39 protein-coding genes, 1 other RNA gene and 1 pseudogene are annotated in these 41,708 nt (G+C 60.9%); 20 read left to right on the forward strand and 21 right to left on the reverse strand.

Features of this window, described 5'->3' with window-relative positions; all coding sequences use genetic code 11:
• Positions 1-619: 619 nt before the first annotated feature.
• On the reverse strand, positions 620-1,030 hold the full coding sequence (locus GOB93_RS16705) for a MerR family transcriptional regulator (protein ID WP_173584631.1): 411 nt from the start codon (positions 1,028-1,030) through the stop codon (positions 620-622).
• 69 nt (positions 1,031-1,099) lie between these two features.
• Here GOB93_RS16705 and GOB93_RS16710 point away from each other — a divergent pair, with 69 nt between their 5' ends.
• Positions 1,100-1,747 carry a cation transporter gene (locus tag GOB93_RS16710; protein ID WP_173584632.1) on the forward strand — a complete coding sequence of 216 codons (648 nt, stop codon included), beginning with the start codon at positions 1,100-1,102 and terminating at the stop codon, positions 1,745-1,747.
• 308 nt (positions 1,748-2,055) lie between these two features.
• The gene (locus GOB93_RS16715) at positions 2,056-4,437 is read left to right on the forward strand and encodes a TonB-dependent siderophore receptor (protein ID WP_173584633.1); all 2,382 of its coding nucleotides are present in this window, start codon (positions 2,056-2,058) and stop codon (positions 4,435-4,437) included.
• Between the two features lie 70 nt (positions 4,438-4,507).
• On the opposite strand, the gene GOB93_RS16720 is transcribed toward GOB93_RS16715, so the two are convergent.
• The 7 genes from GOB93_RS16720 to GOB93_RS16750 all read right to left on the reverse strand — a co-directional run bounded on the left by GOB93_RS16720 (position 4,508) and on the right by GOB93_RS16750 (position 11,166).
• Positions 4,508-5,005: a DUF1543 domain-containing protein gene (locus tag GOB93_RS16720; protein ID WP_173584634.1), complete on the reverse strand. Its 498-nt coding sequence runs from the start codon at positions 5,003-5,005 to the stop codon at positions 4,508-4,510.
• 209 nt (positions 5,006-5,214) lie between these two features.
• Entirely contained in the window at positions 5,215-5,850 is a 636-nt protein-coding gene (locus tag GOB93_RS16725; RefSeq protein WP_173584635.1) for a hypothetical protein, read from the reverse strand.
• Between the two features lie 648 nt (positions 5,851-6,498).
• Positions 6,499-7,656: an aldo/keto reductase gene (locus GOB93_RS16730; protein ID WP_173584636.1), complete on the reverse strand. Its 1,158-nt coding sequence runs from the start codon at positions 7,654-7,656 to the stop codon at positions 6,499-6,501.
• 368 nt (positions 7,657-8,024) lie between these two features.
• Positions 8,025-8,519 carry an SsrA-binding protein SmpB gene (gene smpB / locus GOB93_RS16735; RefSeq protein WP_173584637.1) on the reverse strand — a complete coding sequence of 165 codons (495 nt, stop codon included), beginning with the start codon at positions 8,517-8,519 and terminating at the stop codon, positions 8,025-8,027.
• A gap of 3 nt (positions 8,520-8,522) precedes the next feature.
• Positions 8,523-9,416, reverse strand: a complete 894-nt coding sequence (dapA, locus tag GOB93_RS16740) for a 4-hydroxy-tetrahydrodipicolinate synthase (RefSeq protein ID WP_173584638.1) — start codon at positions 9,414-9,416, stop codon at positions 8,523-8,525.
• A gap of 128 nt (positions 9,417-9,544) precedes the next feature.
• A complete protein-coding gene (locus GOB93_RS16745; RefSeq protein ID WP_173584639.1) occupies positions 9,545-10,423 on the reverse strand; it encodes a prephenate dehydratase in 879 nt (292 codons plus the stop codon).
• Positions 10,420-11,166, reverse strand: coding sequence for a 3-deoxy-manno-octulosonate cytidylyltransferase (locus tag GOB93_RS16750; protein WP_173584640.1), 747 nt, complete (start codon positions 11,164-11,166; stop codon positions 10,420-10,422). Before GOB93_RS16750 ends, GOB93_RS16745 begins: the two co-directional genes overlap by 4 nt.
• A gap of 158 nt (positions 11,167-11,324) precedes the next feature.
• On the opposite strand from GOB93_RS16750, the gene GOB93_RS16755 reads away from it, so the two are divergent.
• Positions 11,325-11,843: a c-type cytochrome gene (locus GOB93_RS16755; protein WP_173584641.1), complete on the forward strand. Its 519-nt coding sequence runs from the start codon at positions 11,325-11,327 to the stop codon at positions 11,841-11,843.
• 253 nt (positions 11,844-12,096) lie between these two features.
• Here GOB93_RS16755 and GOB93_RS16760 read toward each other — a convergent pair whose 3' ends face one another.
• Positions 12,097-12,933 carry an alpha/beta fold hydrolase gene (locus GOB93_RS16760; RefSeq protein WP_173584642.1) on the reverse strand — a complete coding sequence of 279 codons (837 nt, stop codon included), beginning with the start codon at positions 12,931-12,933 and terminating at the stop codon, positions 12,097-12,099.
• 97 nt (positions 12,934-13,030) lie between these two features.
• Between GOB93_RS16760 and GOB93_RS16765 the strand changes: the two genes are divergently transcribed.
• A complete protein-coding gene (locus GOB93_RS16765; protein WP_173584643.1) occupies positions 13,031-13,540 on the forward strand; it encodes a MerR family transcriptional regulator in 510 nt (169 codons plus the stop codon).
• Here GOB93_RS16765 and GOB93_RS16770 read toward each other — a convergent pair.
• Complete coding sequence (locus GOB93_RS16770; protein ID WP_173584644.1) at positions 13,537-14,229, reverse strand: type 1 glutamine amidotransferase domain-containing protein; 693 nt, start codon at positions 14,227-14,229, stop codon at positions 13,537-13,539. The genes GOB93_RS16765 and GOB93_RS16770 overlap by 4 nt on opposite strands.
• A 152-nt stretch (positions 14,230-14,381) precedes the next feature.
• Between GOB93_RS16770 and GOB93_RS16775 the strand changes: the two genes are divergently transcribed.
• Positions 14,382-15,302, forward strand: coding sequence for an SDR family oxidoreductase (locus tag GOB93_RS16775; protein ID WP_173584645.1), 921 nt, complete (start codon positions 14,382-14,384; stop codon positions 15,300-15,302).
• 207 nt (positions 15,303-15,509) lie between these two features.
• Here the strand turns inward: GOB93_RS16775 and GOB93_RS16780 are convergent, their stop codons facing one another.
• Positions 15,510-16,139, reverse strand: coding sequence for an alpha/beta fold hydrolase (locus tag GOB93_RS16780; RefSeq protein WP_242010862.1), 630 nt, complete (start codon positions 16,137-16,139; stop codon positions 15,510-15,512).
• A gap of 431 nt (positions 16,140-16,570) precedes the next feature.
• Here GOB93_RS16780 and GOB93_RS16785 point away from each other — a divergent pair, with 431 nt between their 5' ends.
• The 4 genes from GOB93_RS16785 to GOB93_RS16800 all read left to right on the forward strand — a co-directional run bounded on the left by GOB93_RS16785 (position 16,571) and on the right by GOB93_RS16800 (position 22,380).
• Entirely contained in the window at positions 16,571-17,875 is a 1,305-nt protein-coding gene (locus tag GOB93_RS16785) for an MFS transporter (RefSeq protein WP_173584646.1), read from the forward strand.
• Between the two features lie 277 nt (positions 17,876-18,152).
• Positions 18,153-18,953, forward strand: coding sequence for an inositol monophosphatase family protein (locus tag GOB93_RS16790; RefSeq protein ID WP_173584647.1), 801 nt, complete (start codon positions 18,153-18,155; stop codon positions 18,951-18,953).
• Between the two features lie 643 nt (positions 18,954-19,596).
• Complete coding sequence (gene serA / locus GOB93_RS16795; protein ID WP_173584648.1) at positions 19,597-20,850, forward strand: phosphoglycerate dehydrogenase; 1,254 nt, start codon at positions 19,597-19,599, stop codon at positions 20,848-20,850.
• Positions 20,851-20,883: 33 nt separating this feature from the next.
• Positions 20,884-22,380 (forward strand): YifB family Mg chelatase-like AAA ATPase, encoded by a 1,497-nt coding sequence (locus GOB93_RS16800; RefSeq protein ID WP_173584649.1) that lies wholly within the window; start codon positions 20,884-20,886, stop codon positions 22,378-22,380.
• Positions 22,381-22,646: 266 nt separating this feature from the next.
• On the opposite strand, the gene GOB93_RS16805 is transcribed toward GOB93_RS16800, so the two are convergent.
• Together GOB93_RS16805 and GOB93_RS22145 are read right to left on the reverse strand one after the other, a co-directional pair.
• Entirely contained in the window at positions 22,647-22,826 is a 180-nt protein-coding gene (locus GOB93_RS16805) for a CsbD family protein (protein WP_173584650.1), read from the reverse strand.
• A 383-nt stretch (positions 22,827-23,209) separates the two neighbouring features.
• Entirely contained in the window at positions 23,210-24,259 is a 1,050-nt protein-coding gene (locus GOB93_RS22145) for a DNA-3-methyladenine glycosylase family protein (protein WP_338422406.1), read from the reverse strand.
• 223 nt (positions 24,260-24,482) lie between these two features.
• On the opposite strand from GOB93_RS22145, the gene GOB93_RS16815 reads away from it, so the two are divergent.
• From GOB93_RS16815 to GOB93_RS16835, 5 genes are all read left to right on the forward strand, one after another.
• Positions 24,483-25,643 (forward strand): energy transducer TonB, encoded by a 1,161-nt coding sequence (locus GOB93_RS16815; protein WP_173584651.1) that lies wholly within the window; start codon positions 24,483-24,485, stop codon positions 25,641-25,643.
• 533 nt (positions 25,644-26,176) lie between these two features.
• Positions 26,177-27,637 carry an AMP nucleosidase gene (locus GOB93_RS16820; RefSeq protein WP_173584652.1) on the forward strand — a complete coding sequence of 487 codons (1,461 nt, stop codon included), beginning with the start codon at positions 26,177-26,179 and terminating at the stop codon, positions 27,635-27,637.
• A gap of 58 nt (positions 27,638-27,695) precedes the next feature.
• A complete protein-coding gene (locus tag GOB93_RS16825) occupies positions 27,696-28,109 on the forward strand; it encodes an acyl-CoA thioesterase (RefSeq protein ID WP_408742413.1) in 414 nt (137 codons plus the stop codon).
• A gap of 231 nt (positions 28,110-28,340) precedes the next feature.
• Complete coding sequence (locus tag GOB93_RS16830) at positions 28,341-28,973, forward strand: phosphoribosyltransferase family protein (RefSeq protein WP_173584653.1); 633 nt, start codon at positions 28,341-28,343, stop codon at positions 28,971-28,973.
• 256 nt (positions 28,974-29,229) lie between these two features.
• Positions 29,230-30,036 (forward strand): hypothetical protein, encoded by an 807-nt coding sequence (locus GOB93_RS16835; RefSeq protein ID WP_173584654.1) that lies wholly within the window; start codon positions 29,230-29,232, stop codon positions 30,034-30,036.
• A gap of 34 nt (positions 30,037-30,070) precedes the next feature.
• On the opposite strand, the gene GOB93_RS16840 is transcribed toward GOB93_RS16835, so the two are convergent.
• Positions 30,071-30,886, reverse strand: coding sequence for a YmdB family metallophosphoesterase (locus GOB93_RS16840; RefSeq protein WP_173584655.1), 816 nt, complete (start codon positions 30,884-30,886; stop codon positions 30,071-30,073).
• A gap of 214 nt (positions 30,887-31,100) precedes the next feature.
• Here GOB93_RS16840 and GOB93_RS16845 point away from each other — a divergent pair, with 214 nt between their 5' ends.
• From GOB93_RS16845 to GOB93_RS16860, 4 genes are all read left to right on the forward strand, one after another.
• Positions 31,101-31,523, forward strand: a complete 423-nt coding sequence (locus GOB93_RS16845) for a VOC family protein (protein WP_173584666.1) — start codon at positions 31,101-31,103, stop codon at positions 31,521-31,523.
• 551 nt (positions 31,524-32,074) lie between these two features.
• On the forward strand, positions 32,075-32,311 hold the full coding sequence (locus tag GOB93_RS16850; protein ID WP_173584656.1) for a helix-turn-helix transcriptional regulator: 237 nt from the start codon (positions 32,075-32,077) through the stop codon (positions 32,309-32,311).
• Entirely contained in the window at positions 32,308-32,832 is a 525-nt protein-coding gene (locus tag GOB93_RS16855; RefSeq protein ID WP_173584657.1) for a hypothetical protein, read from the forward strand. The genes GOB93_RS16850 and GOB93_RS16855 overlap by 4 nt, the downstream gene beginning before the upstream one ends.
• Before the next feature lie 105 nt (positions 32,833-32,937).
• A complete protein-coding gene (locus GOB93_RS16860) occupies positions 32,938-33,438 on the forward strand; it encodes a GNAT family N-acetyltransferase (RefSeq protein WP_242010864.1) in 501 nt (166 codons plus the stop codon).
• Between the two features lie 202 nt (positions 33,439-33,640).
• Here the strand turns inward: GOB93_RS16860 and GOB93_RS16865 are convergent, their stop codons facing one another.
• From GOB93_RS16865 to GOB93_RS16885, 5 genes are all read right to left on the reverse strand, one after another.
• Entirely contained in the window at positions 33,641-35,401 is a 1,761-nt protein-coding gene (locus tag GOB93_RS16865; protein ID WP_198912711.1) for an FAD-dependent oxidoreductase, read from the reverse strand.
• Positions 35,402-35,919: 518 nt separating this feature from the next.
• A complete protein-coding gene (locus tag GOB93_RS16870) occupies positions 35,920-36,498 on the reverse strand; it encodes a 5-formyltetrahydrofolate cyclo-ligase (RefSeq protein ID WP_408742414.1) in 579 nt (192 codons plus the stop codon).
• A gap of 1 nt (position 36,499) precedes the next feature.
• Positions 36,500-36,657: non-coding RNA, 6S RNA (gene ssrS, locus GOB93_RS16875), on the reverse strand.
• Between the two features lie 9 nt (positions 36,658-36,666).
• Positions 36,667-37,005: a cell division protein ZapA gene (locus GOB93_RS16880; RefSeq protein WP_173584659.1), complete on the reverse strand. Its 339-nt coding sequence runs from the start codon at positions 37,003-37,005 to the stop codon at positions 36,667-36,669.
• A gap of 2 nt (positions 37,006-37,007) precedes the next feature.
• Positions 37,008-37,811 carry a hypothetical protein gene (locus GOB93_RS16885; protein WP_173584660.1) on the reverse strand — a complete coding sequence of 268 codons (804 nt, stop codon included), beginning with the start codon at positions 37,809-37,811 and terminating at the stop codon, positions 37,008-37,010.
• 68 nt (positions 37,812-37,879) lie between these two features.
• On the opposite strand from GOB93_RS16885, the gene GOB93_RS16890 reads away from it, so the two are divergent.
• Together GOB93_RS16890 and GOB93_RS16895 are read left to right on the forward strand one after the other, a co-directional pair.
• On the forward strand, positions 37,880-38,464 hold the full coding sequence (locus GOB93_RS16890) for a hypothetical protein (protein ID WP_173584661.1): 585 nt from the start codon (positions 37,880-37,882) through the stop codon (positions 38,462-38,464).
• 165 nt (positions 38,465-38,629) lie between these two features.
• Positions 38,630-39,283, forward strand: coding sequence for a thiamine phosphate synthase (locus GOB93_RS16895; RefSeq protein WP_173584662.1), 654 nt, complete (start codon positions 38,630-38,632; stop codon positions 39,281-39,283).
• Between the two features lie 282 nt (positions 39,284-39,565).
• Here the strand turns inward: GOB93_RS16895 and GOB93_RS16900 are convergent, their stop codons facing one another.
• Together GOB93_RS16900 and GOB93_RS16905 are read right to left on the reverse strand one after the other, a co-directional pair.
• Positions 39,566-41,071 carry an FAD-binding protein gene (locus GOB93_RS16900; protein ID WP_173584663.1) on the reverse strand — a complete coding sequence of 502 codons (1,506 nt, stop codon included), beginning with the start codon at positions 41,069-41,071 and terminating at the stop codon, positions 39,566-39,568.
• Between the two features lie 298 nt (positions 41,072-41,369).
• A pseudogene (locus GOB93_RS16905) lies at positions 41,370-41,708 on the reverse strand (hypothetical protein); the annotation flags it as partial.

Genomic DNA, 41,708 nt, shown 5'->3' on the forward strand with positions numbered 1-41,708 from the left:
CGCCGCCGCGACGCCCGTCATCGTGGCCGCCGCCCGGGCCGCCACCGCCGCCTGGGCCTCTCTGGGCGTTCGCGACGACGGGCGCCACGGCCATGGTCAGACCCATAAGAAGCGCCATGGCGCGATTCATCCTGATGGACATCGAAATCTCCTTGTTTGCCGGGACATCAGGCATCCTCTGATGTGGCAAAAATTAGCCGGTCTCGTAACAGACGGTGGAGGTTATGGGCGTTCTTGCGGGAGTAAGCCATCCCCCGTGGGATGTGGCGTGGTTCGGGGGTGTGCCGGCGTGTTCCTGCGGGGGTGGGAATCGGGATGTTTGCCCGGTGATGCGGGCGGGTCGGGGGATGTGGTGGCGTCGGGTTGGGGAGTGGTTTTCTGGGGCTGGTGCGATTCTTTCAGGTGTTATGCTTCCGGATAATGTTTCCTGAGGATTCAGAGACTGTTTCAGAGTCCTGCCTGTGAAACCGCCTTCAGATTATAAAGATATTTCGGATGGATGTTTCAGAAAGCTTCAGGAGACGCCGCCTTTTTGAAAAAAGGCGCCCCCCGGAAACTTTTAGTGTTTTTTATCAATGGATTCTGAGAATTTTCCGTTAAGAGCCGGACTGAGGACATATCATTGTGCCGCGCCCGGACCGAGAGCGTCGATGATCCTGCATTCTCCGATTTTGCCATGCTGACATTGCTTCAGAAGCTCACTCAGTTCCTGCCGCAGTGAGCGCAGATCGCGGATCTTGCGGTCAATTTCCATGACATGTTCGCGGGCGACAGCATCGACCTGTTCGCAGGAACGGTCTGTGTGGGCCGCCAGATCCAGCAGCACCCGCACCTGATCCAGAGGAAAGCCCAGTTCTCTTGCGCGGCGGATAAAACGCAGGCGGCTCAGATGCTCCTGTGTGTAGACACGGTAATTCCCGGCGCTGCGAGGCGGAGCGGGAAGAAGGCCGGCGCGTTCATAATAGCGGATGGTTTCGACTTTCGTGTCGGTTATGCGGCCCATATCTCCGATTGAAAGCGTTTGCGGCATTTTGTCTTGACCCTGTAGTGGCTACAGGGCGGATATGGGATGTTTTCTGCCATTTGCTGAGAGCGCCCCATGCCCTGTTGTCACGATTCCTGCTGTCCGGATGTTGCGGCATCGGCCACGGGGAAGGAAATCGCCCGATGGAGACGCGCGCTCTGGGCTGCTCTGGTGATCAATGCCAGCTTCTTTCTGACTGAGATTGTGGCAGGGGTTTTGGCGGGTTCCGCTTCCCTTCAGGCCGATGCGCTCGATTTTTTCGGAGATTCAGCGAACTATGCCATCAGCCTGGCGGTGACCGGCATGGCGCTCATCTGGCGAAGCCGGGCCGCTTTGTTCAAGGGGATGACGATGCTGGTGTTTGCCCTGTGGGTTCTGGGCAATACGTTCTGGCATGCCTGGGCCGGAACGCTGCCTCATGCCGGGGCCATGGGGCTGATTGGCGGCCTGGCTCTGCTTGCCAATGGCGGTGTCGCGCTGATGCTTTATCGTTTTCGCGGTGGTGATGCGAATATGCGGTCCGTCTGGATCTGTTCCAGGAATGACGCCATTGGCAATCTGGCTGTTCTGCTGGCGGCTTTTGGAGTGTTCGGCACAGGAACGGGCTGGCCCGATATTATTGTGGCCTGTGTTATGGGCGGCCTGGGGCTGTGGGGCGGACTGCAGATCGTTCGTCACAGTATAGTGGAGACCGGCGGCCGGAACGCTGAGGTCACGGCCTGAAGCGCTGAGCCATCTGCTCTTGCGCAATCGGCTTCCGTTCAGAGGCAGGACGACCGGGGCAGATATACCGGGACGTGGGCATAGCGCCGGGCCTGTCCCTGCGCGGGGCACTTCTCTGGTCTGACAGGTGAAACAGTCTTATGCGCCATTCATCATGAATTCGGCGCAGGTGTATTATTCTGGCATCACTCTGTGATTATATTCATTCATATACAGGTTTATGCACGGTCGTATATGGACAAGCCTGTCCCGGGCCTGGCAGAAGGGGGGCAGCTTCTGTTCTTTCATATCGCGGACCCGCCAGATCCATGCACGATCGTTTTTCTTCCTTTTTCGTCGCCGGAACGTTTGGCGTCTTTCTTCTGACCACTTCGGCGCTGGCCGCGACGCCCGCTCCTGTGCAGCAGGGCGTGCCGGCCGGGAAGACTGCTGCGAAAAAGGCTCTTCCTGCAAAGCCTGTAACGAAAACGGCGTCCGCCAGAGGGGCGGCCACCACGGCGCCGATTGCCGGTATTCTGGATGGTTCCAACGGCGAAACGGTGACGGTTCACGGACGTCATGCCGCGGATGGCACGGGCGCGAAGTATATGAACAAGGTGGTTTATCTCGGGCCGCTGGGGAACCGGGATACGCTGGATACGCCTTATTCCGTCATGGGTGTGACGCATGACGTTGTGGTCAACCAGCAGATCCGCAACCTCAACGATCTGGCGCAGTATCTGCCTTCCGTGCAGCTGGAGGTGCGTGGCGATCCGAATACGTCCCGGCCGCAGTCACGCGGGTTCGAGGCGGATGTGATTTCCAACTCCCGTCTGGACGGGCTGAATGTGGTGTCCACGACGCCTTATCCGGCGGAATGGATCGACAACCTGCAGGTTCTCAACGGGCTGGCCGGGGCAATGTACGGGCCGGAAAATCCGGCGGGTGTGTTTGAATATACGCTCAAGCGGCCGACGGACCGGCGGACGGAGCGGCTTTCGGTCGGGGTGGATTCCATCGGCACGCCGACGGTCAACGGCGATATTTCCGGTCGCGCGGGCCGGAACGGGTGGTTCGGTTATCGTCTGAACATGCTGCACGCCGATGGCACGGCCTATACGCAGGGCAGTTCGATCCGTCGCGAGATGGTCAGCGGCGATTTCGACTTCCATCTGGACGACAAGACGGTGATCGAGGTTGACGCCAGCCACTATAACTATGACCAGCGTGGCGATGCGCCGGGCTTTGGCATTCTGGCGACCGGGGTTGGCGGGGGGAAGCTTCCTGAAGCGCCGGATCTGAGCAGGCGGCTGGCTCCGGAGTGGAGCGGCTATCATATGGAAACCAATACGTTCCTGGCCAAGATCAAACATCAGATCAACAAGGACTGGAGCTTTACGCTGGGCGGGCTTTATCAGGACGCGGCGCGGCAGGCCTTTGGCGTGGCCGATACGCTGTGCGATGGCAGCAAGACCTGTGGCGGGCTGAAGGGCAGCGACGGCTGGTACAGCTCGAAAGCGACGGCGACGACCACGGCGGATGATTTCCGGGTTGGCAGTAACATGGCTTATTTCAACGGCCGTGTTCACACCGGGCCGATCACGCATGATCTGGTCATCGGCACCAACGGCTACATGATGGGGAATTACAACCCGGTCGCGGCGGTGACGAGCGCGCAGAATCTGGGGGTCCACAATATTTACGGGGCCACGCAGAACAACGGCGAGCAGCCATATTATCGCGGGCGGTATAAATCCAGCAGCATCACCAGCCAGTCCTTTATTGTGGGCGATACGCTGAAGATCAACGAGCACTGGTCGATCATGGGCACGCTGTCCTGGAGCTGGATCAATCAGGAAGGCGCGCTCAACGCCACGAGTCCGATGAGAAAAACCTTTGATACGTCAGCGGCTTTCAGCCCAACGACCAGTCTGATGTATAAGCCGACCGAGAATCAGACGATCTATTTCACCTATGGACGGTCGGTTGAGGCCGGTCCGGTGACGCCGAACAGCGCGAGCTATACCAACACGAATATTGCGCTGCCTATCGCGCATTCCGAGGAATATGAGGTCGGGTACAAGCTGCGTTTCAACAAGATGCAGTTCAACGTTGCCGGTTTCCGGATGACCTCGCCTTACGCGATGTATGTCACTGCGACGGACCCGACGGGCTGTGCGGCCGGGACCAACTGCCAGACGTATCAGTATGGCGGGACGCAGCGGAACTATGGTGTTGAGGCGCAGGTTTCGGGCGAGGTGCTGCCGAATCTGTCCGTTCTGGCCGGCATGACGTGGCTGGATGCGGAGCTGGTTCATGCGGCCTCTCCGGCGCTGAACAACAAGGAAATTGTCGGCGCGGCGCCGTTGCAGGCGAGTATGTTGCTGGATTACCGGCTGCCGGCCTCGCTGGGTGAGTTCGCGTCGGGCTGGGCGTTCAATGCCGGGGTTCATTACATGGGCAACCGTGCGGCGAACGTGACCAACACGCTGCATACCGGGTCCTATACGACGCTGGAACTGGGCACGCGCTACGGCTTCCATGTTGCGCGGTTCCCGTGGGTTGTTCGTTTCGGGGTCAGCAATGTGACGAACGAGCGGTACTGGGCGTCCGTGTATACGGGTGCGCCGAGCGGCACGTCGGGCGCGGCGTCCAGCCTGTATGCGGGGCTGCCGCGGGTGTATCACTTTACGCTGTCGGCGGAGTTCTGAGGGGGGTTGTTCCCCGGTTTTGTCTGACAGAGCCTGTGTGGTTACGGGTTCTGTCAGTTTCTGATTATATCTAGATTTTATTGTATCCCTGCCATGCGGCGCTGACCGGCTTTCCTTTTTGCTGCGGGGTCAGGTGGATATACAGACCGCCGATCTGTTCGAGCGGGATACAGTCATCCACTTCCATGAAATTGTCTCTGTGACGGTGGCTTAAGCCGGGCAGCAGGAGGGTTCTGGCTTTCGCTTTTGCCTCACTGGCGGTTGCGGCGACCAGGAACGTGAAGTCGTGCTCTTCTTTCAGGGCGCCTTTGTCGTATCCGCCCATATTGATGAAGTACAGTTTTTCCTTACTGACCGGTTTTTCTTTCGCGACTGTCACGGCGAAGCCGTCTGCCCAGTCCACGATGCCCCAGGCGTCTATGTGGAGGGAGTCCCGCGTGCCGAACCATCGTTTCACGAGGGCGGGATGGGCGTCTTCCGGCTTTCCGGCCACGGCGAACTGGACATCGTGCACTTCGATGTTTGCGCCGGGCGCTGAGCCGCCGAGGTAGAAGATGAAGAGGTTCATGCGGGGGGAGCAACGGGGGGGTGTGGGGGGATGGGTGTGTCATGGGTTTTTGGGAGATGGCAAGAGCGAGGCGGAAAATAGGATTTCGGACAGTTTATTGATAATAGAAGACAATCATCAGGTCGTCTGATTATCAGCCACCTCAAATGATCTGATGCCGACCGCATGATGGATCGCACGACGAGTCCAAATTTTCTATGTGCCGCAGATCAAAATACTCCTCTCATCCCACGCCACGGCTGCGGAAAATCTTCGTCAAGCCGCATGCATATTTCTTCCGCCGTCAGGTTATCGAACCTAAAAACCTCGTTTCCCATTATTAGCTCGCCACCGAGATTTTTTTTGAAAAATTCTATGAGCCTGTTTTCTTCTTTAACAGTTGTGTTTGATGCGAGACGAATATATTCTTGATAATTATTATCATTACGGCGTTTGCGTGGGTAAAAGAAGAAGGCGCGTACCCAAATCGCGTTCAACGGCCTCCAACGCAAAAGAATATCATATTCGTCTTCCTGCGGCTTTTCCGGACTCGCATGGGATAGCAACCGCCGGTAGATGCTTCCGAAACCGTATTCGTCCGTGCCTCCGGCTCCCAGCTTAAAAACCCTCGGGTCTTTCTGTGATTGAACGACGTAAACGCCGCGCGCGTTCTCTTTCTCCTGCATTTTCTCAATAATGGACCTGCGGTCTCCACTTCTGCCGAGCTTACTGACTATATCTCGCTCCCAGCACTGCATAAATTGGTTGGACATATCTGACCTTACCGAAAGGATTCGTTTGTCGACCAATGCGACTTTCTCTTTATAGTCAGGAGAAATCAATAGTACGCGGCCTTCTCCAAACACTATCGTCCCGTAAATCTATAGATTTATACAGTTTTAGATTTCGGTCCCCTTCTTTGAGCCAGAAGATGAAGCTTGCGGCAATGTGGATTGCGGACATATCGAAGTATAAGCGTACTGATCGTATCCGATGGCAACATCGTTGCCAGTCTTTCAGCTTTGCGAACATGTTTTCGATAAGGTGGCATTTTTTACAGAGCGGCCGGTGTGCCGAGTCAGGGATTCGGAAACGCATGACTTTGCCGATACTGTCATGGGTAAGGCGTTGTCAGGATTCCGCTTCGGCTGAGGTGGAATGACGGGGATCATTGCCATGGGCGACCATGCGGTAAGCGTGACCAATGCACTGTGTTTCGGGTTTCGCACGATGCCGGAGCCGGGCGCGCGTTATGGCTTCCTTGTCGCGCGGTTTCCGTGGTTGTTCGTTTTGGGGTAAGCAATTGGACGAAAGAGCGTTACCGGGCGTCTGTCTGTACAGGTGTGCCGGGCAGTATGTCGGGAGCGGCATCGGGCCTGTATGGGAGTTGCCGTGGGTATGTCACTTTACGCTGTCGGCAGGGTTCTGAGTAGTTTTCGGGGCGCTGCCCCGCGTCCCGCAAAGGGCCGTGGCCCTTTGATCCCGGTTTGCCGGGTGATGAGGTGACGGGGGAATTATGCGACCGGGGGTGTGGGGGCGGATCGGGCGATCAGTTTCTGCTGTTTCAGGTCGTTCCAGAAGGCTTCGGGGATTGAGACTTCCATGGAGCGGGCGTTGGCCTGCATCTGGGCGGCGTTGCGGGCGCCGGGGATGACGGCGGCTACGGTGGGGTTTGCGATGGCGAACTGGAGGGCTGCGGTGCGGAGGTCGACGCCGTGCTGTCTGGCGATGGCGTTCATCTTTTCACGCTTTGCGGGCATGCCGGCGGGGATGGTGCCGGCGTAATCGTAGCGGTTGCGGCCGGCGGCGTAGCCGGCGTTGAGGGGGGCGCCTATGACAGCGGAGATGCCGCGTGAGGCGAGAGCGGGGAGCGTGTGTTCCAGGGCGTCGTCGTGGCGCAGGATGGAATACTGGGTTGCCAGCAGGATGATGTCGGGATCGCCGATTTTGATGGTGCGCAGGGCGGCCTGCGGGGTGTTGATGCCGAGGCCCCAGGCTTTGATGAGGCCTTCTTCACGCATTCTGGTCAGGGCGGGGATGGCGCCTTTGGCGGCCTGATCGAAATACGTTGTCCAGCGCGGACCCATGTCTTTGTTTTCGGGCGAGAGATCGTGGATGTAGACGATGTCGATGCGGGAGAGGCCGAGCCGTTGCAGGCTGTCTTCGATGGAGCGGCGGACGCCGTCGGCGCTGTAGTCGTAGCGGTAGGTGAAGGGGGACGGGTCCTGCCACATCGTGCCGGGTGAGGGTTGTGGCGCAGCGGTGAGCAGGCGGCCGACCTTGGTGGAGAGAACGAATTCGTCGCGGGGCTTTGTGTGCAGGAAGTGTCCGAAGCGTCGTTCGCTGAGGCCGAGGCCGTACCAGGGCGAGGTGTCGAAATAGCGGACGCCGCTGGCCCAGGCGGCTTCGAGCGCGGCTTCGGCGTCTTCGTCCGTGTCGGGAGCGAAGCCGTTGCCGATGGGGACGCCGCCGAGGCCGATGCGGGTCGGAGGGCGGAAGCGCTGGCCGGGCTGGGTGGTGTTCTGCGGGAGAGTGTTCCGGGTGACGGTGCCGAGGGTTGGCGTGACATCTCCGGCGTGCTGTGTGTCCTGGGCCTGTCCGGAGCGGGGCATGAAGGACGCGGCGGCGCCGAGGGCGGAGAGGGCAAGCAGATTGCGTCGGGTCGCTGTCATGGGGGCCTCGCGTAAGGGATGCCGAGGGTTAATGAGTGCCGGGGGTGTGGGGTTTACTGCGGAGGGTTGGGTTTCACGGGATCGTGTTGCCTGGGGCAGGCGTGTTCTCAGGGTGCTGCCCTGAAACCCGGCAGGGACCGTCACGCGACTGCGTGCTGTGCACGACGCCCCCTGCACCCCTTTTGTTAATAAACCGGGATCAAAGGGCCTGCGGTCCTTTGCGGGGTGCGGGGCAGCGCCCCGAAAGGCTCCCCTGCCCTGCCCGTCAGAGCAGATCCGGTTTGAATGGATACATTCGAACTGGCGAAGATGCTCGATAAACAATGAGTTAGAGCAATTCCACTGAGCCAGAGTTCAGTGGAATTGCTCTAGTCTTCGCGACCTTTGTTGCGGATGAGGCGGGCTTTGTCGCGCTGCCAGTCGCGTTCGGCGATGGCGTGGCGTTTGTCGACGTTTTTGCGGCCTTCGCCGAGGCCGAGGGTGAGTTTGGCGAGGCCGCGGGCGTTGAAGTGGATGTCGAGCGGGACGAGGGCTGCGCCCTGCCGGGCGACGGCGCCGAGGAGTTTTTCGACCTGCTTTTTATGGAGCAGGAGTTTTCTCGGGGCGCGGCTGTCGAAGCGGGAGAGGACGCCGCCCTGGTATTCGGGGATGTAGCAGTTGAACAGCCAGAGCTCGCCGTTGCGTTCGCCGGCATAGGCTTCGGTGATCTGGGCGCGGCCGGCGCGGAGGCTTTTGACTTCCGGGCCTTTCAGGACCAGGCCGGCCTCGAAGGTTTCGAGGATGGTGTAGTTGAAACGGCCTTTACGGTTCTGCGCGGCGATGCCGTGCGAGATGAGGCCGGTCTTCTTTTTTGGTGCTGCCATAGGTCAGTCGAGCAGTCCGGTTTCGGTGAGCGCGGCTTTGACGATTTCACGCGAGGCCGTGGTCAGGGGGGCGAGCGGCAGGCGGCAGGTTTCACCGGCAAGACCAAGCAGGGAGGCGGCGTATTTGGCGGGCGCCGGGTTGCTCTCGCAGAACAGGCCGTCGTGCAGGGGCAGGAGGCGGTCCTGGAGGGTGATGGCCTCTTTCGTGCGGCCTTCCTGCCAGGCGGTCTGGACCTGGGCGCAGAGAGAGGGGGCGATGTTGGAGGTGACGCTGATGACGCCGTCGCCGCCGGCGGCCATGAAGGAGACGGCGGTGCCGTCCTCGCCGGAGAGCTGGTTGAAGTATTTGTTGCGGATGGCGCGGCGGACCTGGAGCGGGCGCAGCAGGTTGGCGGTGGCGTCTTTCACGCCGATGATGTTGGCGTTCCTCGCCAGCCGGGCCATGGTTTCGACGGAGATGTCGATGACTGAGCGGCCGGGAATGTTGTAGAGCAGCACAGGGATTTTAATGGCGTCGGCGACGGCGCTGAAGTGCCGGTAGAGGCCTTCCTGCGAGGGCTTGTTGTAATAGGGCGTGACGATGAGGACGGCGGAGGCGCCGGCGGCTTCGGCGTGTTTCGCGAGGTCGATGGCTTCCGACGTGCTGTTGGAGCCGGCGCCGGCGATGACGGGGACGCGGCCGGCGGCGATGCGGATGGTCCGCTCGACGATGGTGTGGTGTTCCTCGTGAGAGAGGGTCGGGCTTTCGCCGGTGGTGCCGACGGGCACGAGGCCGGAGATGCCCTCGGCGATCTGCCATTCGACGAAGCGGTCGAAGGAGGCGAGGTCGAGGGAGCCGTCCCGGTTCATCGGGGTGATGAGGGCGGTGAGCGCGCCTCTGAACATGGCTTCGGTCATGGTCTTTCTTCCTGATGATCCGCCGGACGGACCCTTATAGAACGGACTCTTATATTGGTTGCCGGGTATGCCACGAACAGACGCGGCTGTCAGGTCGGGAGACCGGATGTCTGCTGCGCGGCGTATCCTTACCCGGCGTTCTGCAGTCTGAACGGTGACTGCGGGTAGCTGCCGAGGATGAGGAAACGCTCAGAGAAGAATTCCAGTTCGGCCAGGGCGCGTTTCAGGTTTTCTGTTTCCGGGCCGCCCTCGACGTCGAGGAGGAAGCGGGTGGCGGCGAAGTTGCCGTCGACCATGTAGCTTTCCAGCCGGGTCATGTTCACGCCGTTGGTGGCGAACCCGCCGAGGACTTTATAGAGCGCGCCGGAGACGTTGCGGACACTGAAGACGACGGTGGTCATCAGCGGGCCGGCGTCGGTTTTCAGCGTCCCGCTGTTCAGGGGGGCTCGGGCGGCAATGTAAAAGCGGGTGGTGTTGTGGGCGGCGTCCTCGACATTGCGGCGGAGGATGGTGAGGCCGTTGAGTTCGGCGGCGAGTTCCGAGGCGACGGCGACGTCTTCCGGGCGACCCCAGGAGGCGACGAGTTCGGCGGCGCCGGCGGTGTCGAATTCGACGACGGGGGTGAGGCTGAGCTCGCGGATCAGGTTGCGGATCTGACCCATGGCGACGGGGTGGGTATGGACGCGCTGCGCCTGGGCGAGCGTGGTCCCGGGGACGCCCATGAGGCAGTGTTCGACGCGCTGGAAGTGTTCGCCGACGATGTGCAGGCCGGAATCGGGCAGCAGGGCGTGGATATCGGGCACGCGGCCGGCGAGGCTGTTTTCGCAGGCGAGCATGGCGAGGGCGGCGCGGCCGTCATGCACGGCGGCGATGGCGTCGGCGAAGGTTTCGCACGGGAGAGTTGTCCAGCCGGGGTATGCCTGACGGCAGGCGAGATCGGAATAGGCGCCGGGGCGGCCCTGGAAGGCGATGGTGCGATCGGAGGTGGTTATGTCTGGGGTGGTCATGACCCCTGCCCTTCCAGCATTCGGCGGGCTCTGTCCAGATCCTGCGGAGTGTCGACGCCGAACGGGGCTTCGGCGATGCGGGCGCAGCCGATGGTCATGCCGGCTTCGAGGGCGCGGAGCTGTTCGAGGCGCTCGCGTTTTTCGAGCGGGGCTTCCGGCAGGCTGACGAAGCGGGCGAGCGCGGTGCGGCGCCAGGCGTAGACGCCGACATGGTGCCAGCGCGGGCCATCGCCCCAGGGGATGGGCTGGCGGGAGAAATAGAGTGCGCGGGCGGTCTGTGCAGTTGCTGGTTCGAAGGCGCAGGCGACTTTGACGACTGAGTCCGTGTGGGCCTCGGTGTCGTCGCGGATGGGGGCGACGAGGGTGCCGATATCGGTGGCGGGGTCTTCGAGCGGGCGGAGGGCGGCGCGGAGGGTTTCCGGGTCGAGGCCGGGGAGATCGCCCTGGAGGTTGATGACGATGCGGCTTTCGCCTGCCGGGTCGATCTGCTGCGCGGCGGCGTGGACGCGGTCCGAACCGGAGGGCAGGCCGGGCTCGGTGAGGACGGCTTCCGCGCCGGCTTTTGTCACGATCTCCGCGATTTCCGGGTCTCCGGCGGCGACGATGACGCGGCCGACGCCGGCGTGGCGGGCGCGGTCGACGACGTGGAGGATCATGGGGCGGCCGGCGATGTCGGCGAGGGGTTTTCCGGGCAGGCGCGTGGAGGCCATGCGGGCGGGGATGATGATGAGGGGGGCGGTCATGGTGTGCGGGGTTTACCTGGTTCCCGGCGGGTGTCTGCCGGTGGCTTCACAGAAAGGGCGGCGCACTCTAGAAAAGCGCGTACTTCGTGGCAACTGTGCGGCCGTCGGGTCGTTTTCTGCCGTTTATCGTTTTTGATCCGTTATGTTTCGGGATGGGCATGGATTTTCAGTCGGCCAATCGTGGCGCTTTTGCATTGCTTCTGACGGCTGTGGTTCTTTCGGTGAGCTGGGTCACGGGGGCGATTGTGGTGCCTTATGCGGTGCCGGCGAAACCGGGGGTGGAGATTCCGTCCTCCGGGGAGACTGCTGAGTCCCCTGCCTCGCCTGCGGCGGCTGCGCCGTCAGCGGCTCCGGCTGTGGTGGCTGGCGGGGATGCGGCGCATGGCGGGGCGGTGGCGCAGCAGAGCTGTGCGATGTGTCACACGATGACGGCGGATGCACCGGACACGGTGGGGCCTAATCTGTTCCATGTTTTCGGGCGGAAAATCGGCGGGAAGGAAGGGTATTCCTACTCGGCGGCGCTGTCGGGGCATGGGGGGCAGTGGGATGAGGCGACGCTGAATGCGTGGCTGACCAATCCGGCGGCTTTCGCGGCGGGGACGCGGATGTCTTTTCCGGGGATCGGGGATGATAAGGACCGGGCGGATGTGGTGGCGTGGCTGAAGACGCTGCGGTGATGGTGGGCTGAGGCTGGTGGCCGGACGGGGTGCCGGGTTTGTGTGTCTGTGAAAAGTCGCGGTAAGTAATGCGGGTTTGTCATTCGTAATTTTGGATAGTCTGCTTTCGTCTTCATTACAGACACGACGTCTGTAAGCGGCGTTATCGTAAGACCGACCTTTCGGGGAAAGTTTCACAACAGTCATCAGGCAGGTAAGGCGACAAAGTCTTCACCTGCCTGATGGAAAGATTAACATCGCTGCGGTACACGCTTCATCCGGTGATGAACGCCAGAATATCGGCATTGATGATGTCTGCATGTGTTGTGTGCATGCCATGCGGATAACCGGGATAGATTTTCAGCGTGCTGTTCTGAAGCAGCCTGTCCTGGAGGATCGCAGCGTTTCTGTAGGGCACGACCTGATCGTCGTCACCCTGCAGCACAAGCACCGGCACTGTGATGGCCTTCAGGTCTTCTGTCTGGTCGGTTTCGGAGAATGCCCTGATCCCTTCATATTGCGCCTTTGCACTGCCCATCATGCCCTGACGCCACCAGTTACGGATCGTCCCTTCGGAAATTTCTGCACCGGAGCGATTGAAGCCGTAGAACGGACCCGTGGGCACATCGAGAAAGAACTGCGCGCGACTGGCCGCCAGCCCCGCACGCAGTCCGTTCAGGACCGCGATCGGTGCGCCTTCAGGACTGCGATCCGTCTGAACCATTAAGGGCGGCACGGAGCTGATGAGAACGGCCCTGGCGACGCGCCCCTGCGGCTGACCATATTTCGCGACATAGCGGGCGACCTGCCCTCCACCGGTCGAATGCCCGACATGGATAGCGTTTTTCAGGTCGAGATGTTCGGCAACAGCCGATGCGTCCGCCGCATAATGGTCCATGTCGTGCCCGTCGCTCACCTGCGCCGAACGTCCGTGGCCGCGACGGTCGTGGGCGATGACGCGAAATCCCTTGCTCAGGAGGAACAGCATCTGCGTGTCCCAGTCATCGGCGCTGAGCGGCCATCCATGATGGAAGACGATCGGCTGAGCCTCTTCCGGTCCCCAGTCCTTGTAGAAAATCTCTGTGCCGTCGGATGTCGTTACGAATGGCATGATACGTCTCCCGGTCAATTCAGGGCTGGATATTGCTCAGACGCTAACGTTGAACATAAGTTCAGCGTCAAGGTGAATCTGGAACGGGAAACCGGATATGAGGATCGGGGAACTGGCGCAGAAAAGTGGTCTTACGACGTCCAGAATCCGGTTCTATGAGCGCATCGGGCTGCTGAAGGCGGTCGACCGCCGGCTCAACGGATACCGAACCTATTCATCTCAGGCCGTGACCATTCTGGGTCTTATCACAACGGCGCAGAGAGCCGGGTTTACCCTGGACGAAATCCGCGCCCTGCTGCCCTCTGATCTGACGCATTGGGATCATGCGGCCCTGACAGGTGCCCTGACGCGCAAGGTTGCGGATATTGAGGCACTTCAGGTTCGTCTGGGCCAGAGCAAAGCGCAGTTGCTGCGTCTGATCGAAGATATTCAGGCGCGACCTGAAGATATGGACTGCGCGGCCAATGCCCGTCGTGTCCTGACGAATGTCCTTGCAAAGCACACCGAAGACCTGACTGTCACGTCGGACGATGTCCGTCTTCCGGACAGGACAGACCGCCCGCTGTCGTTAAAGCCCGGTGCTGGCAGAAAAGTTGTCTCCCGTTAAAGTCTGTTCAGGAGAGCTGCGACTTTCCTTGCGGTTGCCCGGGCGGATAGCGGGTTCTGACCCGTTACGAGCCTTCCATCCGCCACGACATAGGGCATGAACGGCAGCAGAGCCTTTTCGTAGATTGCTCTCCGCGCTTTCATCTGCGCTTCCGCATTATAGGGAATCTCGCGGGCGACGCCTGCCAGCCTCTCTTCGGTCCACGAAAATCCGGTCACTTTCCGGCCGGAGACCAGAAAAGAGCCGTCTGCAAGCCGGGTGTTCAGCAATCCGCAGTAACCGTGACAGACAGCGGAGACAACGCCGCCTTTTTCCCACAGCGCCCGGGTGACGGCCTGCAGACCTTCGTTGTCCGGAAAATCCCACATCACGCCATGACCGCCCGTGAAGAAGATCGCATCGTAATCGCCCGGATCGATGTCCGCGGGGCGGCGTGTTGAAGAGAGCAGGGCCATTTTTGCCGGATCGGCCAGCCAGGCTCTGGCGGAGGCATCGCGCATTGGCCATTTCAGTGCACGCGGATCAAGCGGAACCCTGCCGCCTTTTGGGCTGACAATACGTTGCTTATAACCGCTGGCGGCAAATACGTCCCAGGCATGCGTCAGCTCCGACAGCCACAATCCGGTCTGATGAGCCGAACTGGCAAAATGAGAAATGTTGGTGGCAACGTGCAGGACGTGACGATTCATGACTGGCCCCTTTCAGTGCGGCAGGGTGTGCCGGCGCCTTTCGTGTAACGTTCGAGCCTGATTGAAGGTCAATATGTCCTTTGACATTAAATCCGACTTCAACGTTAGCCTGTGTATCCCATCCCTGCGGGACAACGCGGAGACTGAGACGCATGCAAACGATCCTGGGCGCGAATGGTCAGATTGCCACCGAACTGGCGCGGATATTGTATCAGCAACATACGGGCGACCTTCGGCTCGTGAGCCGCAATCCCCGCAGGGTTAATGAACACGACAGCCTCGTGGCAGCGGATCTTCTGGATGCGGGGCAGACGACAGAGGCGGTGAAAGGCAGTCAGATCGTTTATTTCACGGCTGGCCTGCCCCCTGACAGCAAACTCTGGGAAGAGCGGTTCCCCGTCATGCTCAGGAATGCGTTGCAGGCGTGCCGGATGGCGGGCGCCGGCTTTGCCTATTTCGACAATACTTACATGTATCCGCAGAACAGCCAGATCCAGACGGAGGAAACGCGCTTTGCTCCGGCCGGGCGGAAAGGGCGGGTCCGGGCCATGATGGCGTCCATGGTGCTGGAAGAAATGGCACGCGGAGACATTCCCGTGCTGATCGCCCGCGCACCGGAATTCTACGGTCCGGGGAAAACGCAGAGCTTCACCAACGCCCTGATCATTGACAGACTCAAGGCGGGTAAAAGACCTCTGGTTCCGGTCCGTGACGATACACGCCGGACCCTTATCTGGACGCCGGATGCGAGCCGCGCGCTGGCAACGCTGGGCAATACACCGGGTGCTTTCGGGCAGACGTGGCATCTGCCATGCTGCGACGAGCGGCCGACCTATAAGACATTTGTCGACATGGCGAGCAGGATTTTTGGTCGAACACCTTCTTATTCGGTCATCGGTAAATGGCCACTGATCATCGCAGGCATTTTTTCAAAAAAAGTAAGGGAAATAAGGGAACTGTTGCCCCGTTATGAGCAGGACAATCTTTTTGACTCAACGAAATTCAAACGTCATTTCCCTGAGTTTTCCGTGACGACATATGAGGAAGGTCTGGAACTGATCGGGAGGGAATAGAACGACGGATACCACCCTCATGCCAGACGTTTGGAAATCGAAAAGTGATTTCCCTGACAGGCCATGTAACCGCATAGCCTTCAGGCTGTGACGCGATTCATGAAATCCTGTAAAAAGGGAAAAACACGTTCAGGCATGTCTTCAAGTAACGTGTGCCTGGCGAAGGGCAGGTTAAGCAACCTCGCACCTTCGACCTGCTCAGTAAGCTCAAACACCTGTTGCCGCCTCAGTAAGCTCAAACGCCTGTTGCCGCGACACCAGTATATCGTCGTCACCGTGCACTACGAGCAGAGGGCACCGGATGTTTTTTACAGACGCGCCGGGATAGGCATCTTCGTCGCAGCCGAGCCACATATGCGTCGCCGCCCTGAATAACTTTCCGAAATCCGGGTCGGGATTTTCCGTGTTGTATCTCGATATTTGATTCCCAAACAGCGCACGCCATTTTTCAAGAGTGATCGTCTGATAAATCTGCCGGGCCGGATCATTTTCCGGCAATACCCAGTGCGCGCCGACTGCTATGATGAACTCCGGTTGTACGGCATGAGATGCAGCCAGACGCAGGGCGACAATGCCACCGTCACTATGTCCGATTATACCGGATTTTTGCAGCCCCAGCATGGTAAGAACGACGGTAAAATCATCCTGAAGCTGTCGATATGTCAGAGGGGCGGTCCCGATACCGGATCGACCATGCCCGCGCGTATCAATAGCAATCAGCCTGTAATCTTCTGCGAGATGCTTTGCGAGCGGGATGAAATCGAGCCGGCTCTGCAAGCCACCATGAAGCAGTACAATTACCTTTCCTTGCAGGTTCCCGGCTTCAGAGACGAACAAGTTTGTATCGCCAGCTGATACAAATTTCCCTGAATCAAACATTCAATGGCTTTCATAAGGCCGGACTGTTCTGGATCGTGCAGTGAGATTATCATCGGCAGCGCTACATCCTCAAGGTTTCACGCCACCCGTGCCAGAGGCAGGTTTTAACATTGCTCGACATACAGTTTAGACGAACAGAAATGTCTGCTATTTTAGGTTCGGGCGCAGATAGCGGACGTTCTGCTCTCCCCGCCAAACAGCTTGTCTGCTCAGTGAATGGCACCAGACAGGCTGTAGTCGCCTCATCTGAGACGAAAAGGCGCTGTGGCATTATTCTTTAAAGCGGACACGGTAACTGACACTGGACTGACGGCGTCCGGTCCGGCTTGTTATCTTATAACCACATGACAGCGTACGGCCTGGTCTGAAATTTCAGGAAAAGCAGAATAATGGAGAACAGGCAGGCGCTTTCCGTAAAAGAAAAGATGGCCTACGGCTGTGGTGATGCGGCCTCCAACATGATGTGGGGCATGATGTCATCCTACCTGATGTATTATTATACAGATATATATGGTCTGCCGCCGGTTGCCGTATCATGGATACTGCTGGTGGCCCGTGTTGTGGATGCCTTCTGCGATCCGGCCATCGGCTATGTTATTGACCGTATCGGCGGGCTGATCGTGCCGCGCCTGATCCGCTCCCTTGCCATTCCTTTCGGCATAACGGGTTTTCTGTGCTTTCTGGCCCTGCCGCTTTCATCTGCGGGAAAAGTTGTGTGGGCCGGAGCGACCTATATCGTGTTTGGTGCCATCTATTCCTGCATCAATACGCCCTATGGTGCGCTGGCCGTCATGATGAGCCGCTCCGCCACACAGCGCGTTGGCCTGAATGCGTTCCGTATGATGGGCTGTCAGGCCGGGTCGCTGCTTGTGGCGTTGCTGACCATTCCCGCCATCACCTGGCTGGGTGGAGGCGAAAGCGCGGCGCAGCACAGGTACGGCATGGCGGTCTATGTGCTGGCTCTGTCGGTTCTGGGCAGTCTCCTGTGGCTGTGCGTGGCGCGCGGCTGCACCGTAAGGCATCCGCCCGCACCGGTCCGGCAGAATCTTCTGGTCACGCTGCGCCATCTGCTGGGAAACCGGCGATGGGTGCTGAGCAACCTTCTCGCGTTTTTTTATTTCGTGGGACAGGCGGCCCTGTTCGGGTTTGCCCTGTATTATGCCCGGATCGTTCTTGGTGGCACGGAGCAACTGGGCGCCAATATCATTACCTTCATCACCGTCCTGCTGTTTGCGGGCGTGCCCGCGTGCCTTCCACTTGCCCGGTGGGTGGGAACCGTCCGCAGCGGGGTCATATGCCTGATCGCGCAGGGGGCGGCCTATCTGATGATGGCTGTGGCGGGTGCGTCCATGACCGGCTTTTTCCTGGCCGTGGCTCTTCTGGCGCTGGCGCAGGGCGTGATGTCTCCGCTGTATTACACCTTGCTGGCGGAAGCCGTGGATGATGGTGATCCGCGCACCTCGACCGGATCGGTCGGGCTGGCGTATTCGATCAACACGTGGGTTACGAAACTGGCGATGGGACTGACCGGCTTCGTTCTGGCGCAGTTCCTGTCACAGGGCCATTACGTCGAGGGCGGAGTGACGCAGCCACCGGATCTGTCGTTCTGGATTATGGCCGGATTTGTCTGGCTGCCACTGGGGGCGGTCTGTCTGCAGGCCCTCTGCCTTCTGGCATGGCGCGACAGAGAATGAACATTCTGCCAGTGCTGTAATCGAATGGGTCATGCATCCTGTCAGGTTTTCAATATTTTCCCGGAATCCTGGAGGTGTCCCGATCTGATTTTGGCTGATCGGGCCTGTCCGGTTATGTTTTCAGATCAATTATGATCGAACCTTCTGCTCCCCGGCCATAGCAGTCATATTTACAAACGGGATAATTACCCTCTTAAAATGGCTCCCGAAGGCCAATGGTCTCTGGCGGGTTTCAGGGCAGCGCCCTGAGGTGGGAACGTTCTGAAAGGCGCTTTTTGTGGCTCATGATTTTGATGTTTTGACGGGGACGGCGCTGGCGCTGGCGGATGTGGCGGGGACGGTGATCCGACCTTATTTCCGGGCGCCGATTGGCAGTGATGACAAGAGTGATGCGAGCCCGGTGACGGTGGCGGACCGGACGGCGGAGCGGGTGATGTGGGCGGTTCTGGTGGAGCGGCATCCGGAGCATGGGATTCTGGGTGAGGAGTTCGGGCTGGAGAATGAGGGTGCGGGGTATCGGTGGACGCTTGATCCGATTGATGGGACGCGGGCTTTTATTACCGGGCGGCCGACCTTCGGGACGCTGATTGCGCTGACGTATGACGGGGAGCCGGTCCTGGGGGTGATCGATCAGCCGGTGACAGGTGAGCGGTGGCTTGGGGTGAAGGGGCGTCCGACTGTATTTCGGCCGGGGTTCGGGAGTGCTGCGGGCTGGCAGCCGGCTGCGACGCGGCGGTGTTCCGCGCTGGCGGGGGCGGATCTGTCCTGCACGTCTGTGGAGATGCTGGAGGATGCGCCACGGGACGTGTGGGGGAAGCTGAAGGCTTCGGTGAAGCGGGTGAGCTGGGGTGGCGACTGTTATGCTTACGGGCTGCTGGCGCTGGGGCAGATTGATGTGATTGCCGAGTGTGCGATGAAGGTCTGGGACTGGGCGGCGCTGGTGCCGGTGGTTGAGGGCGCGGGCGGGCGGATGACGGACTGGAACGGGGATGCGCTGCGGGCTGGCGGGGACGGGACGGTTCTGGCGGTGGGTGATGCGGCGCGGCTGAACGATGCGGTGGCGTGTCTGCGGGGGTAATGGGGCTCCGTCGGTTGCGGATTCTGCGGGTGGGGAGATTGCGGGCTCTGCCTTGACTTGGCAAGGAGTGTCGGGCGCGGCGTGCCTTCGCGTTATGCTCTTCGTGCGCTGGTTTATGAAAACATCGGTGTTTGTATGTTTTGCAGGTGTAGGCGTGGTGGTTTTTCGGGGATTTGCCCCGGGCTGCACAAAGGGACGCGGTTCCTTTGATCCCGGTTTGTTAAAATAAATGGGGTGAAGCGGAGTGTCGTGCGCCTGCGGCTGACGATCCCTTTCAGGTGTGGGGGGAGAGCTGGTCCGTTTGTTGCTGGCAACATCCATAAATGTCAGAATAAAAATGGTTTCCGGAGGTTCGCGAGCTCTGGCGGGGTTCAGGGCGGAGTTCTGAGAAATGTCTCGTAATTTATAAGGCCCGCCTGGCTGTTATGGCTCCTCTGCGTTTTGCCGGATGGCCGATTTTCGCCTTTGAGGAAACATGCTATGGCAGCGCTCCCGCAATCAGGCCCGCAAAGGCAGCAGGGACGAGGCGTGAGCCCTGGACCCGCGGGAGCATCGAGACGGCCCGGCCTTTCCGGCGGGCTCTTTTTTTCAACCGGGTCGGGCCATGATACCGGGACCGCCGTAACTGCTACGAGCCAACTGAATGATTCCTCATCTGTCCCTTTCCAAGGACAAAATCCGCATTCTTCTGCTGGAGGGCGTGCATGACAGCGCGGTCGCTCTGCTGAAGGCGAGCGGCTATGAAAATGTGACGCGTCATAAGGGCGCGCTTGAGGGCGAGGCGCTGCGGTCCGCGCTTGAGGGCGTGCATGTTGTGGGCATCCGGTCCCGGACGCAGCTGACGCGCGAGGTGATTGAGGGCGCTGACCGTCTGTTCGCCATTGGTTGCTTCTGTATCGGCACCAATCAGGTGAATCTGGATGCGGCGCGTGAGTGTGGAGTTCCTGTGTTCAACGCGCCTTACAGCAACACGCGCTCTGTGGCCGAGCTGGTCATGGGCGAGATTGTCATGCTGATGCGCAGGATTTTCCCGCGTTCGGTGGGCTGTCATGAGGGGCGCTGGGACAAGTCGGCGACGAACAGCTGGGAAGTGCGCGGCAAGACGCTGGGCATTGTCGGTTACGGGTCGATCGGGTCGCAGCTTTCGGTTCTGGCCGAGGCGTTCGGCATGCGGGTGCTGTATTACGATGTGGTCGACAAGCTCGGGCATGGCAATGCGGTGGCGTGCGACACGCTGGAGAGTCTGCTGTCGCAGAGTGATGTGGTGAGTCTGCATGTGCCGCAGCTGCCTTCGACGAAGAACATGATCGGGCGTGAGCAGATCGCGCAGATGAAGCAGGGTTCGTTCCTGATCAACAACGCGCGCGGCAATGTGGTTGATCTGGATGCGGCGGCCGAGGCGCTGAAATCCGGTCATCTGCTGGGGGCGGCGATCGATGTGTTCCCGAAGGAGCCGAAGAGCGCGGGCGAGCAGTTCGTCTCGCCGCTGCGGGAGATCGACAATGTGATCCTGTCGCCGCATATCGGCGGTTCGACGGCTGAGGCGCAGGAGCGGATCGGTGTCGAGGTGGCGCGCAAGCTGGTGGAATATTCGGATATCGGCTCGACGCTGGGCGCGGTGAATTTCCCGAGTGTGCAGCTGCCGCAGAGTCCGCGCGGGACGCGGTTCATGCATGTTCATCGCAATGTTCCGGGGACGATGGCGAAGATCAACGAGCTGTTCACCCGTGAGGGCTGCAACGTGACGGCGCAGTATCTGCAGACGGATGGCGAGATTGGCTATGTGGTCGTCGAGGCGGATACGGGGAACGACACGGACAAGGACAATCGTCTGCTTGAGAACCTGCGCGGGCTGGACGGGACGATCCGGGCGCGTCTGATTTATCAGGGCGGTTAATGGGCGGAGAATACGGGTGTCCGGTGTTCCGGGATGATTAACACCCGCGTCCGGTCTTTTACGTTTTCGGGGATTGAGGCCATTCCGGTCTGGGTGGAAGTCCAGATCGCGAATGGCCTTCCTGCTTTTCTGATCGTTGGTTTGCCTGACAAGGCGGTTGGCGAGGCGCGGGAGCGGGTCCGGGCGGCTCTGACCTCGATGGGTCTGGCGCTGCCGCCGAAGCGGATTCTGGTCAATCTGGTGCCGGCCGATCTGCTCAAGGAAGGATCGCATTTCGATCTGCCGATTGCGCTGGCCGTGCTGGCGGCGATGGAGATTGTGCCGATCGAGGAGCTGGGGCGGTATGCCGTTCTGGGCGAGCTTTCGCTGGACGGGCGGGTCAACCGGGTTGCGGGGGTGATTTCGGCGTCCATCGAGGCGAAGTCCATGTCGCTCGGGCTGATCTGTCCTTCGGTTCAGGGGACTGAGGCTCTGTATGGCGGCAGCGGCGACATTCTTCCTGCTCCGGATCTGACCACGCTGGTCAATCATTTTCGCGGGCAGCAACAGCTTACGCCGCCGGAATTTCCGCTGCCCCGTGAGCGGGAGCCGGATGGTGTGGACATGGCTGATGTCCGGGGCATGGATGTGGCGCGCCGGGCGCTTGAGATTGCGGCGGCGGGGGGTCATTCCCTGCTGATGTCGGGGCCGCCGGGTTCGGGGAAATCGATGCTTGCGGCGCGGCTGCCGGGGCTTCTGCCGGATCTGACGCATGAGGAATCGCGGGAGGTGACGCGCATTTACAGTGCGGCGGGGCTGGTGATGGATGGCGGGCTGATCCGGCGGCCGCCTTTTCGCGATCCGCATCATTCGGCGAGTCAGCCGGCGCTTGTGGGCGGCGGCGCGCGGGCGAAGCCGGGGGAGATCAGTCTGGCGCATCGCGGGGTGCTGTTTCTTGACGAGTTGCCGGAGTTTTCGCGACAGGCGATTGAGTCGCTCCGGCAGCCGCTGGAGACGGGGCAGACAACGATTGCGCGGGCCGCTGTGCATGTGACGTATCCGGCGCGGTTTCAGCTTGTGGCGGCGATGAATCCGTGTCGTTGCGGTTATCTGGGCGATGCGTCACGCGAGTGCCGGAAGGCGCCGCGCTGTGGAGAGGATTATCTTGGTCGTCTGTCCGGTCCGCTGCTGGACCGGATCGATCTGTGGGTTGGCGTGCAGCCGCTGTCGCCTGTTGATCTGATGGGGGCGCCTCCTGGCGAGGCCTCTTCGGTCATTGCGACGCGGGTTGTCTCGGCGCGGGTTCAGCAGCATCTGCGGGGGCAGCAGGTTCGGAATGCTGAGGCACCGCCTGACGGGTTTGAACTGGATGCCGGCGCGAAGGCGTTGCTGGCGGATGCGGCCCGGAAACTGCGTCTTTCGGCGCGTGGCTTCACACGGCTGCTTCGGGTGGCGAGGACCATTGCCGATCTTGACGGTTCGGCGTCGGTGCTGTCGCGGCATGTCGCGGAGGCGGTGAGTTTCCGGCACCGGGGTTATGCCGGCGGGTGACGTGGGGCTTTCTGGCGGTTTGTGGGAACTGTTTCTGAGGACCGCCTGTGAGACGTCCGGTTCATTATAAATAAAGTTTCTGGTGAGGCTTTTTCCGGAAAACTTCCAGGAACGCCGCCTTTTTGGAAAAAGGCGGCACCCAAAAACTTTTATTGTTTTATCGGATACTTCTTGTGGAGTGTTCTTTGAGGCTCGCTGAGACGAAAACGCGGGGCCGGTGGAACCGGCCCCGCGCGAAGGGGTAGTCAGTCGAGGGAGAGAGAGGATCAGACGTCGTTGATGGCGCCTTTAACCTTGCCTTTGGTCTCTTCGGCGCTTCCCTTGACCTGCTGAAGCTTGCCTTTTGCCTCAAGCTCCTTGTCGTTCATCGCCTTGCCGACGCCTTCTTTGACGCTGCCCACGACCTTGTCGCCTGCGCCTTTGACCTTATCAGTGAATTCACCCATGGCACTGTTCCTTTCATATACGACCCTGAACGGGTCTCTCTGAATGAAAAACGATCCAGGGCACGCAGGGTTCATTGCCGGAGCTAAAAAACTGATATTTCTGTGTTTTGCCGGAAGTGTGGATACGGGGACCCGGTGGCAGGGCTTTGCTCCATGTTCCGGAAGGCACGGCCCCCTGCCCTTTCAGTTCGGCGGGCCTGCGTTCCTTCAGGATACAGGGTAAAGAATGGCAAACGCTGTCGGTCCGCGTCCGGCTTGCTGCCAGGTCGGCGGACGCCGGGAGATCTGTTCCGGTCAGTTATCCCGGCCGGTTTTTTCAGGCGGTCATTTTGATGATCGTCTTTATTGTCTCAGGCGATCATTTATCTGAGCCAGCCACTGTTTCAGCCGGTCACGGGATTGCTGCTGTCGGTCTTTTTGCCTTCACCGGCGGCGCGCCACAGATACCAGGCTGCGACGGAGCGCCATGGTGCGAGGCTGGCTGTGGCTTCGGCGAGCTGGCGGGGGCGGAGGCGGGTTTCGAGCCCTTTCAGTCTGCGCCATCCTTCGCTGACGCCGAAATCGTCGACGGGCATGACGTCCGGCCTTCCGAGTGTGAAGATCAGCAGCATTTCCACGGTCCAGCGGCCTATTCCGCGCAGGCTTGTGAGGCGGAGGATCAGGTCTTCCTCGCTCATGTGGCCCGCTTCGGCGCGGGAGGGCACGATACCGTCCAGCCGGGCCTGGGCGAGGGCCTGCAGGGTCTGTATCTTGCGGGCGGACAGTCCGCAGGCGCGCAGCGTGTCAAACGGGTGGGCGAGCAGGATTTCGGGCGGCGGGCATCTGTCGTCAGAGAGGGCTTTGAGCCGTCCGAAGATGGCGGCGGCGGCGCGGCCGTGCAGCTGCTGATACAGCACGGCCCGCACGAGGGCCTCGTAGGGCTCGCCTGTCCGGTCGGGTGTGAGACCGCAGGGGCCGGTGCGCCGGATCAGGGCCGCGAAATCCGGATCGGCCGCCGCGAGAACGGCTTCGGCGGGGTGGCGCGGTTCCGGGAAGGCGTCCGGCGAGGTTTCCGGGGGTGCCTGCGGTGGTAATTCCGGGGATCGTTTCGCGGAGGTTTCCGGTTGCGTTTCCGGAGCCGGTCTGGCGGCCCGCGGGAGCGGTGTGGGGGCGGTTCTGGCCCCAGTGGCTCTGGTCGCAGTGGTTCTGGTCGCAGGGGCTTTACCCGGCGCGGTTTTATCCGCAGCCGGTTTGCCTGACCCGGTTTTGCCTGGCGCGAGTTTGCCGGGTGTGGATTTGGTGGGTGTCAGTTTGCCTGACCTGGTTTTATCTCGTGTCGATCTGGCCCCCATGGATTTGGCCGTTATGGGTCTGGCTGTTGTAGTTTTGGTCGTTGTGGGTTTGGCGAGCGTAAGTTTGTCCGTCACTGAATCATGAATGTTTTTTTTCTTCATGCTGGTCGCTGCACCCGGTATGACGCTATCACATGGTCGAAACCATTTTCCTGGCCCGGCACCGGAGATATGAACGATACGTTCTGTCACCTCTCAGTTGCTCCTGGCAGGGTGGCCAGACTGTCGCGCGGATGGCAAGGTTATCCGGTATTCTCATGCGCCGCCAGGGTGGCCTTTTTTCTGTTTTCGCCTTTTTCTGTTTCCCGGAGACTGACCCAGCTTCATGACGGTGTCACAAAGGCCTTCTGCCGGGACCGGGGAAAAGACAGAGCCAGTCATTATCCCGTCATCGGGTCTCCGGCTGGTACACACGGCGCGGAAGGCGCCTGTACGGCCGCCGGAGGATGACGGGCGCCGGCCCGGTCTCGGACCGGCGCTGGTTGAGCGCATGCCGGGGACGCGCCGGCTGAGGCCGGCGAAGACGCCGATGACGCCGCGGCAGGTGTTTGCCGATCCGGATCTGATTCCGGTTTTTCTTCTTTCGCTGATTCTGCATCTGGCTCTGCTGACGCTTGCCATCCTGCTTGCCGCGCATCACCGGCCCCGGGGAAATCCGCAGGCGCCTGAGACCGGCGCCGTCGATATGATGTTCGTCACACCGCCGGCGCAGAGCGGGATGAAGGGCGAGCGCTCGCCGGATCAGGCGGGGGGGACGGATTCGCCGAAATCGTCGCAGAGCAGCAACGCGACGCCGGAGAAATCCGAGGAGTCCGAGGGGGCTGTCAAACCGACGACGGACAAGCCGGCTGCGCCTCCGGTGCCGGAAGCGCCGTCCGACGAAAAATATCCGGAGCCGACGAACGAGACGGCGCCTGTCAATCCGGCGTCCAGCAATACCGGTCAGGGCAGCAGGAAGACGACGAAACAGTCGACCAGCCATCAGTCGGTGAGTCATGAACAGCACCGGCAGCGGGCGCCCTCGCCGTTCGATTCTCCGATGGATCTGTCGTTCGACCAGTCTTCCGCGCCGCGTCGCAGCCGGCGTCACGGGCGGTCGGGCGGGTCGGGCGGGCCGATCGATCTGTCGATCGGGCCGATGATTCAGAACGGGCAGCTTAACGCCCCGTTCGCGACGCGGAGTTCGACGCGGGGCGTGAGCGACGATTACAGTGCCGAGGTGGATCGCTGGATCCGCCATCACATGTATTATCCGGAAGAGGCGGCGCGGAACGGCGAAGAGGGGCCGTCTTCCGTTCATGTGGTGATCGACCGTCAGGGCCGGGTGCGGTTTGTGCGGCTGACGAACCAGTCCGGATCGTATCAGCTCGACGCGTCCACGACGGGCATGTTCCAGGGAGCGCAATTGCCGCCGGTTCCGCCTGATATCGCGGGGGATCACTTCGATCTGGATGTGACGATCAATTATATTCTGATCCGTCACTGAGGCGCGTCCGGGCGGGTGCTTTCACCCGGATGTTTTCAGCGGGGCGTTTTTACCGGGCGCATTCATCGGGATGCCTCAGAGGCTGTTTCAGAAGCCCTGAATGCATAAAAATTCTCATAACAGACTGATGATGTTATGATTTTTTAAGTTCCGGTCATCCGCTCGCTTCAGCCAGCACCCCAGCGATAAATCTCTGATCAGAAAATAAAAGTTTTTGGGTGCTGCCTTTTTTCAAAAAGGCGGCGTTCCCTGACGCTTTCCGGAAAAATCTTCACCAGAAACTTCTTTATAATTCAGGGAATGTTTCAGGATCAGGCTTTTGAAACAGTCTCTTACCGGGACGCCCTCGGCGGGGGTTCCGTGACTGCGGTCTCCTGCCGGTGTACGGGTCTGTCGTTTCCCGGTGAGAGCTTCGTGGATGACGCTTCGCCGAAGGGGCGGAAAATTTCTTTGTGAAGAGGTCTGAACGGAGGTCGCTCCGGCGGTCCGGACGTGTACGCTGCGAGGTGAACAGACTCGGGGGAAACGGAACGATGACGGATACGCTGCACAGTCTGGCTTCTGTCGGAACGGATTTCGTTGCGTTCGACGACGCCTCTGAGGCGGTCGCCCGGATCGAGGCGCTTTACGATGAGAGCGCGAGGCTGCTTCGCGAGGCGTTCCGGGACGGTTCGGGCGATGTCGCGGACCGGGCGATGTATCCGTATCTGGCGTTTTTTGTCGCGAAGGGCGCGCCGCCGGAGACGCGGCCGCCGTTCGATGTGGTGCTTGAGCCTGGTTTTTATGGGACGACGCTGACGCGGCCGGCGCTTTTTCGCGATTACTGGCGTGAGCAGATCGATATTCTGCTCCGGCATTATAACCGGCCGGTTTATGTCGGGCGGTCGCGGCGTCCTGTGCCGCTGCCCTATGTTCTTGAGGAGGCGGTGAGCGGTCTGACGGAAGCGGATCTGCGGCAGATTCAGGAGCGTTTCGCGCTGCCGGATCTGCATGCGACGGACGATTCGATCGCCAACTGTCAGTATCTTCCGACGGAGGGGCAGCCGCGGCCGCTGGCGCTGTTTACGGCGGAGCGGACGGATTATTCGCTGGCGCGGCTGCATCACTACACCGGGACGAGTCCGGGGCATTTTCAGCGGTTTATCCTGCTGACGAATTATCAGCGTTATGTCGATGCGTTCCGGGATTTCGGTCTGGCGGAGGTTGCGAAGGGCGGCGATTACAGCGCGTTTGTCGAGCCCGGGGACTGTGTGTGGACCGCCGGTTCGGGAGAGTGTGTCGTGGACCGGCCGGTGCCTTCGGGTCTGCCGCAGATGCCGGCCTGGCATCTGCAGCGGCCGGACGGGGACGGGATTACGCTGGTGAATATCGGTGTCGGGCCGGCGAATGCGAAGACGATCACCGATCATATGGCGGTTCTGCGGCCGCATTGCTGGCTGATGGTGGGGCATTGCGCGGGGTTGCGGCGGACGCAGATGCTGGGCGATTATGTGCTGGCGCATGGCTATGTGCGGCAGGATCATGTTCTGGACGATGATCTGCCGGTCTGGGTGCCGGTGCCGCCGATTGCGGAGGTTCAGGTGGCGTTGCAGTCGGTGGCGGCGGAGGTGACGGGACTGAAGGATGCGGAGCTGAAGACGCGGCTACGGACCGGGACGGTGATGACGACGGACAACCGGAACTGGGAGCTGCGGCTGCGGGAGATGTTTACCGACATCAACATGTCGCGGGCGATTGCGGTCGATATGGAGTCGGCGACAATTGCGGCGAACGGATTCCGGTTCCGGGTGCCTTATGGCACGCTGCTGTGTGTTTCCGACAAGCCGCTGCATGGAGAACTGAAACTTCGAGGCATGGCCAACGCTTTCTATCGTGAGCGGATCAGTCAGCATCTGACGGTGGGCATCGAGACGATGCGGCTGTTGCGCAGACAGGGGGTTGCGAGGCTACATTCCCGCAAGCTCCGTGGTTTCGACGAGCCGCCGTTCCGGTGAGGGGCGGTTCTGTCGGGCCTTTGAGAAGAGCGTCACGTTTGTACCAGGGATTATTCGTGTGCCGACTTCATCTTATCCACCGGAAGTGATTCCCACGATCCGTGTTGTTGCCATGCCGACGGACACCAATCCGGCGGGTGATGTTTTTGGCGGCTGGCTTGTCTCGCAGATGGATCTCGCCGCCGGCACGGCCGCCGCGTTCCGGGCGAAGGGCCGCTGTGTGACGGTGGCGATCGACAGCTTCATCTTTCACGAGCCTGTCGTGGTGGGTGATGAGGTGAGCATCTACACGAAGATCACGCAGACGGGAAAAACCTCGATCATCGTTCATGTCGAGACCTGGCGGCGGGCTCGGAACAGCAACGATCGCCGGAAGGTGACGCAGGGGAAGTTTACGTTTGTCGCGCTGGATGAGCATCGCAAGCCGCGCGCGTTGCCGCCTGAGGACGGGTTCGACACGATTACGGAGTAGGTCCGCTCCTTCGGGTCCGGGGCGGGGTTTCCGGTTTTCCGGAGCGGGTTGCCGGATCGGATTACCGGTATCCGGGCTGCCGGACGAGCTGAACAGGCTGTATAGCCACGATGTCCTGCCTGGTGCCGGCTTACAGGGCCGGTTCAGGGAGGCGAGGTTACCGGGCCCGTTTTACAGGGGTCCGGATTATGGGGGCCTCTGGCGCCCTCTTCTTCTGACGACAGAGCGGAAATGATGACGCAGAACGAACCACCCCGTGCCCAGACTTCCTGGACCGTTGATGTCGCCGGGTATGAGCTTACGCTCCCGATTACGCCGGTTTCTCCGGATCGGGCGATTGCGCTGATGATGATCACCGATCTTGGGGTCTCGTTTGGCGAGCATATCGGGGCGGCGCTGGCGGAGCGGTTCCGGCCGCTGGAGCCGGAAATCGTCATCGGGACGGCGACGCTTGGCATTCCCGTTGCGATTGAGGTGACGCGTCATCTCGGGCTTGACCGGTATATCATTCTGCAGAAATCGCCCAAGAAGCATCTGGCCGACGCGCTGACGCATTCGCTGTCCTCGGTTACGTCGCATGGCACGCAGGAGCTTCGGCTCGACCGGGCGGCGTTGCCGCTGCTGATGCATCGCCGGGTGGTGGTGGTTGACGATGTGATTGCGACGGGTTCGAGCTTTATGGCGTCTCTGGCGCTGGCGCGGCAGGCGTCGGCTGAGGTTGTGGGGCTGGGCGCCATTCTGACGGACGGGACGGCGTGGCGCCGGAAACTTGGCGTGGACGCGGCCATGGTGCAGGCGCTGGCGCATGTTCCGCAGTTCCGCAATGTCGGGCTCGGACACTGGGAGCCGATCGTGGAGGAATAGGAACAGGAGACTGTTTCGGAAGACACCGCCTTTTTTCAAAAGGTTGTTGTGAGGAGCTTTTGAGACAGTCTCTGAGGGCGCATTAAGCAGATCGAAACCGGTCCGGTTCAGGATAGGGTGAACCGGAGCATTTCCACTGATGGTCGGCTGAAGTCCTGTTCGGCGGGGATGCTCTCCAACACTTATTTTCAGAGCGGATTCACGCCTGCGGGAGGCGCGCGCCTCCGGTGGTCCGTTCTGATAAGGCCGGATGTGCGTGAACGCTTTGACCTCCTCCCCCCATGTTTTTATTGCGACGCCGTGTTTCGGTGGCCTTGTGACGCAGAATTATATGCAGTCGGTCATTGGGTGTATGGCGACCGCGCAGCACTATGGCATTGAACTCACGCTTTCGATGATCGGGAATGACGCGCTCATTACCCGCTCCCGCAATACGCTGCTGCATCAGTTCATGGCGCAGAGCAGCGCCACGCATATTCTTTTCGTCGACAGTGATATCGGTTTTTCTCCGGACGCGCTGCCGCGTATCGTGGCGGCGGGCCGGGATGTGGTGGCGGGTCTTTATCCGCTCAAGGACCGTTACTGGGACGCGCTGACGGAAGCGCAGATCCGGCGTGGCGAGCCGCCGGTGACGGCTTCTCTGCGTTATGTCGGCGAGAGCGAGTCATTGCATGAGGCGCGGCCGCTGCGGGGCGCGGAGGGTGCGCTGGTGAAGGCGGGCTATGCGGGGACCGGGTTCATGCTGATCAGCCGGGAGGCGGTTTCGCGGATGATTCAGGCCTATCCCGAGACGCGCTACAGCCGGATCGACGCGCCGGTGGGGCAGACTGAGTCGGCGCCGATGCCGGAGGCTGAAGCGCACGCGCTGTTCGACTGCATGATCGATCCGGAGACGAAGACGTATCTGAGCGAGGACTTTGCTTTCTGCCATCGCTGGCGGGCGATTGGCGGCGAGGTGTGGCTCGATCCGTCGCTGATCCTGACGCATACGGGATCTTCGACGTTCAGCGGCGATCCCGCGCTGCGGGTGGGGATTGTCAGTCCGGCGCAGAAAGTGGCCTGACACGTGGCTTAACAGGGGTCTGACGGGCCGCCTGTCAGAAATCCGGCAGGGTCTGTGAGAGCATGCCGCCCTGGCGCAGGGGGGCGACTTTACGGGTCAGGCCGGTTGTGTCGTCGGTTTCGATCATGAGGCCGGCGATGGTGGCCTCGCCTTCCGCGGGCTGGAGGCGTTCGCCGGGCATCTTGCGGATGAAGCGGGTGATGGCGGCGTCTTTCTGCATGCCGATGACGCTGTCGTAATCGCCACACATGCCGGCGTCGCTCTGGAAGGCGGTGCCGGCGGCGAGGATGCGGTGGTCGGCGGTGGGGGTGTGGGTGTGGGTTCCGATGACGAGGGAGACCTTGCCGTCGAGCGCGTGTCCGAAGGCCCATTTTTCGCTGCTGGCTTCCGCGTGCAGATCGACGACGGCGGCCTGCATGGTGACGCCGAGGCGGTGGCGGGACAGCAGTTCGAGCGTGAGGCGGAACGGATCGTCGAGCGGGTCCATGAACAGGCGGCCCATGACGTTGGCGACGAGGGCGCGGCGGCCGTCGGCCAGCGTGATGACGGTGCTCCCCTGCCCCGGCGTGCCGGGCGGGAAGTTGAGCGGTCTGATGACGGTGGCGAGGGAGTCGATTTCGCCGATCAGGTCGCGGCGGTCCCAGGCGTGGTTTCCGAGGGTGATGACGTCGACGCCGCAGGCCATGAGATCACGGGCGATGGCGGGTGACAGGCCGAAGCCGTGGCTGGCGTTTTCGGCGTTGGCGATGATGAGGTCTAGGCGGAGGGTGCGTCTGAGGTCCGGGACGCGGGCGAGGACGGCGTCCCGTCCGGAGCGTCCGACGATATCTCCCAGAAACAGTATTCGCACGCCGTTCTCCTGGTTCCGGGGCTGTAGTCGGTTGCGGAGGGTATAGGCCGGGGAGCGGGAAATGCCAAAATGCGGGGACGGCCGGGGTTTTTTGGGGGGATGTATTTCCTGGTCCGGGGATGTCGGTTTTCGCCTTCATCACGATATCCGGATCATGTTGTCCCTGTTCTGAAAGCGGATCATGATCAGTTTCGATAATCTGGTCGGGTTGCACATGACAATTACCGGACTGAATCACATTACACTGGCGGTAGCGGATTTAGAGCGCTCTCTTGCGTTTTACCGCGATATTCTCGGGTGCGTGGTGCGCGCTGTGTGGTCTGACGGAGCCTATCTCGAAGCGGGAACGATCTGGCTGTGTTTGTCCCGCGACGACACTGTGAGATCATTACCGCATCCGGACTATACTCATATCGCTTTCAGTATTTCTGACGAAGATTATGTCGTCATAAGCGAAAAGCTGAGACTGAACTGTGTGATATGGAAAGAAAACAAAAGCGAGGGGGCCTCGGTCTACTTTCTCGATCCGGACGGGCATAAGCTTGAGATCCACATTGGGTCACTTGAAACCAGGTTGCGTCATTATCTGGAAAATCCTTCAAAAGGCGTGCAGGTCTTCGGAATGGAAAGTCTTTAATTTTCCGCGTGTTTTGTCTTCGTGCCGGCTGTCCTGCGGCAGATGACATTCAGCCATCCTGCTCTGAATCGCTGTAATGAGTTCGGTGATGACTGCAATAATTCTTGGTATTTTCACGAAAAGACTCATTTTTATCCGTTTTCTGTGGTGGATTCAGAGGCGTCTCAGAGTAATTTTCCTCACAGATGAAGTCGTAAATTATCTTTCGGCCTGGATATCATAGCCTTATACTCCGGGCGGAGCCGTCAATGCAGCGAACATGTCGCGTTGCCGGGAATGAGCGGAGGCAACGAACGGGATCGCGCTGTCTGTCAGAGGATTGATCCGGAACGGCTCCCCGGCTGCTTCGGTCTTTTGGGGGCACCGGAGATAATCGTTCCCTTTTTCGTGATTTACAGTGAGCCTGATTGCGGTCCGCAGAGCGGATACAGGCTGTCCGGACCTGGTGCTGCCTGGATTCTCGTTATCGAACTGAGAGGTTCTGTAGTATGAATTTTTGTGTACGCACATAAATCTATTGTGTTTACACAACATATATGTGGCATTTTCTTATGTTTAATCGAATCTCCGTTTTCAGGGCTGAAAAAGGAATGACGCGGAAGGCTCTGGCTGAGCGGGTTGACGTTAATCCGCAGACGATCGGCTACCTGGAGAGGGGCGATTATAAGCCGAGCCTGGAACTTGCCATGAAAATAGCACAGGTTTTCGATGTTCCGGTGGAAGCGATTTTCTCATTCAGCCCGTTCGAAAGCGTGGCGTCACTGCTTCGGCAAGGGAGAGGCTCATGAAGCGCTGGCAGGACAGATCACTGGCGGAACGCGTGGACGGCGCGATCCTGAACAGCGGTGTCGCACGGTTTTTACGCTCCTGGTCGGCGGTGAGGCGACAGTCGGCCGGGCGTCCGGCGTTCAGGCGCAGGGTGTGGGTTCCTGCCATCATGATGGGGGTTGCGCTACTGGCCGCGATGATTGCCGTGGCTGTGCCGGCCTGCGTTCTGCCTGCGCTGTTCGTGCTGGTACTCGTCAATATTGCTGCGCCGGTCTTTAGCTCCGGCTCTGCTTTCGTGCCGCCGGATGAGCGGGAGCTTGCGGTGCAGCGGGCCGGGAACAGCGCGGGTTATATTGCGACTGCCGTCATTGCGATGACCGGCTTTTTTATCCTGATGGCGCAGTCGCTTCTGGACATCCGGTCGCTCCATCAGGTGGGATATGAGGCGGCTCTGTTTCTGTTGTCCGGCTGTATGACGATGACGACTGTTCCCCGTCTTTACGAAGCCACGCAGTATCGCGGGGAGGTTTTGGAAGAGTAAGGGGTTCTGCTGATCCGTTGGGTTGTGCCGGATGGAGAGGCATGTGTCGTTCATTGACGACGCCGGTGCCTGTTTGCTCTGCTTCAGAATGCGGACATGGTGTGAATGTCATTCGATGAGGTGACTCGTATGTTCGAAATCCGGGAAGACGATCTGTCAGGAGAGCAGACGCGCGAACTGCTCGCGCTGCATCTCGCAGGGATGCGCGCCCAGTCCCCTCCCGGGTGTGTCCATGCGCTCGACTTATCCGGCCTCACGGCGCCGGACGTGACGGTCTGGACGGCCTGGCATCAGGGGCGTGTCGCCGGGATTGGCGCGTTGAAAATGTTATCGGCCGATACAGCCGAAGTGAAATCCATGCGGACACGTCCCGATTTCATTCGAAAAGGTGTGGGAACCGCAATTCTCGAAACAATCATCGGGACCGCAAAAAACCGGGGGCTTCGGCGGCTGAGTCTGGAGACGGGGTGTGGCGCGGCGTTTGATCCGGCGCTGACTCTTTATCGCCGGTATGGCTTCAGGAGTGGTGAAGCATTTGGTCTCTATACGCCGGGCAGTTTCAACCAGTTTCTGCATCTCGACCTGGATCAGGCCGCAGATTCATAAGCATGGAGCCAGGGTCGTAACGAAGCGAGGGTAATGATTCAGTCTGGCGAAGAAGCGCCCGGTCAGGTTGTGCTCGTGGCGGAGGCGGCTGCTGAAGCAAAGTTTCTGACGCCGGTTTCCTTTCGGCGGAATACCGGGCGTGGGATTTTGGTCCTGAATCGGTTTCCGGATGCGATCCGCAGGTCTTCTCTGGCTGCATCTTTCAGGTTCCGACGCCATGATGGACGGTAAAAAGTCCCTTCGGGTCGTAGCGGTGTTTGACCTGCAGAAGCTGTTCATAATGCGTGCCCCAGCACGCCTGTTGCCAGTCGGTCAGATGGTAGTCACTTTCCGATATGTAGCTGCCTGCGACGGGAGCAATCTGTCGTAACCTTGCAGAGGCCTGTTGAATTTTTTCCTGAACCGAACGCGCCTTTATCAGATCTTTTTCGGAAAGTCCCGTATAAGCCGGTTTTCCTTCTCCGGCGATGATCGCCAGAGCGAATGCCCCGAGGGCATCCGGGTTCATGACGGTGTCACGGGAGCGCAGGATCGCGTCATCCGATCCGCCGGCCAGCCCCTTGTTGAAATGCAGAGAGACGGGCCAGTGGCGGGTCGAGGCGAACCAGGCCTCAGTGAATGCGGCGCGCTGCTGTCTGTCCAGAAGAGACGCCGGCAGCCACATCGACTGATAGCCGTGCCAGAACGTGCCTGCTTCTTCGGTATTTCCTGCCCACCACCAGTGATCCGGCGATGAACCGGGGCGTGTATCGGTCATGATGAGGGATGGGTTATGACGCCGCAGCCAGTTCCCGTCCCATAGTCTCCGCGCAGGGAGGACGGTCAGTGCAAACGGAGCCTCGATTTCATAATCCTGCATGTTGCCGGAAACGAAATTTTCGAGATCATGCCAGCATGATCTTGCTGTCTGTGTGTCGAGGCCCTGGAGCGTCATGAAGATTTCAAGACGGTTGTCTGAGCCCGCTCTGGCCTGTTCGCCCCAGTGGCGGCTGAAAAGATGTCCGGCGCAGACATCCACGAAAGCTGTGAGCAATCGGTGAAAGCTCTGGTCGCTGCGGGCTCTTATCTGCCAGTGAACGAGGCCGAACGTCGCCGGCAGGTCGTGCGTTTGCAGTGTCAGGCGCGTGACGACGCCGAAAGTGCCGCCTCCGCCGCCCTTCAGGGCCTGGAACAGATCAGAGTCCTGCGCCGCGTTGACGGTGCGGATACGACTGTCGGCCGTCACGATTTCCGCTTCCAGCAGGCTTCCCGCTCCGGTTCCATATTGTTTCGAAAAGCTCCCGAAACCGCCGCCCTGCACAAATCCGGCGACGCCGACGGTTGTGCAGCCGCCGCCCTGCACATAACGCCCTGCCCCGGTGGTCACGGCGTTATAGGCATCCAGCCAGATGCAGCCGGAGCCGAGCGAGACCGCCGGCACCGGGGCGGCGTGTGTTCCGGCCGGAATGAACCGGTCATGCAGGACGATGTCGTTCATGTCGCGCGTCCACAGGAGCAGGGAGCCGGCGGCGTTCGATCCTCCGAGATAGCTGTGGCCGCCGCCTTTGATAACGAGCCGGACATTGTGCTGCGATGCAAAGCGTATGGTTGCGGCTACATCGGATGCGCTGCGCGCGCGAACGGCACAGGCGCCGGGTGTCGACTGCCAGCCGTCGATCCAGCCTGACGACTGTGTCAGGGCTGCCTGATCCCGGATAAAGAACGGGCTGGAGAGCTGCTTGGCTACATGAGGATCGGTGAAATCCAATGCGACAACGGCGGAGAGGCGGTCACCCACCTCTGCCCGCAGGGACTTCCATGCAGCTTCATCGGGCCATCCGTTCAGGTTTTGGCTGTCGGGACGCGTGCCGGCTCTGGCGGCGCTTTCTGTTGCCGTAGTGCCCCGGAACGGCAGTGCGGCTCCGATCTTCAGAAGTGTGCGGCGCAGCAGCGCAGTGCCTGTATGCGTGGTTTTGCGGTCCATCCTGTGTCGCCTCTTTTTCTTCCGGGAAGAACGCACATGTGTTTCCATGTGTCGCTCAGCGGGGCGATGCATGCCGGAACAAAACGTCAGCCAGTCACGTGTGTTTCTCAGAGGCTGTTTCAGAAGCCTTCCAGGCAGCCTCCGGTTAATTATGAAGACGTTTTTGATGAAGCTTTTTTCAGGAATCTTCAGAATACGTCGCCCTTTTGGAAAAAGGCGGCGCCCGGAAATTTTTATTTCTTTTTATCAAAGACTTATCGCTGGTTACTCTCTGTTCCTGGCCGAGGCGAACAGGTGGGCTGGAATCAGAAAAGCAGAATACGATCAGTTTGTTATAAGAATTTTTGTCCCTGCATCACTTTTGTAGCCGTCTCTTAAAAGCGGATCTTCCGTTTATCCCGCCGGAGCTGACAGAGTTCAGATAAAATAATTGCCTGGAGATCGGGAACGGACGGACGGTTTTGCTTTATGGCGTTCCGGAAAAGCCTCGCGACAGAGCGCGCTGGCATCATGACTTTTCAGCAGCGGATGGTTTCGCGGTCGGTGACGATCAGGGGGAGCGCGATGTCGTGGGGGCCGGTCGGGATGGCGGGTTGTTCCTGGGTGGAGAGGGCGTAACCGACGGGTCTGGCATCGGGGAGTGTGGCGAGGGTGCGGTCGTAATAGCCGCCGCCGTAGCCGAGGCGATAACCGCGGCGGTCGAAGGCGAGCATCGGGACGAGGATGAAGTCGGGGCGGATGGCGGGGCCGTCGGGGTGACGGGTTCCGAAGCGGCCTTCGAGCATGATGCTGGCCGGGGTCCAGAGGCGGAAGGTGAGCGGGTAGCCTCTTCTGGGAGTGTCTGGCAGGCAGACGATGCGGTCCTGGTCGTGGAGCGCTTTGCAGAGGGGGCGCAGGTCGATTTCGCCGTCGAGGGGCCAGACGCAGGCAATGGTCCGGGCGTCGTCGTGGCTCAGGAGCAGATCGAGCAGTCTGGTGTGGACGGCTTCCGACGTGGTCCTGTCGGGCTGGCGCGCTGCCTGGCATGTGGCGCGGAGGGCGCGCTTGGCGGCGGCTATGTCCGGCGGATCGTCATGCATGTGTGTATTGGAAAACATTTGCGGAGCCACCATGGCCGTTGGCGTATACAACCTCCAGGACCTGTCAGTAACAGGTGGGCGCCGGATACCATGACCACGATCACAGCAGCGCCAGCTCCCGAGGAAGTGCTTATCGGCCCAGGGGTTTGAATGACCTGACGCACCGGGCAGCCCCGCACTTCCTATTTAGTCGTGCTCAAGCGCGTCTGCAATGGTTTCGGTGCGCTCGGCGAGCAAAGAAATCTGTTCGAGCAGATAAGCGTTCTCTTTCGAGGCCTGTTCGCCGGCGATGATGGCGTTATGCGTCTCGACCGGCAGTTTTTCCGCCGAGACGTCGGAGATTTCGTCCGCCATGAGAAGGGCGGCCAGGACGAGGACCTTTGCCTCTCCGCTGAAACCGAGATTACGCACCCGGCTGACGCGCTTCTCGACTTCCTGGGCCATGGCCAGCAGGTGCTGTTCCTCGCCGCGTTCACAGCCGATCGCGTAGGCGTATCCGTTAATGCGAACAGTGACCTGGGGCATGTTTATCCCTCCCCGCCATATCGTTGTTCCGGCCCGGAATGCGGTCCGCCGCTGTGATTGCCGGCGTTATGGTTGCCGCCGTCATGGTTGTGATTATTGTCCGTGTCGGTCCATGACGGCGGGGACCATGCGGGCTGAGGCTCCGGTGACCAGGTCTGCTGTGAGAGAGGTTCCTGAGGGGCCGGTTCCGGCGACCAGGATTCTGATTGCCGGGGTTCCGGTGACCACGGTTCCTGCGGGAGGGGGGCCTGGTGGAAGGGTTCGTGCGCGACAGGCTCTGGTGACTGAGTCTCTGGCGACCAGGGTTCTGATGACGGGGGATTGTGTCCGGTCGGGGGGCTGTTCTGATACGGATCTTCCGTGAAGGAAGCTCCGGTGTAAGGCGCTGTCTCCGGGGACGGGCCTGGGTGGGAGCCTTCTGGATTTTCGACGACGGGTGCGAAACTCTGCTTTTCCGCTGTGGTCGTTACCGTCGTGTTTGTTTCCGCCGTATTCGTCTCTTCCGTTTGGGTCCGGTTGTCTTCGGCGGCGGGCGGGGCTGCGTCGTGGCTGAGGACTTCGCGGATTCCGGCCATGATTTCGTCGATTCTGGCGACGACTTCCCTGAGATCCGGGCCGGGCGGAGGCGTTTGCGGTTCAGGCGCCGGCGGTTCGGCGATCTGTGGTTCGGGCGGGGGGGCGGATTTACGGCGTTCGAGCGCGAAGGCGATCCGGTCAAGGGCGGTACGCAGCCTGATGAGCGGGTCGCCGGGCGCCGGTGCCCCGGCCATCGGGTCGTCGTGTCTGTCTTCGCCTCTGTCCGACACTTGTGCAGCCCTGCCTGTGCGTTGAAATACAGGGTCACAGATCACCCGCATGGGATGGAACGTCAAGCATGATCCGCACGCCGTCATCCGGAAAGATGGTTTGTCATGGGGCGGCGTCGTGTCGCGTCACGTTTGTGGTCGGCTCGCTCGCGGAGGGACGGCGGGCACTGGCTATTGGTCGTGAGCTGGGTGTTCTGCCGGTTCTGCTGTCTCCTCCCGGGGCCGCGGCCTGGATGGGGTCGCCCTGGTGGATGGCGCTGATGGCTGCGCTCCGGGCGGGGCCGGAAGAGACCGGCCTGGAAGAAACCGGAGCAGAGGAGACTGATGCGGAAGGGTCTGATGCGGCTGCTGCCGGGCCGGGCCGGGGCAGGATGACGGAGCCTGGGTCTGAATTTATCGATATTCTCGACTGTGGCGCACAGGCGGGACGGGCTGTGGCCGCGCTTTCTCGTGGGCAGGCTTGGATCGTCCTGGACCCTGAGTGTCCGCAATACACGCAGGTGACTGTGCTGGCGGCTTCTCTGAACGCCGGAGTGCTGTCCTGCCGTCCGGAGGCCATTGCCGTGACGCCGGGTCTGACGGCGCGGGATGTGAGGGAGCGGGTGGCGGCCGGTGACGACGATGGGATGTGGGAGAGCGGGGAGGCTCTCTGAGGCGGGTTCGCTCTGCGGCGGGGCAGTTGCGGGCTGGTTCGCGGGTGGCGCTCTGTGCGGGTGCGTGGCCTGGGGCTGGGGATGCGCGGGCGGGCGGGCGCAGAGCAGGTGCGTAGACAGGGGAGCTCTGGCGGAGCATATCCGGGGCTTATGGGAGAAGGCACGATGGCGGCAGCGCGGAACGGAACAGCGGATGAATCAGGCGGGTGCGAACTTTATCTGGTGACGCCGGTTCTTTCGGACGCGGCTGCGTTTCTGCCGCGGCTTGGTCAGGTTTTATCGGCGTTTCCGGTTGCGGCTGTCAGGCTCCGGCTCGCATCGGCGCCGCGCGAGGTGCTTGTCCGGGAGATCGGGGTGCTTCGCGCGACGATTCAGGATTGCGGGGCGGCTCTGATGCTCGACAGGCTGCCGGAGCTTGCGCGCGAGACGGGGTGTGACGGTGTGCATGTCGATGGGGCCGATGTTCCGGCGGCGCGGCGTGTGGCTGGCGATGCGCTTCAGCTTGGCGCCTTTTGCGGCACGAGCCGGGATGTGGCGATGCAGGCGGGTGAGGACGGAGCTGATTATATCTCGTTCGGGCCGTTTTCGGAGACCTCCGGCGAGGCGGATATCGGGTTGCTGCAGTGGTGGACGGAGATGATGGAGCTGCCGGTGGTGGCTGAATATGCCGGCGGGTTGCAGCACGGGACGGAGACCGCGCGGCTGGATCAGCTGGTGCGGATGGCGGATTTTCTGGCGGTTGGCGGGGACGGACAGGCGCGGGATGGCGTCTGGGATGCGCCGTTCCCGCTTCTGGATGCGGTTCGCTCCCTGGGCTGATGTGATTCCGGAGGGTGATGGGGTTTCGGGGGCTGGCCTGAGGGATTCGATGCCGTATCCGGCAGTTATGATGGAGAGGCGGTCGGGTGAAGGGATGAGGCCGTCCGTTGCGATGGATGGCGGTGCGGTGTGTCGGTTTCTCAGTTTTCCGGACTGGTTGTCGGGGCTCGGTGAGCGGTTTCCGGCATCGCGATGCTTCACGGGGAGCGCCATGAGGAAAATTGCGCGGGAAACTTCACAGAGAAGCGGAGCTCCGGAGAGGTCGGGCGGAAGAGACCTGGTTTAGCTGTTGAGCATGCTGGCCAGCGGGGCGCCGTCGATGGACCAGGCGACGGGGTGGTCCCGGGCGATCAGCCTGGCTGCGATATGGACCTCGGCTGCTGTCAGTGTGATGTGGCGCGCCGTGGCTCCGGCCGTTGGGAAATCCGAACGGAAATGATCGCCGCGGCTTTCCTGACGTTTCAGGGCCGATATGAGCATCATTTCGGCGATCAGGGCGACGTCGTCATATTCCGCGAATCGTGCGATCGGAACGAGGGCGCTGGTCAGAATGTCCTGAGTCCGTGCGGGGCCCATTGATGTCGACAGGGCTTTGCGGACGACGGCCAGCAGGCCGCGTGGCAGAGACTGGTCCTCCCTGATGCCGGAAATATCCCGGAACGGGGGCGTGATGCGGCCGAGCACGTCCGTGGCGACGAACTGACTGCACACGACGGTTTCGAGCAGGGCGTTTCCCTCGCACAGAGAGGCGCCGTGAAATCCGGTGCAGGCGGCTTCTCCGCAGGCCCAGAGGCCGGGCAGAGACGTTCTGCCGCTGACATCCGTCCGGATGCCGCCAATGTGGAAGGCTGCGGCCGGTTTGACAGGGAGCGCCTGTGTGGCGGGATCGATGCCGCGGGCGTGGCAGAGCGAAAGAAAGGACGCGAGGACGCTGCCGGGCTTCGGCGGCCCTGATGTTACGATTTTTCGCAGATCGAGAAACACGGCGTGGCCTGCGGCTTTCCGTTCGGCGACCGCGCGGGCCACGAATGCCGGGTTGCTGGTCTGGCCTTCGAGCTTTTCTCCCTGTTCGTCGAGCAGCAGCGCGTCGGGTCCGTACAGGCTGAACGGAATGGCGACGCCGGCGCCGGGCGTGTTGCCCAGTGAGAGGGCGAAGGGATGAAAATGGACGAATTCGAGATCTGACAGTTCCGCGCCGGCCCGTGCGGCCACGGCGAGGCCCCGGCCGATGGCGGATGCGGGAACGAGCGCGTCATTATACAGGCCGCATGCGCCGCCGGTGGCGAGGATGACGGCGTCCGTATCGAGGGTAATGGTCCTGCCGGCGGCGTCGATGACAATGCCGGCGACCTGTCCGTCGACGAGAATCAGGCGCCGGAGGGCTGCCGGCGCTATGATCGTGACTGTCGGGCGGGCGTGAACGGCGGCGAGAAGTGCCGCGTGCAGGGCGTAGCCTGAATCATGCGTGCCGGCTGCCACGGTGATTCCGAGCCGGCCCAGCGTGTCGATCACGCCTCCCATGGCGGAGGTGATGCACTGGACGGTCTCCAGGCATGCGAGACCGGCGCTGTTTTGCAGGGTCCGGGCTGCGCGGGCCGTGGCGGTTTCCTCCGTGCCGAGTGCGGCGGCGACCCCGCAGGGGAGCGCTCCGATGCCGAGTGGTTCGGCGCAGGACACGAGGACGCAGGGTCTGTCGCCGAGATGGAGGGCGGTCAGGAGTCCGGCGACGCCGGCGCCGACGATGACGGGCTGTCCGCGCAGGGTGTGCAGATCGATTCTGGTGGTCATCGGAGCGTCCTCTGCTGCGGGCGAAGCGCCGGTCTTCGCGGATGCGGGCTGATGGCGGGGCGCCCTCCCCTTCCCTGCCCCGGCTGTCTCTGTTCCGGCTCCTGTTCGGCCCTGGCTCCGGCGTGAAAACTCTCCGGCAGCCGGGATTGTGTCCGGGAGGGAGATCCGCACGGGGTCGCGGAGGCGGTCCGGCGGGTTCGGTCCTGGTTTTGTCGCAGATAAATGTCAGCAAACGGTTACTGTTCCGCGTCGCACGTGGCGGGTTGCGGTGCGGGGATGGTCGGTCCGTGTTTGTCTTTTACGGGTCGGGGGGTGTTGTCGCGTCGGGTGTTTCGGGGCGGGCCGTGTCTTCAGATGTGACTGGTTTCAGCAGCGTATCGATGGTTTCATGCCGGGCCTGATCGCTGGCGAGCGGCAGGGAGAGGGACAGGGTCTGAATGGATCGGGCCACGGCGAAATCGATTCTGAACCGGAATAATTTGGCGGGGCGGCCGGCGATTTCGTCGCTGCGGCCGCCGGTGTCTTCGAGATGGGGTGGTTGCCGTCCTCCCCGCACGGCATCGCAATGTGCCAGAATGGTCGTTGGAAGAAACGACTGCGCGAAAGGACGGCAGATGAAGGATACAGTGATAGGCGT

Source organism: Acetobacter musti, assembly GCF_011516835.1.
GTDB classification, from domain to species: Bacteria; Pseudomonadota; Alphaproteobacteria; order Acetobacterales; family Acetobacteraceae; genus Acetobacter; species Acetobacter musti.

Coding starts and splice junctions, on each gene's coding strand:
- GOB93_RS16750 (WP_173584640.1), bottom strand. CDS start 11,166: ATGACCGCCCCCCTCATCATCATCCCCGCCCGCATGGCCTCCACGCGC.
- GOB93_RS16760 (WP_173584642.1), bottom strand. CDS start 12,933: ATGCCATTCGTAACGACATCCGACGGCACAGAGATTTTCTACAAGGAC.
- GOB93_RS16815 (WP_173584651.1), top strand. CDS start 24,483: ATGACGGTGTCACAAAGGCCTTCTGCCGGGACCGGGGAAAAGACAGAG.
- GOB93_RS16900 (WP_173584663.1), bottom strand. CDS start 41,071: ATGACCACCAGAATCGATCTGCACACCCTGCGCGGACAGCCCGTCATC.
- GOB93_RS16890 (WP_173584661.1), top strand. CDS start 37,880: ATGATCCGCACGCCGTCATCCGGAAAGATGGTTTGTCATGGGGCGGCG.
- GOB93_RS16865 (WP_198912711.1), bottom strand. CDS start 35,401: ATGGACCGCAAAACCACGCATACAGGCACTGCGCTGCTGCGCCGCACA.
- GOB93_RS16715 (WP_173584633.1), top strand. CDS start 2,056: ATGCACGATCGTTTTTCTTCCTTTTTCGTCGCCGGAACGTTTGGCGTC.
- GOB93_RS16830 (WP_173584653.1), top strand. CDS start 28,341: ATGATGACGCAGAACGAACCACCCCGTGCCCAGACTTCCTGGACCGTT.
- GOB93_RS16850 (WP_173584656.1), top strand. CDS start 32,075: ATGTTTAATCGAATCTCCGTTTTCAGGGCTGAAAAAGGAATGACGCGG.
- dapA (WP_173584638.1), bottom strand. CDS start 9,416: ATGACCGAAGCCATGTTCAGAGGCGCGCTCACCGCCCTCATCACCCCG.
- GOB93_RS16785 (WP_173584646.1), top strand. CDS start 16,571: ATGGAGAACAGGCAGGCGCTTTCCGTAAAAGAAAAGATGGCCTACGGC.
- GOB93_RS22145 (WP_338422406.1), bottom strand. CDS start 24,259: ATGAAGAAAAAAAACATTCATGATTCAGTGACGGACAAACTTACGCTC.
- GOB93_RS16745 (WP_173584639.1), bottom strand. CDS start 10,423: ATGACCACCCCAGACATAACCACCTCCGATCGCACCATCGCCTTCCAG.
- GOB93_RS16765 (WP_173584643.1), top strand. CDS start 13,031: ATGAGGATCGGGGAACTGGCGCAGAAAAGTGGTCTTACGACGTCCAGA.
- GOB93_RS16705 (WP_173584631.1), bottom strand. CDS start 1,030: ATGCCGCAAACGCTTTCAATCGGAGATATGGGCCGCATAACCGACACG.
- GOB93_RS16770 (WP_173584644.1), bottom strand. CDS start 14,229: ATGAATCGTCACGTCCTGCACGTTGCCACCAACATTTCTCATTTTGCC.
- GOB93_RS16880 (WP_173584659.1), bottom strand. CDS start 37,005: ATGCCCCAGGTCACTGTTCGCATTAACGGATACGCCTACGCGATCGGC.
- GOB93_RS16820 (WP_173584652.1), top strand. CDS start 26,177: ATGACGGATACGCTGCACAGTCTGGCTTCTGTCGGAACGGATTTCGTT.
- GOB93_RS16755 (WP_173584641.1), top strand. CDS start 11,325: ATGGATTTTCAGTCGGCCAATCGTGGCGCTTTTGCATTGCTTCTGACG.
- GOB93_RS16855 (WP_173584657.1), top strand. CDS start 32,308: ATGAAGCGCTGGCAGGACAGATCACTGGCGGAACGCGTGGACGGCGCG.
- GOB93_RS16860 (WP_242010864.1), top strand. CDS start 32,938: ATGTCATTCGATGAGGTGACTCGTATGTTCGAAATCCGGGAAGACGAT.
- GOB93_RS16870 (WP_408742414.1), bottom strand. CDS start 36,498: ATGTTTTCCAATACACACATGCATGACGATCCGCCGGACATAGCCGCC.
- GOB93_RS16720 (WP_173584634.1), bottom strand. CDS start 5,005: ATGAACCTCTTCATCTTCTACCTCGGCGGCTCAGCGCCCGGCGCAAAC.
- GOB93_RS16805 (WP_173584650.1), bottom strand. CDS start 22,826: ATGGGTGAATTCACTGATAAGGTCAAAGGCGCAGGCGACAAGGTCGTG.
- smpB (WP_173584637.1), bottom strand. CDS start 8,519: ATGGCAGCACCAAAAAAGAAGACCGGCCTCATCTCGCACGGCATCGCC.
- GOB93_RS16775 (WP_173584645.1), top strand. CDS start 14,382: ATGCAAACGATCCTGGGCGCGAATGGTCAGATTGCCACCGAACTGGCG.
- GOB93_RS16800 (WP_173584649.1), top strand. CDS start 20,884: ATGATTAACACCCGCGTCCGGTCTTTTACGTTTTCGGGGATTGAGGCC.
- GOB93_RS16845 (WP_173584666.1), top strand. CDS start 31,101: ATGACAATTACCGGACTGAATCACATTACACTGGCGGTAGCGGATTTA.
- GOB93_RS16730 (WP_173584636.1), bottom strand. CDS start 7,656: ATGACAGCGACCCGACGCAATCTGCTTGCCCTCTCCGCCCTCGGCGCC.
- serA (WP_173584648.1), top strand. CDS start 19,597: ATGATTCCTCATCTGTCCCTTTCCAAGGACAAAATCCGCATTCTTCTG.
- GOB93_RS16710 (WP_173584632.1), top strand. CDS start 1,100: ATGCCCTGTTGTCACGATTCCTGCTGTCCGGATGTTGCGGCATCGGCC.
- GOB93_RS16895 (WP_173584662.1), top strand. CDS start 38,630: ATGGCGGCAGCGCGGAACGGAACAGCGGATGAATCAGGCGGGTGCGAA.